Annotated in this window: 57 protein-coding genes and 1 tRNA gene (2 of these 58 only partly in view); 31 read left to right on the forward strand and 27 right to left on the reverse strand. The window is 65.7% G+C overall.

The window, feature by feature from the left end; genetic code table 11:
- The 3 genes from gyrB to ACRYLO_RS11465 form a co-directional block, all read left to right on the forward strand.
- Positions 1–1,122 carry the end of a DNA topoisomerase (ATP-hydrolyzing) subunit B gene (gene gyrB, locus ACRYLO_RS11455; protein WP_482660273.1) on the forward strand. 1,413 nt of this gene lie to the left of the window's left edge, so the window shows 1,122 of its 2,535 coding nt (coding positions 1,414–2,535); its start codon lies off the left edge, out of view; its stop codon occupies positions 1,120–1,122.
- 87 nt (positions 1,123–1,209) lie between these two features.
- On the forward strand, positions 1,210–1,620 hold the full coding sequence (locus tag ACRYLO_RS11460) for a septal ring lytic transglycosylase RlpA family protein (RefSeq protein WP_482660274.1): 411 nt from the start codon (positions 1,210–1,212) through the stop codon (positions 1,618–1,620).
- 56 nt (positions 1,621–1,676) lie between these two features.
- Complete coding sequence (locus tag ACRYLO_RS11465; RefSeq protein WP_482660275.1) at positions 1,677–2,024, forward strand: hypothetical protein; 348 nt, start codon at positions 1,677–1,679, stop codon at positions 2,022–2,024.
- Between the two features lie 7 nt (positions 2,025–2,031).
- On the opposite strand, the gene ACRYLO_RS11470 is transcribed toward ACRYLO_RS11465, so the two are convergent.
- The 3 genes from ACRYLO_RS11470 to ACRYLO_RS11480 all read right to left on the reverse strand — a co-directional run bounded on the left by ACRYLO_RS11470 (position 2,032) and on the right by ACRYLO_RS11480 (position 5,025).
- A complete protein-coding gene (locus tag ACRYLO_RS11470) occupies positions 2,032–3,324 on the reverse strand; it encodes a homoserine dehydrogenase (RefSeq protein WP_482660276.1) in 1,293 nt (430 codons plus the stop codon).
- A gap of 95 nt (positions 3,325–3,419) precedes the next feature.
- Positions 3,420–4,370, reverse strand: a complete 951-nt coding sequence (locus tag ACRYLO_RS11475; RefSeq protein WP_482660277.1) for an isopenicillin N synthase family dioxygenase — start codon at positions 4,368–4,370, stop codon at positions 3,420–3,422.
- 160 nt (positions 4,371–4,530) lie between these two features.
- A complete protein-coding gene (locus ACRYLO_RS11480) occupies positions 4,531–5,025 on the reverse strand; it encodes a hypothetical protein (protein WP_482660278.1) in 495 nt (164 codons plus the stop codon).
- A 104-nt stretch (positions 5,026–5,129) separates the two neighbouring features.
- On the opposite strand from ACRYLO_RS11480, the gene ACRYLO_RS11485 reads away from it, so the two are divergent.
- From ACRYLO_RS11485 to ACRYLO_RS11500, 4 genes are all read left to right on the forward strand, one after another.
- Complete coding sequence (locus ACRYLO_RS11485; RefSeq protein ID WP_482660279.1) at positions 5,130–6,374, forward strand: multidrug effflux MFS transporter; 1,245 nt, start codon at positions 5,130–5,132, stop codon at positions 6,372–6,374.
- A gap of 77 nt (positions 6,375–6,451) precedes the next feature.
- Positions 6,452–6,793: a DNA primase gene (locus tag ACRYLO_RS11490; RefSeq protein ID WP_482660280.1), complete on the forward strand. Its 342-nt coding sequence runs from the start codon at positions 6,452–6,454 to the stop codon at positions 6,791–6,793.
- 212 nt (positions 6,794–7,005) lie between these two features.
- Positions 7,006–7,422 carry an ExbD/TolR family protein gene (locus tag ACRYLO_RS11495; protein ID WP_482660281.1) on the forward strand — a complete coding sequence of 139 codons (417 nt, stop codon included), beginning with the start codon at positions 7,006–7,008 and terminating at the stop codon, positions 7,420–7,422.
- Positions 7,423–7,470: 48 nt separating this feature from the next.
- Positions 7,471–7,869 carry an acyl-CoA thioesterase gene (locus ACRYLO_RS11500; RefSeq protein ID WP_482660282.1) on the forward strand — a complete coding sequence of 133 codons (399 nt, stop codon included), beginning with the start codon at positions 7,471–7,473 and terminating at the stop codon, positions 7,867–7,869.
- Here ACRYLO_RS11500 and ppc read toward each other — a convergent pair.
- A complete protein-coding gene (ppc, locus tag ACRYLO_RS11505; protein WP_482660283.1) occupies positions 7,866–10,541 on the reverse strand; it encodes a phosphoenolpyruvate carboxylase in 2,676 nt (891 codons plus the stop codon). The two genes, ACRYLO_RS11500 and ppc, sit on opposite strands and share 4 nt — an antisense overlap.
- 173 nt (positions 10,542–10,714) lie before the next feature.
- Between ppc and glpX the strand changes: the two genes are divergently transcribed.
- Positions 10,715–11,683, forward strand: a complete 969-nt coding sequence (glpX, locus tag ACRYLO_RS11510) for a class II fructose-bisphosphatase (protein ID WP_482660284.1) — start codon at positions 10,715–10,717, stop codon at positions 11,681–11,683.
- Entirely contained in the window at positions 11,683–12,426 is a 744-nt protein-coding gene (locus tag ACRYLO_RS11515) for a CPBP family intramembrane glutamic endopeptidase (protein WP_482660285.1), read from the forward strand. The genes glpX and ACRYLO_RS11515 overlap by 1 nt, the downstream gene beginning before the upstream one ends.
- Here the strand turns inward: ACRYLO_RS11515 and ACRYLO_RS11520 are convergent.
- The 5 genes from ACRYLO_RS11520 to ACRYLO_RS11540 all read right to left on the reverse strand — a co-directional run bounded on the left by ACRYLO_RS11520 (position 12,398) and on the right by ACRYLO_RS11540 (position 19,130).
- Positions 12,398–13,168 (reverse strand): ABC transporter permease, encoded by a 771-nt coding sequence (locus tag ACRYLO_RS11520; RefSeq protein ID WP_482660286.1) that lies wholly within the window; start codon positions 13,166–13,168, stop codon positions 12,398–12,400. The genes ACRYLO_RS11515 and ACRYLO_RS11520 overlap by 29 nt on opposite strands.
- Entirely contained in the window at positions 13,165–14,121 is a 957-nt protein-coding gene (locus tag ACRYLO_RS11525) for an ABC transporter ATP-binding protein (RefSeq protein WP_482660287.1), read from the reverse strand. Before ACRYLO_RS11525 ends, ACRYLO_RS11520 begins: the two co-directional genes overlap by 4 nt.
- Before the next feature lie 66 nt (positions 14,122–14,187).
- The gene (locus tag ACRYLO_RS11530; protein ID WP_482660288.1) at positions 14,188–14,940 is read right to left on the reverse strand and encodes a DsbA family protein; all 753 of its coding nucleotides are present in this window, start codon (positions 14,938–14,940) and stop codon (positions 14,188–14,190) included.
- A complete protein-coding gene (locus ACRYLO_RS11535) occupies positions 14,937–16,292 on the reverse strand; it encodes a M48 family metalloprotease (protein WP_482660289.1) in 1,356 nt (451 codons plus the stop codon). Before ACRYLO_RS11535 ends, ACRYLO_RS11530 begins: the two co-directional genes overlap by 4 nt.
- Before the next feature lie 162 nt (positions 16,293–16,454).
- Positions 16,455–19,130: an Rne/Rng family ribonuclease gene (locus tag ACRYLO_RS11540; protein ID WP_482660290.1), complete on the reverse strand. Its 2,676-nt coding sequence runs from the start codon at positions 19,128–19,130 to the stop codon at positions 16,455–16,457.
- Positions 19,131–19,648: 518 nt separating this feature from the next.
- Between ACRYLO_RS11540 and ACRYLO_RS11545 the strand changes: the two genes are divergently transcribed.
- The 4 genes from ACRYLO_RS11545 to ACRYLO_RS11560 all read left to right on the forward strand — a co-directional run bounded on the left by ACRYLO_RS11545 (position 19,649) and on the right by ACRYLO_RS11560 (position 25,710).
- On the forward strand, positions 19,649–20,851 hold the full coding sequence (locus ACRYLO_RS11545; protein ID WP_482660291.1) for an N-acetylmuramoyl-L-alanine amidase: 1,203 nt from the start codon (positions 19,649–19,651) through the stop codon (positions 20,849–20,851).
- 247 nt (positions 20,852–21,098) lie between these two features.
- Positions 21,099–23,600: a penicillin-binding protein 1A gene (locus tag ACRYLO_RS11550; RefSeq protein ID WP_482660292.1), complete on the forward strand. Its 2,502-nt coding sequence runs from the start codon at positions 21,099–21,101 to the stop codon at positions 23,598–23,600.
- 224 nt (positions 23,601–23,824) lie between these two features.
- Complete coding sequence (gene prfB / locus ACRYLO_RS11555) at positions 23,825–24,952, forward strand: peptide chain release factor 2 (RefSeq protein ID WP_294015105.1); 1,128 nt, start codon at positions 23,825–23,827, stop codon at positions 24,950–24,952.
- Positions 24,953–24,993: 41 nt separating this feature from the next.
- Positions 24,994–25,710, forward strand: a complete 717-nt coding sequence (locus ACRYLO_RS11560) for a class I SAM-dependent methyltransferase (protein ID WP_482661733.1) — start codon at positions 24,994–24,996, stop codon at positions 25,708–25,710.
- Between the two features lie 38 nt (positions 25,711–25,748).
- Here the strand turns inward: ACRYLO_RS11560 and ACRYLO_RS11565 are convergent, their stop codons facing one another.
- Complete coding sequence (locus ACRYLO_RS11565; protein ID WP_482660293.1) at positions 25,749–26,138, reverse strand: JAB domain-containing protein; 390 nt, start codon at positions 26,136–26,138, stop codon at positions 25,749–25,751.
- 135 nt (positions 26,139–26,273) lie between these two features.
- Between ACRYLO_RS11565 and ACRYLO_RS11570 the strand changes: the two genes are divergently transcribed.
- The 7 genes from ACRYLO_RS11570 to ACRYLO_RS11600 all read left to right on the forward strand — a co-directional run bounded on the left by ACRYLO_RS11570 (position 26,274) and on the right by ACRYLO_RS11600 (position 34,000).
- Positions 26,274–27,068, forward strand: coding sequence for a thymidylate synthase (locus tag ACRYLO_RS11570; RefSeq protein WP_482660294.1), 795 nt, complete (start codon positions 26,274–26,276; stop codon positions 27,066–27,068).
- Entirely contained in the window at positions 27,065–27,541 is a 477-nt protein-coding gene (locus ACRYLO_RS11575; RefSeq protein ID WP_482660295.1) for a dihydrofolate reductase, read from the forward strand. Before ACRYLO_RS11570 ends, ACRYLO_RS11575 begins: the two co-directional genes overlap by 4 nt.
- Positions 27,542–27,610: 69 nt before the next feature.
- Positions 27,611–28,780: a dipeptidase gene (locus ACRYLO_RS11580; RefSeq protein ID WP_482660296.1), complete on the forward strand. Its 1,170-nt coding sequence runs from the start codon at positions 27,611–27,613 to the stop codon at positions 28,778–28,780.
- Positions 28,781–28,943: 163 nt separating this feature from the next.
- Positions 28,944–29,870, forward strand: coding sequence for a bifunctional riboflavin kinase/FAD synthetase (locus tag ACRYLO_RS11585; RefSeq protein ID WP_482660297.1), 927 nt, complete (start codon positions 28,944–28,946; stop codon positions 29,868–29,870).
- Between the two features lie 224 nt (positions 29,871–30,094).
- Positions 30,095–33,010, forward strand: coding sequence for an isoleucine--tRNA ligase (ileS, locus tag ACRYLO_RS11590; protein WP_482660298.1), 2,916 nt, complete (start codon positions 30,095–30,097; stop codon positions 33,008–33,010).
- Positions 33,011–33,015: 5 nt separating this feature from the next.
- Positions 33,016–33,549, forward strand: a complete 534-nt coding sequence (gene lspA, locus ACRYLO_RS11595; RefSeq protein WP_482661734.1) for a signal peptidase II — start codon at positions 33,016–33,018, stop codon at positions 33,547–33,549.
- The gene (locus tag ACRYLO_RS11600; RefSeq protein WP_482660299.1) at positions 33,542–34,000 is read left to right on the forward strand and encodes a DUF3035 domain-containing protein; all 459 of its coding nucleotides are present in this window, start codon (positions 33,542–33,544) and stop codon (positions 33,998–34,000) included. Before lspA ends, ACRYLO_RS11600 begins: the two co-directional genes overlap by 8 nt.
- Before the next feature lie 103 nt (positions 34,001–34,103).
- Here ACRYLO_RS11600 and ACRYLO_RS11605 read toward each other — a convergent pair whose 3' ends face one another.
- From ACRYLO_RS11605 to ACRYLO_RS11620, 4 genes are all read right to left on the reverse strand, one after another.
- Positions 34,104–34,832: a TorF family putative porin gene (locus ACRYLO_RS11605; protein WP_482660300.1), complete on the reverse strand. Its 729-nt coding sequence runs from the start codon at positions 34,830–34,832 to the stop codon at positions 34,104–34,106.
- Positions 34,833–35,043: 211 nt separating this feature from the next.
- Entirely contained in the window at positions 35,044–35,502 is a 459-nt protein-coding gene (locus tag ACRYLO_RS11610) for a RidA family protein (RefSeq protein ID WP_482660301.1), read from the reverse strand.
- Between the two features lie 17 nt (positions 35,503–35,519).
- Positions 35,520–36,146 (reverse strand): HAD family hydrolase, encoded by a 627-nt coding sequence (locus ACRYLO_RS11615; RefSeq protein ID WP_482660302.1) that lies wholly within the window; start codon positions 36,144–36,146, stop codon positions 35,520–35,522.
- Entirely contained in the window at positions 36,143–36,415 is a 273-nt protein-coding gene (locus tag ACRYLO_RS11620) for a DUF3572 family protein (protein ID WP_482660303.1), read from the reverse strand. Before ACRYLO_RS11620 ends, ACRYLO_RS11615 begins: the two co-directional genes overlap by 4 nt.
- A gap of 54 nt (positions 36,416–36,469) precedes the next feature.
- Between ACRYLO_RS11620 and ACRYLO_RS11625 the strand changes: the two genes are divergently transcribed.
- Complete coding sequence (locus ACRYLO_RS11625; RefSeq protein ID WP_294015083.1) at positions 36,470–36,832, forward strand: response regulator; 363 nt, start codon at positions 36,470–36,472, stop codon at positions 36,830–36,832.
- 99 nt (positions 36,833–36,931) lie between these two features.
- On the opposite strand, the gene ACRYLO_RS11630 is transcribed toward ACRYLO_RS11625, so the two are convergent.
- Positions 36,932–37,702: a hypothetical protein gene (locus tag ACRYLO_RS11630; RefSeq protein WP_482660304.1), complete on the reverse strand. Its 771-nt coding sequence runs from the start codon at positions 37,700–37,702 to the stop codon at positions 36,932–36,934.
- Positions 37,703–38,276: 574 nt separating this feature from the next.
- Between ACRYLO_RS11630 and ACRYLO_RS11635 the strand changes: the two genes are divergently transcribed.
- A complete protein-coding gene (locus ACRYLO_RS11635; RefSeq protein ID WP_482660305.1) occupies positions 38,277–38,552 on the forward strand; it encodes a hypothetical protein in 276 nt (91 codons plus the stop codon).
- 432 nt (positions 38,553–38,984) lie between these two features.
- Here ACRYLO_RS11635 and rpmG read toward each other — a convergent pair whose 3' ends face one another.
- Positions 38,985–39,152, reverse strand: coding sequence for a 50S ribosomal protein L33 (gene rpmG / locus ACRYLO_RS11640; RefSeq protein WP_066664926.1), 168 nt, complete (start codon positions 39,150–39,152; stop codon positions 38,985–38,987).
- Between the two features lie 233 nt (positions 39,153–39,385).
- On the opposite strand from rpmG, the gene ACRYLO_RS11645 reads away from it, so the two are divergent.
- From ACRYLO_RS11645 to ACRYLO_RS11665, 5 genes are all read left to right on the forward strand, one after another.
- Complete coding sequence (locus ACRYLO_RS11645; protein WP_482660306.1) at positions 39,386–39,703, forward strand: hypothetical protein; 318 nt, start codon at positions 39,386–39,388, stop codon at positions 39,701–39,703.
- A gap of 10 nt (positions 39,704–39,713) precedes the next feature.
- The gene (locus ACRYLO_RS11650) at positions 39,714–40,280 is read left to right on the forward strand and encodes a TMEM165/GDT1 family protein (RefSeq protein ID WP_482660307.1); all 567 of its coding nucleotides are present in this window, start codon (positions 39,714–39,716) and stop codon (positions 40,278–40,280) included.
- A gap of 103 nt (positions 40,281–40,383) precedes the next feature.
- Positions 40,384–40,881: a Dps family protein gene (locus tag ACRYLO_RS11655; RefSeq protein ID WP_482660308.1), complete on the forward strand. Its 498-nt coding sequence runs from the start codon at positions 40,384–40,386 to the stop codon at positions 40,879–40,881.
- 130 nt (positions 40,882–41,011) lie between these two features.
- A tRNA-Arg gene (locus ACRYLO_RS11660) sits at positions 41,012–41,088 on the forward strand.
- A 39-nt stretch (positions 41,089–41,127) separates the two neighbouring features.
- Complete coding sequence (locus ACRYLO_RS11665; protein ID WP_482660309.1) at positions 41,128–42,960, forward strand: tetratricopeptide repeat protein; 1,833 nt, start codon at positions 41,128–41,130, stop codon at positions 42,958–42,960.
- Between the two features lie 12 nt (positions 42,961–42,972).
- Here the strand turns inward: ACRYLO_RS11665 and nth are convergent, their stop codons facing one another.
- The gene (nth, locus tag ACRYLO_RS11670; RefSeq protein WP_482660310.1) at positions 42,973–43,635 is read right to left on the reverse strand and encodes an endonuclease III; all 663 of its coding nucleotides are present in this window, start codon (positions 43,633–43,635) and stop codon (positions 42,973–42,975) included.
- A complete protein-coding gene (dapB, locus tag ACRYLO_RS11675; RefSeq protein WP_482660311.1) occupies positions 43,632–44,360 on the reverse strand; it encodes a 4-hydroxy-tetrahydrodipicolinate reductase in 729 nt (242 codons plus the stop codon). The genes nth and dapB overlap by 4 nt, the downstream gene beginning before the upstream one ends.
- Before the next feature lie 110 nt (positions 44,361–44,470).
- Here dapB and ACRYLO_RS11680 point away from each other — a divergent pair, with 110 nt between their 5' ends.
- On the forward strand, positions 44,471–45,385 hold the full coding sequence (locus tag ACRYLO_RS11680) for a M20/M25/M40 family metallo-hydrolase (protein WP_482660312.1): 915 nt from the start codon (positions 44,471–44,473) through the stop codon (positions 45,383–45,385).
- 148 nt (positions 45,386–45,533) lie between these two features.
- Here the strand turns inward: ACRYLO_RS11680 and rpoN are convergent, their stop codons facing one another.
- The 6 genes from rpoN to ACRYLO_RS11710 form a co-directional block, all read right to left on the reverse strand.
- Entirely contained in the window at positions 45,534–47,039 is a 1,506-nt protein-coding gene (rpoN, locus tag ACRYLO_RS11685) for an RNA polymerase factor sigma-54 (protein ID WP_482660313.1), read from the reverse strand.
- A 104-nt stretch (positions 47,040–47,143) separates the two neighbouring features.
- Positions 47,144–47,920: an LPS export ABC transporter ATP-binding protein gene (lptB, locus tag ACRYLO_RS11690; RefSeq protein WP_482660314.1), complete on the reverse strand. Its 777-nt coding sequence runs from the start codon at positions 47,918–47,920 to the stop codon at positions 47,144–47,146.
- A 104-nt stretch (positions 47,921–48,024) separates the two neighbouring features.
- Complete coding sequence (locus ACRYLO_RS11695; RefSeq protein ID WP_482660315.1) at positions 48,025–48,579, reverse strand: LptA/OstA family protein; 555 nt, start codon at positions 48,577–48,579, stop codon at positions 48,025–48,027.
- A 4-nt stretch (positions 48,580–48,583) separates the two neighbouring features.
- Positions 48,584–49,225, reverse strand: coding sequence for an LPS export ABC transporter periplasmic protein LptC (gene lptC / locus ACRYLO_RS11700; protein WP_482660316.1), 642 nt, complete (start codon positions 49,223–49,225; stop codon positions 48,584–48,586).
- Between the two features lie 53 nt (positions 49,226–49,278).
- Positions 49,279–49,899, reverse strand: coding sequence for a ribonuclease D (locus ACRYLO_RS11705; RefSeq protein WP_482660317.1), 621 nt, complete (start codon positions 49,897–49,899; stop codon positions 49,279–49,281).
- Between the two features lie 45 nt (positions 49,900–49,944).
- On the reverse strand, positions 49,945–50,739 hold the full coding sequence (locus ACRYLO_RS11710; protein ID WP_482660318.1) for a TerC family protein: 795 nt from the start codon (positions 50,737–50,739) through the stop codon (positions 49,945–49,947).
- 203 nt (positions 50,740–50,942) lie between these two features.
- Between ACRYLO_RS11710 and ACRYLO_RS11715 the strand changes: the two genes are divergently transcribed.
- Together ACRYLO_RS11715 and ACRYLO_RS11720 are read left to right on the forward strand one after the other, a co-directional pair.
- Entirely contained in the window at positions 50,943–51,758 is an 816-nt protein-coding gene (locus tag ACRYLO_RS11715; protein ID WP_482660319.1) for a cold-shock protein, read from the forward strand.
- 10 nt (positions 51,759–51,768) lie between these two features.
- Complete coding sequence (locus ACRYLO_RS11720) at positions 51,769–52,599, forward strand: glutaminyl-peptide cyclotransferase (protein ID WP_482660320.1); 831 nt, start codon at positions 51,769–51,771, stop codon at positions 52,597–52,599.
- Here ACRYLO_RS11720 and ACRYLO_RS11725 read toward each other — a convergent pair whose 3' ends face one another.
- Complete coding sequence (locus tag ACRYLO_RS11725) at positions 52,600–53,601, reverse strand: DUF1176 domain-containing protein (RefSeq protein WP_482660321.1); 1,002 nt, start codon at positions 53,599–53,601, stop codon at positions 52,600–52,602.
- Between the two features lie 68 nt (positions 53,602–53,669).
- Here ACRYLO_RS11725 and ACRYLO_RS11730 point away from each other — a divergent pair, with 68 nt between their 5' ends.
- Positions 53,670–54,539, forward strand: a complete 870-nt coding sequence (locus tag ACRYLO_RS11730; RefSeq protein WP_482660322.1) for a 3-hydroxybutyryl-CoA dehydrogenase — start codon at positions 53,670–53,672, stop codon at positions 54,537–54,539.
- Here ACRYLO_RS11730 and ACRYLO_RS11735 read toward each other — a convergent pair.
- Together ACRYLO_RS11735 and ACRYLO_RS11740 are read right to left on the reverse strand one after the other, a co-directional pair.
- Positions 54,506–54,865: a DMT family transporter gene (locus ACRYLO_RS11735; RefSeq protein ID WP_482660323.1), complete on the reverse strand. Its 360-nt coding sequence runs from the start codon at positions 54,863–54,865 to the stop codon at positions 54,506–54,508. The two genes, ACRYLO_RS11730 and ACRYLO_RS11735, sit on opposite strands and share 34 nt — an antisense overlap.
- A protein-coding gene (locus ACRYLO_RS11740) for a MerR family transcriptional regulator (protein WP_482660324.1) crosses the window boundary here: on the reverse strand, positions 54,862–54,987 show its 3' end. It continues 648 nt past the right edge of the window; 126 of the gene's 774 nt are visible here — the last part of the coding sequence; its start codon lies off the right edge, out of view; the stop codon is at positions 54,862–54,864. The genes ACRYLO_RS11735 and ACRYLO_RS11740 overlap by 4 nt, the downstream gene beginning before the upstream one ends.

The following is a 54,987-nucleotide window of genomic DNA, read 5'->3' on the forward strand; positions in this document are numbered from 1 at the left end:
CCGTTGCGCGGCAAGATTCTGAACGTCGAGCGCGCGCGCTTTGACCGGATGCTGTCGTCCAAGGAAATCGGCACGCTGATTCAGGCGATGGGCACCGGCATCGGCCGCGACGACTTCAACCTCGAAAAGCTGCGCTACCACAAGATCGTCATCATGACCGACGCCGACGTGGACGGCGCGCATATCCGCACGCTGCTGCTCACCTTCTTCTACCGCCAGATGCCCGAGATTATCGATGCGGGGCATCTCTTCATCGCCCAGCCGCCGCTGTACAAGGCGACCAAGGGCCGGTCGGAAGTGTATCTGAAGGACGATGCCGCGCTCGACGATTATCTGGTCGAAGCGGGCGTCGCTGGCAATCGTTTGGAAACCGCGACGGGCACGCGCTTCGGCGAGGATCTGGCGAACCTGGTCGAGCATGCGCGCCGCATGAAGACGCTGATGCGCTACGTCCCGCGCCGCTATGATCCCTCGATCATCGAGGCGCTGGCGCTGGGCCGCGCGCTCGATCCCGAAGCGACACGCGAGCAGCGTGGCGAGCGGCTGGCGGCGGTGACGCAGCGGCTCGACCTCACCGATGCCGATGCGCGCTGGACCGCGCGCGTGACCGACGATGGCGGCTTCCACTTCGAGCGCTGGTGGCGCGGCGTGACCGACCACCACATCATCGAAGTCGGATTCCTGACCTCGGCCGAAGGGCGCAAGCTCCATACGCTCGCCGCCGAACAGGCCGACAGCTATGCGCAGATCGCCAAGCTCGTCTCGGCCAAGACCGCGCAGGCCGATGATGTGACTCCGGTTGCAGAAAGCGAAGAGGATCTGCCCGTCGCGGCTGCCAAGGGCGAAACCCTGGTCGCCCGCCCAAGCGAGCTGCTCGACGCGATCCTCGCCTCGGGCCGCAAGGGCCTGTCGATCCAGCGCTACAAGGGGCTGGGCGAGATGAACGCGGAACAGCTGTGGGAAACCACGCTCGACCCGTCGAACCGCTCGATGCTCGTGGTGCAGGTCGATCAAGCGGACGTGGCGGACGAGATCTTCACTCGGCTCATGGGCGATGTCGTCGAACCGCGCCGCGAATTCATCCAGGAAAACGCGCTCAGCGTCGCCAATCTCGACGTTTGACCGCAAAATCCAAACAGCGCGGCGCTGGACGGATTGCCGTCCGGCGCCGCGTCTGTTTCACCCCCGCACCGAAAGGGGCCGGGGACCATGCGGAACATCATCGCCGTTGCATTGCTGACCGCTGCTGCGCCGGTCGCGGCACAGGACGCCGCCCCTGCCCCCGCCGCTGCCGGAACATCGACGATCCTCGCGAGCGGCATGGCGAGCTATTATGGCGACGCCCATGCCGGCAACCGCACGGCGAGCGGTGAGCGGTTCGATCCCGAGGGCATGACCGCCGCGCACCGCAGCCTGCCCTTCGGCACCAAATTGCGCGTCACCGATCCGTCGACCGGACGCAGCGTAATCGTCCGCATCAACGACCGCGGGCCGTTTCACAAGGGCCGTATCCTCGATTTGTCCGAAGCGGCCGCGCGCGAGCTGGGCATTGTCCGCCGCGGCCGCGCGGTGGTGCAGATTGCGCTTGCGGACGCGGCAGAGGCAACCGCCACCGACTGATTCCCGTTTCGGGCACGTAAGGGCCATGCTATCATCGGACCGGGAGGTTCGATGCCATGTCCCTGTTGCTGCTTGCCCTTGCATTCCAGTCCGGTGCCGATGACTCGCTGTTGCGCGCCCATCGCGAAAAGACGCGTGCCGTCATCCCATGCGAAAAGACCGCCGATCCGGACGAAGTGACGATCTGCGCGCTGCGTGAGGCGGACAAGAAATATCGCGTCCCGTTCGTCACCGCCCGCGCGGTCGACAACCGGCCTGCCGAAACGGCACGGGTGCTGGAGGACACGATGTTCCAGTGCGGCGTGTCCGGCCCGTTCCTCACGCAATGTGGTGGAATGGTCGGAGTGACCGTCGGTGTCGGCTTCGACGGCAAAGTGGTGCGCAAGCGCGAGCCGGCGCCTTAACCCGACCTCACTCGCCCAGGATATGCATCCACATCGGCTCGCCCGCGAGGCTCTGTGAGCCGCGCAGCTTCTCCAGCGCCTGCGCGACACAGCGCTCCGGCCCCTCATGCGTCACAATCGCGAGCAGCACGCTGCCATCTGCCATCGCGCCGCGCTGGATCAGCGATTCGATCGACACACCCGCATCGCGCATCGCCGCCGCGATTTCGGCCAGCACGCCGACCTTGTCGGGAACGGTAAAGCGCAGATAGGCGCGCCCGCGCCGCTCCCCGCTCGGCGAGGCGGGTTCCTTGGCGAGACTGGCTGCGGGCATCGCATAGGGCGGGCCGAACTCGGTCCGCGCGATGTCGATCAGGTCGGCGACCACGGCGCTGGCCGTGGGGCCATCCCCCGCGCCCGCCCCCTGGAACAACAGGCGCCCGACAAAATTGCCTTCCGCCACCACCGCATTGGTCGCGCCGGTGACGTACGCGAGCGGATGGGCGAGCGGGACGAGATGCGGGTGGACGCGCTGGAACAGGCCGTCGCCGTTGAGGTCGGCGATCCCGAGCAGGCGGATGCGATAGCCCAGCGCCGCCGCTTCGGCGATATCGGCGGCGAGCAGGTGGCGGATGCCGCCGATCGCAACATCGCCAAACGCCGGCTGGGTGCCAAAGGCAAGGCTGGCTAGGATCGACAGCTTGTGCGCGGCATCCACGCCGTCGATGTCGAAGCTCGGATCCGCCTCCGCAAAACCCTTGGCCTGCGCCTCTGCGAGCACTTCGGCGAAGTCGCGGCCTTCGGCCTCCATCTTCGACAGGATGAAATTGCAGGTGCCGTTGAGGATGCCATAGACGCGGTCGATCACGTTCGCGGCAGCCCCCTCGCGGAGCCCCTTGATCACCGGCACGCCGCCCGCCACCGCCGCCTCGAACTTCATCGGCGTGTCGGCCTGTTCGGCGACATGCGCGAGTTCGAGGCCATGGTGCGCGATCATTGCCTTGTTGGCGGTCACCAGGCCCTTCCCCGCCGCCAGCGTCGCGCGCGCGAGCGCGAGTGCAGGACCGTCCGACCCGCCGATCAGCTCGACCACGACATCGGCGCGCGGGTGCTGCGCCAGATCGCGCATGTCATCGACCCAGTCGAAGCGCGTGATATCGACGCCGCGATCCTTGGTCCGGTCGCGCGCGGACACGGCGACGATCTCGATCGGTCGCCCTGCGCGCCGCGCGATCAGATCGGCATTGGCGTCGATCAGACGAATGACGCCCGCGCCCACCGTGCCAAGGCCAGCCAGTGCAACGCGAAGCGGTTCGGTCATGTCTTCATCCCTGTAAGCGGCAACGGCCCGGGCATCGCCCGAGCCGACTTTGCCGCCCATACCCCCCTCCCTTGCCGGGAGGGGAGATATTTTTTCTATTTCTTCGTCAGCCCGATCTCGGCCAGCCGCTCGGCGAGATAGTCGTGCGCGGTGATCGGCGGCTCCCGCTCCGGATTCTCGGCGGTCACGGTTTGCGGCAGCGCCTTGATTAAGAAATCGGGCGCGGGGTGGAGGAAGAAGGGCATCGAATAGCGCGAATGGCCGCGCCGCTCGACCGGCGGATTGACCACGCGGTGGGTGGTCGAGGGCAGGACATGGTTGGTCAGCCGCTGCAGCATGTCGCCGACATTGACCACCAACGCGCCTTCGGGCGGCTTGACCGGCAGCCATTCGCCATCCTTGTCGAGCAATTCGAGGCCGGCCTCTTCGGCACCGAGCAACAGGGTGATGAGGTTGATGTCCTCATGCGCCCCGGCACGGACGTTCGGCGCATCCTCGGTCACCGGCGGGTAATGGAGCAGGCGCAGCACCGAATTGCCGTCCGCCACCGCATGATCGAACCAGTCGGGGGCGAGGCCGAGATGCACCGCGATCGCGGAGAGCAGCTTGTCCCCGGCGGTGTCGAATGCGGCGAACAGCTCGACGAACGTCTCGCGGAACCCCTCGGGCTGGTCGGGCCAGATATTGGGGGACATCAGCTCCGCAAAGCGGTGCCCCGCCGCCAGCTCACGCCCGATATGCCAGAATTCCTTGAGGTCGACATGGGTCGCACCCTTGGCGATCTCGGTCTTGAACGGGGTATAGCCGCGCGCGCCGCCGCCACCCGCGACGAAATAGCCGCGCTTGACGTCCTCAGGCAGGTCGAAAAACGCCTTGGTCATCGCCCAGGCACGGTCGATCAGATCCTGCGGAATGCCGTGATCAGCAACCATCGCAAAGCCGAACCGCTCGAACGAACCGCCCAGCGCGGCGGCAAAGCCCTCAGGATCGCGCGCCTGATCGGCCAGGCTGACAAGCGGGACTTCGGCGAGAACGGTATCGGACATTTCAAAGCGACTCCGGGAAACGAATCTCCCTCAAATAGTCGCCTTGGTGACGATCGAACAGGGGCGGGAAATCCAGGATGGAAAAGCGCGGGAGGAGCGCGGGTGCCGTGCGCCCCTCCCGCTGCGCCGTCCGCCTACGCGTGGACGGCGGATGGGAGGATTAGTTTCCGGAGACCGTCAACGTGCCGCGGCTCTTGGCATCGCCCGTGCTGTCGATCTTGAGCGTATAAGGGCTGCCCGACTTGGTCTTGCCGGTCAGTTCGTCGCGATTGCCGGTGACGGTGAAGCCCGCGCCCTCCATCTGCTCGCGGAACCAGTCGCGCACGCGGGTGGCCTCCGCCGGAGCGTCGAACGTTACCTTGACGCCGCCCGACTGGGTGCCGTCCTGCCGATCGTCGATGTTGAGGCTGGAGACGGTCGCGCCGGGATAAAGCTTGACGCCATCGACCTCGAAATTTTCGGCGCTGATGTTGAATTTGGGCAGCTTGATCGAGCCTTCGAAGCCCGGCGCCTTGACCGAAACCTTGCCGTCCTTGTCCGCCTGGGCGGTGACGGAGCCATTGTCGCCCTCGATCGAGATGCTGGTCCCCTCACCGTTCCCGCCACAGGCGGCGAGCGCGGCCGCGAGCGGAAGCACAAGCCAGATTGGTTTCATCACAAAACTCCAAGCGTGTTATTTAAGCAATACACTATCGCGCTTTTGCGCACAGGTCAAATCCCGGGGGTGACGCGTTGGTTGCAATGCGGCATGGGCTCCGCATGGACGCGCTTACCCAATCTGCCGAAGCGAAGACGCCGGAAAACCGATCCCCGATCCCGATGGGCGAGTTCGTCGCACTGATCGCGTCGATCATGGCGCTGACCGCGCTGGGCATCGATTCGATGCTGCCCGCCCTGCCCGCCATCGCCGATCAGCTGGGGGTGAGCGAGCCAAACCACCGGCAATATGTGATCACCGCCTTCATGCTGGGCTTCGCCGTCGCGCAGCTGGTGCACGGCCCGCTTGCCGACCGCTTCGGTCGCAAACCGGTGATCGGCGTCGCGCTGGCACTTTATGTGGTGACCAATCTGATCGCGGCGAGCGCCACCAGTTTCGAACTGCTGCTGATCGCGCGCGCAGCGAGCGGCGCGGCGGTTGCCGCCGGGCGCGTGGTCACCGTGGCGCTGGTGCGCGACTGTTTTCAGGGGCGGGCGATGGCGCGGGTGATGAGCCTCGCCTTCATGACGTTCATGATCGTGCCCGTCCTGGCACCCGCCTGGGGCCAGCTGATGGTGATGATCTTCGAATCGTGGCGGCCGATCTTTGGCGGGATCGGGATCGTCGCGGCGCTGGTGCTGAGCTGGTTCCTGATCCGCATGCCCGAAACGCTGGACCCGGCATCGGTCAACCGGCTTGACCTCAAGGAGATTTGGCGCGGCTATCGCATCATGTTCCGCGACCGCTGGGCCGTCGGCTACACCTTTGCGACCGCCGCCATTACCGGCTGTTTCTTTGCCTTCATCGGATCGATCCAGCAGATCGTGTATGATGTGTTCAAGCGCCCCGAGCTGCTGACCGTCGTGTTCGCGTCCATCGCCGGGCTGATGGCGGCGAGCGCCTTTGCCAATTCGCGGTTGGTCATGCGGTTCGGGATGCGTTTTCTGTCGCATCTCGCCATCGTCGCGACGACGCTGCTCGCCGCAATCCACCTCGCAATCATCCTCTTCTATGGCGAGACCTTGTGGATTTTCATCGTGCTGCAGGCACCGATGATGGCGGCGATGGGCCTCGCCAACTCGAATTTCTCGGCGATGGCGATGGAGAATATGGGCGAAATCGCCGGACGCGCGTCCAGCCTTCAGGGTTTCATCGCCACGCTGGGCGCCGCGGTGCTGGGCGCAGTGATCGGTCAATCGTTCGATGGCACCACCGTGCCCCTCTATATCGGCTTCACCACGCTCGGCCTGACAGCGCTGGCGATCGTCTTCGTCACCGAGCGCGGCAAATTGTTTCGTCGCAGCTGACGCCGTCTGACGCACCAGACGGAACCAGCCGCCCTTGCCCGCCGTTCGCGCATGCAGTTGAACGCAAGGAGACGGCAATGGGTGGTCATCAGGTGCAGGGTCATGGAACCGGCGACGACGGCTATGACGAAGACGGCTATGACGAAAGCCAGCGCGCAGAGATATTGGAGGCGACGGTCGGCGGCCCGGGCAACGGCACGTTGCTGACCGATCTTGCGCCCGACCTCGGCGCGGAGATCGATGCCGATGACGATGAAGACGAAGTTCTGCTGGCCGCCGACGAAGTGGCGGATGAGGCCATTGGCGATCCCGACGAGGATGAGGACGAGATCGAGGATTCGCTGCAGGATGATTTCGACAGCAATGTTGTCGATGACGACGATCTGGACGATCCCGAATCGGCGGCGTTGAACCCCTGATCGGCTGCGATTGACAGGCGAGGAAAGACAGCGGAGCATGGCGACGGGAGGAACCGCGCCATGCCCCGTGATCCGCGCATCGATGCCGCCGCGATGAAGGCGCAGGTCCGCGAGGGCACGAAGCGCAACTGGCAATATGAAAGCCGCTGAAGACTTGCGCGCTACCTGAAATATGGCATGATACAACATCTCGTAACGAGAGGAGGTATTCGATGCCCCGTGCTCTTGCCTATCGCCGCGCCGCCGATGACGAACCGTTCAGCGCGCTTAACATCACCCCGTTGATCGACGTCATGCTGGTGCTGCTCATCATGCTGATCGTCACCATCCCCAGCCTGACCCACAAGGTTCCGGTGGACTTGCCGCAGGGTGACGGGACGGCACCGCCGGGCCAGCCGCATCAGCTCGATATCACCGCCGATGGGACATTATGGTGGGACGGGGCGCGAATTTCGGACGCGCAGCTTCCGGCATTGCTCAAGGCGGGCGCGTCGGCCGATGCACCGTTGCTGCTGAAGACCGATGAGGCGGCGCGCTACGAGCGGTTCGATGCGATCCTGGCGCAGGTGAAGCGCGCCGGGGTCAGCAAGCTCGCCTTTGTCGGGCATGAGCGGATGAAGATCGACTGACCAGAACGCCTGTTTGCAGCGCGGCCAAGTTGCCGTAAACGTCAACCCATGCCGCGCTTCACCAAAGTCATCACCGCCGCTCCCGAGGACATTGACGAGCTCGGCCATGTCAACAACGCGGTCTGGGTCCGCTGGATTCAGGATGTGGCGGTGGCGCATTGGACCGCAGTCGCCGCGCCGGAGTATCGCGATGCCTATATCTGGGTCGTGACCCGGCACGAGATCGACTATCGCGGCAATGTGGTGGCGGGCGAGACGGTGACTGCCCAAACCTGGGTCCCCGAACCGCCCAAGGGCGCGCGCTTCGACCGGCATATGCGCTTCACGGATGCCGACGGGCGGGTGAAGGTGGAGGCAGTGTCGACCTGGGCAATGCTGGACCGCGCCACCGGGCGACTAGTGCGGGTGCGGCCGGAGATTGCCGCACCGTTCCTCGAAGGTGTCTAGCCCGAATTGCGCAATGCGGTCGCGATCGCGTTGATCGATAGCAGGATGCCCTGTTCGATCTTGGGATCGGTTTCGCCCGCGCGGTGACGCTTGAGCAGTTCGACCTGCAACAGGTTGAGGGGCTCGATATAGGGCAGCCGCAACTTGATCGAGGTTTCGAGCGCCGGGTGCTTTTCGAGCAGCCGCGTCTGGCGCGTCACCTCGAGCAACTGATCGTGCGTGGTGCGCCAGCCATCGCGGATGCCGCCGAAGATCCCCTCGGCCAGCGCCCGATCCTCGACCAGCGCGGCATAGCGCTCGGCGATGCCCATGTCGGACTTGGCCAGCACCATCTCCATATTCGCCAGCGTCGAGGCGAACAGCGGCCAGCCCGCCGCCATCTCGCGCAGCAGACCGCGGTCGGGGAACGCCGCCAGCGCCTGTCCCACGCCATACCAACCGGGCAGCATCACCCGCGCCTGGGCCCAGCTGAACACCCAGGGAATCGCGCGCAGATCCTCGATCGCGTCGCTCTTCTTGCGGCTGGCCGGGCGGCTGCCGATCTTGAGGCCGGCGATTTCGGCGATCGGGGTTAGCTGGCGGAAGAAGGTCGTGAAGCCGTCGGTGCCATAGACGAGGTCGCGATAGGCCTTGAACGCGGTGGTCGAGAGTTCTTCCATCGCGCCTTCGAACCGCGCGGCATCGGCCTCCGACAAGCGCTGCGGTTCCAGGCTGGCGAGCAACGTGGCCGAGGCCATCGCTTCCAAATTGGTCTGCGCACTTTCCCGGGTGCCATATTTGGCGGCGATCACCTCACCCTGTTCGGTGATGCGGATGCGGCCCTGCACCGTTCCGGGTGGCTGCGCCTGAATCGCCGCGAAGGACGATCCGCCGCCACGCCCGACCGCGCCGCCGCGACCGTGGAACAGCTGCATGCCGATGCCTGCTTCCTCGAACACCGGACGCAGCGCGGTCGATCCTTTGGACAGCCCCCAGGTCGAGGTCAGGTAACCACCGTCCTTGTTCGAGTCCGAATAGCCGATCATCACTTCCTGATGCCCGCGCTTGGTTGCGATCGCCGCGACCTCGGGCAGCGCGAACCAGGCGCGCATGATCTCCGGCCCGGCGTCGAGATCGCCGATCGTCTCGAACAGCGGCACCGCCATGATGTGCGCGACCGCCGGCTCGCCGGGGATGTAGAGCCCGGCTTCCTTGAGCAGGACATGGACTTCCAGCAAGTCGGACACCGACTGCGCCATCGACACGATATATTGGCTGATCGCCGCGCGGCCGTAGCGCGCGTGAACCTCGGCGGCGGCGTGGACGATGGCGAGTTCCGACGCGGTTTCGTCGGAGTAATCGGCATAGCGGCTGGTGAGCGGGCGCGGGCTGGCCAGTTCGCGGCGGAGCAGCGCGATGCGCGCGTCTTCGTCGAGCGCGGTGTAATCGGCCTCGACCCCGGCGACCTTGAGCAGTTCGGCGACCACGCGCTCATGCACCGCGCTGTTCTGGCGCATGTCGAGCGTGGCGAGATGGAAGCCGAAAATGTCGACCGCGCGGATCAGGCGGCCGAGCGACCCGCTCGACGCCAGCGTCTCGCCACCCTGCGCGGCCAACCCCTTGGCGATGGCCGACAGGTCGGCGCGGAACGCCGCCGGGTCGGGATAGCGCTCGCCCTTCAGCGCGCCGGGACGCGACGGCGCCTTGCCGGTCAGGTCGCGATACGTGGCGGCGAGGCGCGCGTAGATGCCGGAGATTGCCCGGCGATAGGGCTCGTCGCTGCGGCTGGCGGCATCGTCGCCGCTGGTTTCCGCCAGCGCCTGCACCCCGTCATCGATCTGCGCGTGATGCGCGGAGATCGAGATTTCGGCACCCAGTGCGTGCACGGCATCGAGATAATAGGTCAGCACCGTTTCGGCCGAGCGCGCCATGGTGAGGCGCATCGAATCGGCGGTGACGAACGGGTTGCCGTCGCGGTCGCCGCCGATCCAGTTGCCCGGACGCAGGAACGCCGGAACGCGGCTGCCCAGCGCGCGGTCCCAGCGGGCGTAGAGCGCGGGCAGCGTGGGCAGGAAAATGTCGCGCAGATAGGACAGCGCATTCTCGATCTCGTCGGCGACATAGAGCCGCTCGAAGCGCAGCACGCGGGTCTGCCAGAGCAAGGCAACCTGCCGCACGATCGCCTCATCGACCAGATCGCCGTCCGGCGTCTCGACGATGCCCTGGTCCTTGAGCCGCATCAGCTCGGCGATGCGGTTGCGGTGGTCGAGCATCGACTTGCGCCGCACCTCGGTCGGGTGCGCGGTCAGCACCGGGGCGACCAGCGCATCGGCCAGCAACTCGGCGATCCGCTCACGCCCGATGCCGTGCTCCTTGAGCTTGGCCACGGCATGCTCGATATCCGCGCCCGGTTCGGCGGCGATGCCCTGCCGGTCCTCGGCCAGGTTGGCGAGCATCGAAAACAGCATGAAGCTGCGCACGAAATCGAGCGTCTCGTCCAGGCTGAGGCTGTCGAGCCCGGGATCGATCGAGTCCGCGCCCGCGATGCCGCGATGCCGGTCGACCGATGCCGAGCGGATATATTCGATGCGCCGGAACAGCGCTTCGCCGCCATAAGCGCGGATCACGTCGCCAAGGACGCGGCCCAGAAAACGGACATCGGGATTGTTGGTGATGGGGGGTGCGCTGGCCATGTTGCGCGTGCTGCACTGCAAGATGGATCGCGTCAACGAGTCCGTAACGTCAGTTACCATTCGCGCGGCGATGCGAATTTTGGTTGCGATGACAGCGTTAGCGGGCATCGACAAGCCTTGCACACCCCCCTATCGCCGCCCTCAATCAAGGCAAAAGAGGACAAGCCAGCCCCATGCAGACCGCCAGCCAGGTTCTCGACCGCGTTCTCGTCCTCGAAATGGTCCGTGTGACCGAAGCCGCTGCCATCGCCGCATCGACGCTGACCGGGCGCGGCGATGAAAAGGCAGCCGACGCCGCCGCCGTGGAGGCGATGCGCGCGTCGCTCAACGAGCTCTACATGGATGGCACCGTAGTGATCGGTGAGGGCGAGCGCGACGAGGCACCGATGCTGTATATCGGCGAAAAGGTCGGATCGGCGCCGGGCAAGGGTCCCAAGATCGACATCGCGCTCGATCCGCTGGAAGGCACCACGATTTGCGCCAAGGCCGGGCCGAACAGCCTGGCCGTCCTCGCCATTGCCGAAGAAGGCAATCTGCTCAACGCGCCCGATGTCTATATGGACAAGATCGCGGTCGGCCCGGGCTATCCGCCCAACGTCATCGACCTCGACAAGTCGGTGACCGACAATATCTGCGCGATTGCCGCCGCCAAGGGCGTCGAGCCGCGCGAAATCATCGCCTGTGTGCTCGATCGCCCGCGCCATGAAAAGCTGATCACGGAGCTGCGGTCGCTCGGCTGCGGCGTCGTGCTGATCGGCGATGGCGACGTCGCCGGGGTGATCGCCACCACCGATCCCGACACTACGATCGATGTCTATATGGGCCAGGGCGGCGCGCCCGAGGGTGTGCTTGCCTGCGCGGCGCTGCGCTGCGTCGGTGGGCAGTTCAAGGGCCGGCTGTTGTTCCGCAACGACGATGAACGTGCTCGCGCGCGCAAATGGGGCATCAGCGACCTCGACAAGCAATATGACCTGTCGGAGCTGGCCAAGGGCGACTGCATCTTCGCCGCGACCGGCGTGACCGACGGGTCGCTGCTTGCCGGCGTCAAGCGCAAGAAGGGCAAGATGACGACCGAGAGCGTCGTCATGCGCGCCAGCAGCGGCACGGTGCGCTGGGTCAAGGGCGAGCATCGCATCGATTGATGGGCGTCGCGCTCCTCGACGCATTTCTGTTGGTCGCGCTGATCGGCGCGTATCTTTGGTACATTCGCGGCGACCGCAGCGGGAGCGCTCCTGCTGACCGGATCGCCAGCTATCGTCGCTGGATGCGCCGCGCGCCGCTGGCGTTCGGGGCGAGCGCGTTGGTGGCGCTGCTGGTCGCGGGGCGATGGGAAACGATCGGAGTCCTGCCGACCGAGTTCGCGCCCTTGGTCCCCGCCGCGCGCCGCCTTGCGGGCTTCGGTGGCAATGTCCTGCAGCTCAAGATCGCGGTTCTGGCCGGATTTGCGGGCGGGGCCGTAATCGGGCTGGGGATCGCGTGGTGGCGCGCGCATCGCGGGAAGCGTCAGCTGATCGCGGGCAAGTTCGCCGCCCTCCTCCCGCGCACGCCCGGCGAGACCGGCTGGACCGCGACGCTGGGAATTACCGCCGGCGTGGTGGAGGAGCTGTTCTTCCGCCTTGCGCTCCCGTTGTTCGCGGCGCGAGTCACAGGAAACGCACTGCTCGGCGTTGCATTAGCGACCGCATTGTTTGCCTATGCTCATCGCTATCAGGGCTGGGCGGGCGTTGCAGCGTCGGCGCTGGTCGGCGTGACGGTGGCGATCCTCTACCTCGCCACCGGCCAGCTATGGTTCGCGATGCTGGTTCACGCGCTGCTCAATCTCAACGCGCTGGTGCTGCGACCATTGCTGGTTCCGGTCAGTTCTTCAGCCGCCAGCCGCTCTTGAAGATCCAGCCGATCACGGCGAGGCAGGCGACCAGGAAGGCAGCGGTGAAGCCCAGGCTGACGCCGATCGCGACATCGCCCTTGTCGAAGAACGCCCAACGGAAGCCGCTGACCAGATAGACGACCGGATTGGCCAGGCTGATCGTCCGCCACGGTTCGGGCAGCATGCTGATGGTGTAGAAGGCGCCGCCAAGGAAGGTCAGCGGAGTGACGATCAGCGCGGGGACGAACGACAATTGTTCAAACCCCTTGGCCCAGATACCGATGATGAAGCCGAGCATCGAGAAGGTGACCGCAGTCAGCACCAGCATCGTCAGCATCATGAACGGATGCGCGATCGGCACATCAACGAACGCCATCGCGGTGAACAGGATGATCAGGCCGATCGCGATCGACTTGGTCGCCGCCGCGCCGACATAGCCGATCACCATCTCCCACGCCGTCACCGGTGCGGACAGGAGTTCGTATACGGTGCCGGTGAATTTGGGGAAGTAGATGCCGATCGACGCGTTGGAGATCGACAGCTGCAACAGGTTCATCATGATCAGGCCCGGCACGATGAAGCTGCCGTACGAGACGCCGTCCAGCTCCTGCATCCGCGACCCGATCGCGCCGCCGAACACGACGAAATAGAGCGCAGTGGTGATCACCGGCGTGACCAGGCTCTGCCACAAGGTGCGCAGCGCGCGCGCCATTTCAAAGCGATAGATCGCCCAGACGCCGTGATGGTTGAATCCCTTCACGCCGCTTCCTCCCGCTTGGCCGCCACAAGGTCGACGAAAATGTCCTCAAGGCTCGACTTGGATGTGTCGAGATCCTTGAACGCGATGCCCAGCTCGCCGAGCTTGCGCAGCAGCGAGGGGATGCCGGTCCGCTCCGCCTGCGCGTCAAACGTGTAGCGCAGCCGCGTCCCTTCATCGGTCAGCGTCAGTTGCCATTCGGCGAGTTCGGGCGGGATCACGGTCATCGGCTCGACCAGCGACAGGTCCAGTTCGCGCTTGCCCAGCTTCTTCATCAGCACGGCCTTGTCCTCGACCAGCAGCAATTCGCCGCGGTTGATCACGCCCACCCGGTCGGCCATTTCCTCGGCCTCCTCGATATAATGGGTGGTCAGGATGATCGTCACGCCGCGTTCGCGCAGCCGGTGGACCAGCTTCCACATGTCGCGGCGCAGTTCGACATCGACCCCAGCGGTCGGCTCGTCGAGGAACAGCACGTCCGGCTCATGCGCCAGCGCCTTGGCGATCAGCACGCGGCGCTTCATGCCGCCCGACAGCTCCATGATCTTGGAGTTGCGCTTGTCCCATAGCGACAGGTCTTTCAGCACCTGTTCGATATGCGCGTCATTGGCAGGGCGGCCGAACAGGCGGCGGCTGTAGCAAGTGGTGGCCAGCACGGTTTCGAACATGTCGACCGACAATTCCTGCGGCACCAGTCCGATCATCATCCGCGCGGCGCGGGCGTCGGCGATCGCATCATGCCCGCCGACGTGGATCGTGCCGGACGAGGGCGTGACGATGCCGCAGATGATGCTGATCAGCGTCGTCTTGCCCGCGCCATTGGGGCCGAGCAGCGCGAAAATCTCGCCCTTGTTGATGTCGAGATCGACCGCGCCCAGCGCCCGATGCCCCGAGGCATAGGTCTTGCTGACGCCCCTAACAGATAGAATTGGGCGAACGGATAGGATGGGTTGCATGCTTGGCCCCCGCATGTGGAGGGCGGCATCTAGGCACGGGACAAAGGCCGAACAAGGCCGCGCGGATTATTTACCTTTGCGCCGCGCGGCTTCCACCGCCTGCTTCAGAACTTCATAGGGGACCATGCCCGAAATCACCTGATCGCCGATCACCCAGCTTGGCGTTCCGGTAACCCCCAGCTTGCTTGCGACGTCGAGATTGCGTGCAACCTCCGCCTCGACCCGCGCGCTGCCGATCGACTGCTGCGCGCGCGCGGCGTCCAGCCCGGCGGTCGCGGCGGCCGCGTTGATCGAAGCCTCGCTCACCTGACCGCCCGAATAGAGCGCCATGTGGAACGGCTTGAACTTGCCCTGCTCGGCAGCGGCGAGGCCCCAGCGTGCGGCAACGCGGCTACCCTCGCTCAGCACGGGCAATTCGCGATAGACGATGCGGACCTTGGGATCCTCCGCCACCAATCGCGCGATCATCGGCAGGCTGGCGCGGCAATAGCCGCAGGCATAGTCCATCCACACCGACACGGTTACATCGCCCGACGGATTGCCTTCCCACGCCCCGGCATAGGCGTCGAAAATCGCTGCACGGTTGGCGGCGACCGCCTTCCCGCTCTCGCGCTCCTGCAGCCGCTTCATCGCCTCGGGCAGGATTTCCGGGTTTTCGAGGACATAGTTGCGCACGACCTGTCCGATCGCCTTGTCGTCGCGCGCTGCTCCATTGGGCGCCAACGCCTGCACACCGACTACGACCAAACCGCCGATCACGCCGGACAGCACCAACGTGCCGGCCAGCGCCAGCGGGCTCTTCGCCAGTTTTTCGATCACTTGCGCTTCCTGTCCTGCATCATCGCCTGACCGGCCATGACGATATCCTGCGCACGAATCCAGTCAGGCGTGCCCTGGGGCAGCCCGGCCATTGCCACCTGCGCGCTGGGGATGGCACGACCGAGATCACCAATCATGCTGGCGCGTTCGGCGGTCGCGAGTGCGGCGCGGGGGCCGTCACCCTTGCGCTCGTACAACATACCGAGCTGATACCAGGCCCAAGGGTTCTCCTTGTCGCGCACCACCGATTGACGCAGCACCGTCTCTGCCTCGGCCAGATGCGCGGGATCTTCGGTCGCGAGCAGCGCGTGGCCGAAGGTGGTGGCGATCAGCGGCTGGAAATTGGTCTTGGCCGTCGCTGCGCGCAGCGGAGCGAGCGCATCGCGCGGCTTGCCCGATTCGAGCAGGATCTGTCCTTCCAGCTCGAGGAAATAGGGGTTTTCGGGCTCTGCGCGCACCAGTGCCGCCGCCTCACCCGCCGCTTCCTTGGGATAGCCGCCGAGGTGATAGGCATAGGCGCGGGCATAGCGCGCGGGCACGCTGGTGTCGGTCGCGGGATAGCGGCGCAGCGTATCCTTGGGCTCGGTCACATAGCCACGCAGCTTGGCCTGGACGCGCTTGAACCGCGCCTCGATCTGCGGATCGCTGGGCTTGTTCCAGGCCGGATCCGCCTGGAGGTCGGCCGTCAGCGTTGCGACGCGGTCGCCCGACATGGGGTGGCTCATCACATAGCTGGTATCGCTGCCGCGCTTGAGGCCCCAGCGGAATTCCTGCTGCTGCAGCTTCTTGAAGAAGTCGAGCATGCCGCGCCCGCTGACGCCGGCACCGGACAGGAACTTGACCCCGGCGGCGTCGGTCGTCGCCTCCTGCGCGCGGCTGAAGGCCAGATAATTGCCCATCGCGGCGCGCTGGCCGAGTTGCATCAGGCCCATGCCGGCATCGGCCGAGCCGGCCGCCATCGCCGCCGCGCCGAGCAACAGGCTGAGGATCGTGATGCCGGTCGCGCCCTTGCCCATCCGGTCGCCCAAGGGCACGTGACCGCCGGTGATGTGGCCGATTTCGTGCGCGATCACCCCCTGCACCTCATTGGCGCTCGAGGCTGCGTCGATCAGGCCCGAATGGAGATAGACGGTCTGTCCGCCCGCGACAAAGGCGTTGATCGACTGATCATTGATCAGGACAATGCGGACATTGGCGGGCGACAGGTTCGCCGCCTTGATGATGTCGCGCGACATGTCGGCGAGCAGCGCCTCGCTCTCCGCATCGCGCAGGATCGATTGGGCATAGGCCGGGCTGGTGATGCACAGCAGCAGCAACGCGAACAGGGATACAAGCCGCTTCATGCCGCACATCATGGTGGTTTTTCCCCCGCGATCAACCGTCGGCACGACGGGACGTAAGTTTGCGTTTGTTTCAGCAACGCTGAAACGGCTGCGGCACCGACTTGGCCCGAATGCAATGAACCGGCGATGAAAAAAGGGCGGGAGCATCGGCCCCCGCCCCTGTTTTCGCGATCAGGCCCCGAAGGTGCGCTGCCACCAGCCGCCGCGACGCGGCGCGCCGCTATCGGAATTGGCTTCGCCGGCGTCACCATCGGTTGCTTCGGCTTCGGCTGCCACCGGCGCGGCTTCCGCCTCTGCAGGTGCCGCTTCCTCAGCGGGCTCGGCGACGACTGCCTCGTCAGCCTTCTTGCGGCGGCTGCGCTTGGGCTTGGCCGGTGCTTCCTCGGCAACGGGAGCCTCGACCGCCTCGACCACGACTGGCGCTTCGACCGGTACGGCTTCGGCGGAGGGAGCGTCCTCGCCCTTCTTGCGGCGGCTGCGCTTCGGCTTGGCGGGTGCCTCCTCGGCGACCGGAGCCTCGACCGGAGCGGCTTCGGCAACCGGCTCGGCGGCGTCCGCTACCGGCTCGGCATCCGCCTTTTTGCGGCGGCTGCGCTTCGGCTTGGCGGGCGCTTCTTCGGCGACCGGCTCTGGCTGCGGCGCATCAGCCTCGACCGAAGCGTCTTCGCCACCCTCGACCGCGCCGTCCTCGACCGCGCCGTCCTCGCCAGCGCCATTGCCGCGACGACCGCCACGACGGCCACGGCGACGACGCTTGCGGCCTTCGCTCGACTCGTCGGCAACCGGTGCATCGGTGGCTGCTTCGACTGCGTCACCAGCGTCGCCAGCATCGCCATCCTCGTCCGCACCCTCGGCGTCCGAATCCTGCTCGCCCTCGGCACCCTGCGCGCCTTCGCCATCCTCGCGACGGCCGCGACGACCACGACGGCGACGGCGGCGCTTGCGGCCCTCACCCTCGGTCTCGGCACGCTCGCCACGGTCACGACGCTCGCGCGGGGCACGAGCCTCGACCTCCTCTTCCTCTTCGTCTTCTTCCTCGTCGATCTCGTCGACGATGTCCTCTTCGATCTCCTGGATCGCAGCGGCGAACTTCGGCGCATGCGCCGGCGGCGGGCCGCTCGCCTCGACCGACATGCGCGCGCCTTCCAACTCGCCGTCCGACAGGATTTCGACGCGGACGCCATAGCGGTCCTCGATCTCGGCGATGTCGGCGCGCTTGTTGTTGAGGACGTAGAACGCCGCTTCCTGGCTGCAGCGCAGCGTGATGTGCGAACCGCGACCGCGTGCGGCCTCATCCTCGATCAGGCGCAGCGCGGACAGGCCCGCCGACGATGCGGTGCGGACCAGCCCGGTGCCCTCGCAATGCGGGCACTGGCGGGTCGATGCCTCAAGCACGCCGGTGCGCAGCCGCTGGCGGCTCATTTCCATCAGGCCGAACGCCGAGATGCGGCCGACCTGGATGCGGGCGCGATCGTTCTTCAGCGCCTCCTTCATCGCCTTCTCGACCTTCCGGACGTTGGACGAATGGTCCATGTCGATAAAGTCGATGACGACAAGGCCGGCCATGTCGCGCAGCCGCAGCTGGCGCGCGATTTCCTGCGCGGCTTCAAGGTTGGTGGCGGTCGCAGTCTGCTCGATCGAGTGTTCACGGGTCGAGCGGCCGGAGTTGATGTCGATCGACACCAGCGCCTCGGTCGGGTTGATGACGAGATAGCCGCCGGATTTGAGCTGTACCACCGGGTGGTACATCGCCGACAATTGCTCTTCGACCCCGGCGCGCTGGAACAGCGGCACGGCGTCGCTGTAATGCTTCACCTTCTTGGCGTGGCTCGGCATCAGGAGCTTCATGAAGTCCTTCGCCTGGCGATAGCCTTCATCGCCTTCGACGATCACCTCGTCGATATCCTTGTTATAGATATCGCGGATCGCGCGCTTCATCAGGTCGCTGTCGCCGTAGACGAGCGCAGGCGCGGAGGATTGCAGCGTCTTTTCGCGGATTTCGTCCCACAGCCGGGCGAGATAGTCGAAGTCGCGCTTGATCTCCGTCTTGGTGCGCTGAAGCCCGGCGGTGCGGACGATGCAGCCCATCGACGGCGGCAGCTTCAGGTCCGCCATGATGGTCTTCAGGCGCTTGCGGTCGGCGGCCGAACTGATCTTGCGGCTGATCCCGCCGCCATGGGCGGTGTTGGGCATGAGCACGCAATAACGGCCGGCAAGCGACAGATAGGTGGTCAGCGCCGCACCCTTGTTGCCGCGCTCTTCCTTGACGACCTGAACCAGCAGCACCTGACGGCGGCGGATCACGTCCTGAATCTTGTAACGGCGGCGCAGGCTCATGCGGCGCTGGCGCAGCGCCTCGACCTGATCGTCGCTGCCCTTGCGGCCACGGCGGCGACGGCCCTTGCCATTCTCGCCTTCGCCCTCGCCGTCGCTTTCCGCTTCGGCGCCGTCTTCGTCCTCATCGGCGGGACGCTCCACCACCTCGACGTCGCCATCCTCGTCGTCATGATCGTGATCGTCGCCGTCATCCGCCTCGCGCAGCGCGGCTTCCTCAGCGGCGTGCTCGGCCTCTTCGCGCAGCAATGCTTCGCGGTCTTCCTTGGGGATCTGGTAATAATCGGGGTGGATTTCGCTGAACGCGAGGAAGCCGTGGCGATTGCCGCCATATTCGACGAACGCCGCCTGCAGCGACGGTTCGACGCGGGTCACCTTGGCGAGATAGATATTCCCCTTGAGCTGCTTGCGCTCGGCACTCTCGAAATCAAACTCCTCGATTCGATTTCCTTTGACGACCGCCACGCGGGTCTCTTCCCGGTGGCGTGCGTCGATCAGCATACGCATGGTCATTATTTGGTCTCCGGGCGCGCCAGGCGGGTGTCAGCCGCGGCGCGCGAACAAGATTGCGCCCCGTCAAAATGGGGGCGCAGGGGTTTGGTGATGCCTCTGCTGCATTGGCACGGCCGGACCCGTGGGTGCCCGCCTCCGCCGCCTCGCGCGCGACCGCCTGAGCGGTGCGATGCGGGATGGACGGAAATTGCCTCATGCAGCGTCAACCTGAAATTACCGGGCCGATTGGGCCGGCGATGGATACCGAGTGACCCAAATTGGGCTCGGTCGGCACGATGCCTAGCATCGGTGTGGCTGCGCGGCAACATTTCGCGTGCGTTGCGCAAATGGACCCCGCGCCCGGCAAAGCTCTGCCGGTTGCCGGCAAAAAAATGCCGAATCCCGAATTAACCGCATGGCTTCACCGCGCCGGAAGGTGCCGGTGATTATCCCGGTCGGGTCAGGGAGACTATTTTTGTGAGTACACGTGCATGCTTTTGGGCTGGACCCCCCCCAGCCCGGCGCGGCATATCGCCCGGGTGTCTTTTTTCCTGGCCCTTCTCGCCGGCTTTTTGACCGGCGCACCGAGTTGGGCTGGAACCATACGTGCCATCGACGTGCAGTCGAACCGGATCGTCATCCGGTTTGACGAACGGGTCGCCGGTGCCAGCAGCTTCGTCCTTGCGGGTCCGAACCGGATCGCGCTGGACCTGATGGGTGCGCGTCCCGGGGCAGCGCCCGACCTGGCTCGCGGCCCGGTCGCTGCGGTGCGCCAGGCGTCGCAGGGCGATGGCGCGCGCGTCGTGTTCGACCTCGCCCGGCCGGCGATCGTCACCGACGGCAAGTTCGGCGCCGACGGCTCGACGCTGACGCTGGAGCTGCGCACGGTGGACGAGGCGCGCTTTGCCCGCGCCGCTGCGGAAGGCCGGCTAAGCTTCCTCCCGCCGTTCAGCTTCGTGCGGGCATCGACCCGGCACAGCTACAGCGTGTCGGTGCCAGTCCCGCCCAAGCCGATGCCCTTCGCCATGCCGCGAATCTATGGTGCCGACGACGATCGCCCGCTGGTGGTGATCGACCCGGGTCATGGCGGGCATGATCCCGGCGCGATTTCCGCGGATGGGACTCAGGAAAAGGTCCTGGCGCTCAAGATCGCCAAGGCGATCCGCGACGAACTGGTCGCGTCGGGCCGCGTGCGGGTTGCGCTGACTCGCGAAGATGACCGCTATCTGGTTCATCGCGACCGGTTCGAGGTTGCCCGTGCGCTCGGCGCGGCATTGTTCATCTCGGTCCATTGCGACGCGGCGCTGCACCCCGGCGCGAGCGGGGCGACGGTCTATACCCTGTCAGAAGTGGCGTCCGACAAGGAAGCCGCACGGCTGGCTGCGCGTGAGAACAAGTCCGACATTCTGGCCGGCATCGACCTGGCCAGCCAGAATCGCGACGTCTCCTCGATCCTGATCGACCTCACTCAGCGCGAAACGATGAACGCGTCGGCGAAATTCGCCCGCCTGCTGGGCCGCGAGGCGCAGGGTCTGATCCCGGTCAAGGACAATCCGCACCGCATGGCGTCGCTGCTGGTGCTCAAGGCGCCCGACATGCCCTCGATCCTGTTCGAGGCGGGCTATATCTCCAACCCCGCCGATGTCGCTTTGCTCAACACCGCCGAGGGGCGCAAGCGCGTGGCGCAGAGCGTCGACCGCGCGGTGGCGATCCACTTCGCCACACGGATGGCGGCGCGGTGAAGCAATTCCTCCCCTGCCTCGCAGGGGAGGTGGCACGCGCAGCGTGACGGAGGGACCGCCGCTGCAAGCGGCGGAATTTTGCCGAGCTGTTGACCGGCCGTCTGCGCGGCCGCCCCTCCACCACCGCCTGTGGCGGTGGTCCCCCTCCCCTGAGCAGGCCAGGGGAGGAATGAACGGGTCCTCCTCCCCTCACCCCGTCGCATCCCCCGCTGGCAAGCGCGCGCATTCCTGCTAAACCCCGCGCGCAATGGCGGACGACACCCAACCCAATTTCGTGCTCAAATTCACGCGTGAGGATGCCGGGGACCGCTTTGCGGTGATCCGCCGCAAATGGTGGTTCAAGGTGCTGGCGTGGCTGGCGCTGCTCGCGGGCGTCGGAACGGTCGTGCTGTGGGCGCTGTTCCTGCGCGACCTGCCTTCGGTCGACAAATTGCGCAGCTATGAGCCGCCGCTGCCGACCAATATCCGCGCAGGCGACGGGACCCCGCTGCGCAGCTATGCCCGCGACCGCCGGGTCGAACTGTCGTTCGAGGAATATCCCAAGCTGATGGTCGGCGCGTTCCTGTCGGCCGAGGACAAGACGTTTTTCCAGCATAGCGGCGTCGATTATCCGGGGCTGGTGCGCGCGGCGTGGCAGGGGCTGACCAGCGGCGAAACGCCGCGCGGCACCTCGACCATCACGCAACAGGTGGCAAAGAACCTGCTGCTCACCAACGAGGTCAGCTATGTCCGCAAGGCGCGCGAGGCGATCCTGGCGTTCCGCATCGAGAACAGCCTGTCCAAGGAACAGATTCTCGAACTCTACCTCAACCAGATCGCGCTGGGGCGGAATGCGTTCGGGGTCGAGGCGGCGGCCAATGCCTATTTCGACAAGAGCGTGCGCGAGCTGACCATCCCGCAATTCGCCTATCTGGCGATCCTGCCCAAGGGGCCGAGCAACTACATGCCCGAGCGGCACGAGAAGCGCGCGATCGAGCGGCGCAACTGGGTCCTCGGGCAGATGCTCGAAAACGGCTATATTGATGCTGCGCAGCATAGCGCCGCCATCGCCGCGCCGCTGGGCGCGGTCCCGCGCAAAACGCCCAAGACCGACCCGCTCGGCGGCTATTTCATTGAAGAGGTGCGCCGCCAGCTGATCGACAAGTTCGGCGAGACCGAGGAATCGGGGCCGTACAGCGTCTATGCCGGCGGGCTGTGGGTACGGACGTCATTCGATCCCGAGCTGCAAAAGGCGGCGCAGAAAGCGCTGCGCGACGGCTTGATCCGCTATGATCGTGGGCGCGGCTGGTCGGGACCGATGCGCGAAAAGCCGTTCGAGGGCGACGGCTGGCGCAGCGCGTTGCTCAACGAGAATATCGACCTCGATTATGAGGACTGGCGCGCGGCCATTGTGATTTCGAAGACCGGATCCAGTGCGCAGATCGGCTTTGGCGATGGCGGCACCGGGGTGCTGCCGCGCGGCGGCGCGCAGATGCCGGTGCGCGGCAAGGGGGGCACCGCCTTCGCCGCCCTGAAGCCCGGCGACGTCATTGCAGTCGCACCGGAGGGCGGTGTGTTCGGCCTGCGTTCGGTTCCCAAGATTTCCGGCGGCATGGTGGTCGAAGATCCGCGGTCGGGCCGCATCCTGGCGATGCAGGGCGGCTTCGACGCGACGGTGCAGGCGTTCAACCGCGCGACCCAGGCACAGCGTCAACCGGGTTCGACGATCAAGCCGATCGTATATGCCGCCGCGCTGGAAAACGGCATGACCCCGGCGTCGATCATCGTCGATGGCCCGTTCTGCGTGTGGCAGGGCGCGGCGCTGGGCGAGAAGTGTTTCCGCAATTTCGGCAATACCCGTGGCGCGGGGCCGCGCACGATGCGCTGGGGCATCGAACAATCGCGCAACCTGATGACCGTGCAGGCGGCGAACCAGACCGGCATGGACAAGGTCGTCGACCTGATGCAGCGGATGGGCGTCAGCCAGCAGAAATATCCGCCCTATCTCTCCTATGCGCTGGGCGCGGGCGAGACGACGGTGATGCGGATGGTCAACGCCTATTCGATCCTGGTCAATCACGGCCGCGCGCTCAACCCGACGCTGATCGACTTCGTCCAAAACCGCCATGGCAAGGTGGTGTGGCCCGAAAACTGGCGTCCGTGCGACCGCTGCAACATGCCCGATTGGGACGGCAAGCCAATGCCGCGCCCGGCCAATCGCGCGCGCCAGGTGCTCGACGCGATGAGCGCGTATCAGATGGTGCACATCACCGAAGGCGTGATCCAGCGCGGCACCGCTACGGTCCTGCGCGACCTCAATCGCCCGATCATGGGCAAGACCGGAACCTCGTCCGGCCCGCGCGACGTGTGGTTCATCGGCGGCACGCCGCAAATGGTCGCGGGCCTGTATATGGGCTATGACACGCCGACCAATCTGGGCGGCTATGCGCAGGGCGGAACCATCGCCGCGCCGATCTTCAAGGCGTTCGCGCAAAAGGCGCTGGAGAAGGAAGACGTCCTGCCCTTCACCGCGCCGGCCGGCATGCGCATGGTCCGCATCGACCGCACCACCGGCAAGCGCGTGTTCGGCGCCTGGCCCGGCACCGACCCCAAGGGCGCGGTGATCTGGGAAGCGTTCAAGCCGGAGAGCGAACCGCGTCGCCGCAGCCGCGGGGAGGAGGAAGCGCCCAAGGCCGAGGTCAAGAAAAAGGCCGTGCAGCGGGAACAGCGCGACAGCGACTTCTTGCATCGCGAGGGCGGAATCTATTAGGCCCGCGCTGGCGCGGACCCCTTGGGCCGCGCCAGCGCGGGCCGTATCCCGGCGCAGGCCGGGATCGCCAGCGTCAGGCGACGGCGGGGCGGCACGCGGGTCTTCGGGGGTCGTTGGGACGTTTGGCCGATGCCATTTGGCGGCCCCGGCCTTCGCCGGGGCGACGAGTAGAGTTTGGCCCCGGTCTGTGCCGGGGCGACGAAGGTTATTTGAAAGGTTTCCCGATGCGCGCCGAAGCGCAGGCATATGCCGACAAGATCAACGCCGCGCTTGCCCTGCTGCGCCGCTTCATCGACTGGGACAAGGCGCTGCGCCGGCTCGACGAGCTGAATGCGCGCGTTGAGGACCCGACCCTGTGGGACAAGCCCCGCGAGGCACAGGAGGTGATGCGCGAGCGCCGTCGCCTCGACGAATCGATCACTGCGACCCGCGCGATCGAGCGCGAGCTGGCCGAAACCGCCGAGCTGATCGAGATGGCCGAGGCCGAGGGCGATGAGGAAATGGCGGTCGAGGGCACGCAGGGCCTCGCCGCGCTCGCCGAACGTGCCGAGCAAGACAAGGTCAAGGCGCTGCTGTCGGGCGAAGCCGACGCCAACGACACCTATCTCGAAGTGCATTCAGGCGCAGGTGGGACCGAGAGCCAGGACTGGGCCGAGATGCTTCAGCGCATGTATTCGCGCTGGGCCGAGCGGCATGGCTTCAAGGTCGAGCTGGTCGATTATCACGCCGGCGAACAGGCCGGGATCAAGTCGGCGACGCTGCTGATCAAGGGCGAAAACGCCTATGGCTATGCCAAGACCGAGAGCGGCGTGCACCGGCTGGTCCGCATTTCGCCCTATGACAGCTCCGCGCGGCGGCACACCAGCTTCTCGTCGGTCTGGGTCTATCCGGTGATCGACGATTCGATCGACATCGAGATCAATGAAAGCGACCTCAAGATCGACACCTATCGCGCATCCGGCGCGGGCGGACAGCACGTCAACACCACCGATTCGGCGGTGCGCATCACGCACGTACCGTCGGGCATCATCGTCGCCAGCCAGCAGGACCGGTCGCAGCACAAGAACCGCGCGACCGCGATGGGCATGCTGAAGGCGCGGCTGTACGAGGCGGAACTCGCCAAGCGCGAGGCCGCGGCGCTGGGCGAATATACCGCCAAGACCGAAATCGGCTGGGGCCACCAGATCCGATCCTATGTCCTCCAACCCTATCAGTTGGTGAAGGACCTGCGCACCGGGGTTACTTCGACCGCGCCGTCGGATGTGCTCGACGGGGCTCTCGACCCGTTCATGGCAGCTGCGCTATCACAGCGTGTGACCGGCGAGACGGTCGAGGTGGAGGACGTCGATTGAGACTGGCCGGCGCTGCGTTGATCCTGATCCCGGCGGCTCTGATCGCCGGGTGTGACGAGACGCGCCCGCGCCCCCAGCCCGAGCCGAGCGAAGAGCTGGCATTCCCCGCCGCCGACCGACCGGTCGCGCCGATCGTGTCGTCGCGCTGGTCCACCGAAGAAGCGCGCGACCGGCTGAACGAGGCCGATACGGTGATGAACCTCGCCGAAATCCGCCCCGGCACGACCGTTGCCGACATCGGCGCCGGTGAAGGCTATTACACCGTCCGGCTTGCCGCGCGGGTCGGAGCGAAGGGCCGCGTGCTGGCGCAGGACATCGTCCCCGAGGTCCGCGACGCGCTGGCGCAGCGTGTGGCGCGCGACCGGCTCGACAATGTCAGCGTGCGGCTGGGCGAACCCGAGGATCCCAAGCTGCCCGACAACAGCTTCGACCGCGTGTTCATGGTGCACATGTATCACGAGATCGAATCGCCTTACGAATTCCTGTGGCGGATGCGACCTTCGCTGCGCCCGGATGGCCTGGTCGTGGTGGTCGATGCCGACCGCGCGACTCAGAATCACGGGACGCCCCCCGCGTTGCTGAAATGCGAGTTCGCCGCGGTCGGCTATCGCCAGGTGTCGATCCGCGACATGCCGTCGGCGGGCGGCTATATCGCCATGTTCAAGGCCGAAGGACCGCGCCCCGAGCCGTCGGCGATCCGCGCGTGCCCCAATCGCCCGAGCGCCAAGGCGAGCGGCAAGCCGATGGGCGATGAATAGGGTTTTTTGTTTGCGGCACCGGCGCAGCTGGACCAAATTCAAAGCAAGCCGGCAGCCCGAAAGCTCCACGTCGCGCCGCCGCGCCCGACCACGACATGATCGACCAGCCGGGTGTCCACCGCCGCGAGTGCGCGCGCGACTCGCGCGGTGACGTCGCGGTCGGCTCGGCTGGGCCAGGCCTCGCCCAGCGGGTGGTTGTGCGCCATCACAACCCGCGCCGCGTCCAGCAGAACCGCGTCGGCGACGATCCGGCGCAGCGGCAGCTCCACCGCATCCGCCCAGGGCGACGTAATGCGGCGGGTGCCGATCACGGCCCCGCGCGAGTCGCAAAAGGCGAAGACTGCAAGCTCATGCTGTGCATCGGCGATCTCGGCGGCAAGCCGGCTGGCCAGCGCGTCGGGGGGAGCTTCCGGGGAAAGAACGGACAACGCGCCAGCCATGGGGCGAGCGTCGCGCCGCAGCCCTGCCGGGTCGAGCGCAACTCGCCCCGGTGCGGACCGGATTACCGCCAAAATGGAGTGACCGCGCTTGGCGGCCACTCATGGCTCGGCTAGGCTCGCCGCATGCGGCAATATCTCGACCTGATGGAACGCGCGCTGCGCGACGGCGCGGTGCAACATGACCGGACCGGCGTGGGGACGCGCAGTGTGTTCGGCCACCAGATGCGCTTTGACCTCAGCGCGGGCTTTCCGCTGCTGACCACCAAGAAGCTGCACATTCGATCGATTTTCATCGAATTGCTGTGGTTCCTGCGCGGCGACACCAATGTGAAGTGGCTGCAGGACCGTCGCGTGAGCATATGGGACGAATGGGCGGATGAAGCGGGCGACCTCGGCCCGGTCTATGGCAAGCAGTGGCGCGACTGGGAGGCGCCGGACGGGCGGCATATCGACCAGATCAAGGAGTTGATCGAGACGCTGAAGACCAGCCCCGCGTCGCGGCGGATGGTCGTGTCGGCGTGGAATCCGGGCGAGCTGCACGCGATGGCGCTGGCGCCGTGCCACTGCCTGTTCCAATGCCATGTCGCCAATGGCAAGCTGTCGCTGCAGCTGTATCAGCGCAGTGCCGACATCTTTCTGGGCGTGCCGTTCAACATCGCGAGCTATGCGCTGCTGACGCATATGCTGGCGCAGCAATGCGACCTGGAGGTGGGCGAGTTCATCTGGACCGGGGGCGATTGCCACCTCTACTCCAACCATGTCGAGCAGGCCGAGCTACAGCTATCGCGCGCTCCGGGTCCGCTTCCCCGGCTCGAAATCCTGCGCCGCCCGCCGTCGATCGACGCTTATGAATATGAGGATTTCGCGCTGCACGATTATGTCGCGCAGCCGCACATCAAGGGCGCGGTGGCGGTTTGATCACCTTTCATCTGGCGCGGGCGGCGAATGGGGTCATCGGGGTCGATGGCGACCTGCCCTGGCGGCTGCCCGCCGATTTGAAGCGGTTCAAGGCGCAGACCATGGGCAAGCCGATGGTGATGGGACGCAAGACGTTCGAGGGGTTTCCGAGCCCCCTGCCCGGCCGTCGGCATATCGTGCTGACGCGCGATCCGGCCTGGCGCGCGGAGAGGGCGGAGGTGGTGCATTCGGTCGCGGAAGCGCTGGAAATCGCTGGCGACGGCGACGTCGCGGTGATCGGCGGGGCGGAGATTTTCGCGCTGTTTCTGCCACTTGCCGAGCGGATCGAGCTGACCGAGGTGCATGAGTCGCCCAATGGCGATGCGGTGGTGCCGGCGTTCGGGGCGGAGTGGCGCGAGGTGGCGCGCGAGGACCACCCCGCTGAGGGTGTGCGGCCTGCTTACAGCTTCGTGACGCTCGAACGGGATTCCTGATCGTCACCCCCGGGCTTGTTCCGGGGGCCACCTTGCCGCAACATCCGGTCAACGGATGGGGAGGGTGTCGTGAAAAAGTGGCTTTGGGGTTTTTGCGCCCTGATCGCGGTGGCGTTGTTCGCCTTTTTCGCTTTTGCCCCCGGCTATGTCGAAAAAGGGATGAATCAAGTCGTCGCGACCAAGTTGCCGACTGTGTCCGATTCCACCCGTAAATTGCACACAAGTCTCCAGATCGCGGACATGCATGAGGACACGTTGCTGTGGAAACGCGACGTGCTGGAGCGTGCGGACCGGGGCCATGTCGACCTGCCCCGGCTGATCGAGGGCAATGTCGCGCTGCAGGTGTTTTCGTCGGTGACCAAGACGCCGAAGAACCAGAATTACGACGCCAACAGCGCGGAGACCGACAATATCACGCTGCTGACGGTCGCGCAGTTGCAGCCGCCGCGCACCTGGACCTCGCTGCTCGAACGCTCGCTCTATCATGCGCAGAAGCTGGAGCGGGCGGCGGCGCGGTCGGACGGGCGGCTGCACGTCATCCGCAGTCCCGAAGAGCTCGATATCCTGCTCGCCGCGCGCGAATTGGGGCAGAAGGCGACGGGCGGGCTCCTCTCGATCGAGGGGCTGCAGAATATGGAGGGCAAGCTCGAGAATCTCGACCGGCTCTACAATGCCGGCTTCCGCATGGCGGGGCTGGTGCATTTCTTCGATAATGAACTGGCCGGGTCGATGCATGGCGAGCGGAAGGGCGGGCTGACCCCGCTCGGCCGCCAGACGGTACGGCGGATGGAGCAGCTCGGCATGATCGTCGACATCGCGCATTCGAGCCACGCGACCGTGGCAGAGGTGCTCAGGATGGCGAAGCGCCCCGTGGTCTCCAGCCATGGCGGGGTGCAGGCGGTGTGCAAGGTCAACCGCAACCTGAGCGACGCCGAGATTCGCGGCGTGGCGAAGACCGGCGGGGTGGTCGGCATCGGATATTGGGACGCGGCGATTTGCGGGACCGAGCCGGAGAAGGTCGCGGCGGCGATCGCGCATGTCCGCGATCTGGTGGGGATCGACCATGTCGGGCTGGGGTCCGATTTCGACGGCGCGGTGACGACCGGGTTCGATACGGCGCAGCTGATCTATGTGACGCAGGCTTTGGTCGATCGCGGGTTTACGCCGGAGGAGATCGGCAAGGTGATGGGCGGCAATGTGCTGCGGGTGCTGCGCGCGGGGATGGTGCCGGGGAAGTAACCAACAATCCTCCCCCGCCAAGGGGAGGATTCGAGACTGCACGGCCGTCTACGCGGCCGCCCCTCCACCACCCGCTGCGCGGGCGGTCCCCCTCCCCCAGCGAGCTGGGGGAGGAATTGCGAACAATTTGATTCCTGGCGTCGCCACCTTATAGCCCCCGCGCATGGAGCGGCTGGACGGAGCGGCTTCGGTCCCCGCGGGCTTGCGCGGCGGGATCGTTGCGCTGGGGAATTTCGATGGCTTTCACCGCGGCCACCAGGCGGTGGTGGGCCGTGCCGTGGCGCGTGCACGCGATGAAGGGCGGCCGGTCATCGTCGCGACGTTCGACCCGCATCCGGTGCGCCATTTCCGGCCCGATACCCCGCCCTTTCGCCTGACCACGCTGGACCAGCGCGCGCGGCTGTTCGCCGACGCGGGCGCGGACGCGATGCTGGTGTTCGGGTTCGATGCCGCCCTTGCCAGCCTGTCGGCGCGTGAGTTTGCGCAGCAGCGGCTGGTCGAGCTGATCGGCGCGGGGGGCGTCGTCACCGGGGCGGACTTTACCTTTGGCAAGGGGCGCGACGGGAATGTCGCGGTGCTGGGCGATCTGGGCGCGGCGCTGGGCTTCAGCGTCGACACGGTGGCGCCGGTCGCGGCGGAGGGTGAAGTCGTTTCGTCGAGCCGCATCCGTGATGCGCTGCGCCAGGGCCAGCCGCGTGAGGCCGCTGCGCTGCTCACCCGCCCGTTCGCGATCGAGGGCGTGGTCGAGGGTGGCGCGAAGCTGGGGCGCGAGCTTGGCTATCCGACTGCCAATATCCGGCTCGGCAGCTATCTGCGCCCGCGGTACGGGATTTATGCGGTGCGCGGGCGGCTGGCGGATGGGCGCGTGGTCGATGGCGTCGCCAATCTCGGCATCCGCCCGACGATCGACCCGCCCGAGGAGCTGCTCGAGCCCTATTTCTTCGATTTTTCGGGCGATCTGTATGGGCAGATGGTCGAGGTGCAGTTGATCGACTTTCTGCGCGACGAGGCGAAATATGACGATCTCGACACGCTGAAGGCGCAGATTGCGCGCGATTGCGAGGATGCGAAGGCCGCGCTGGCTTTCTGAGCGAACTCAAGAAAAATTGGTTCACGCAAAGGCGCGAAGCCGCGAAGGGGTTGGTCTTCCGACGCGAAGCGCCTGCATGCCCCGGCGACCGTGCTTGCCGCGCGCCTTGGATTGGAAGGCCGCTGGCGCGGCAAGGGCTGAACCCTTCGCGCCTTCGCGCCTTAGCGTGAACCAATAACCTTCTTCTTCCCCCCGCGCCCCGCACAAGCTAATCCCCGCCGCAAATGACCGACACCAACGACACGCAGCGCGACTGGCGCGACACCGTCTTCCTGCCGAAGACCGATTTTCCGATGAAGGCCGGCCTTGCCGCCAAGGAACCGGAAATCCTCGCGCGCTGGGAAAAACTCGGCCTCTATCACCGGTTGCGCGAGCAGCGCGCGGGCCGCGAGCGCTTCATCCTGCATGACGGCCCGCCTTACGCGAATGGCGACATTCACATGGGCCATGCGATGAACAAGATCCTCAAGGACATCATCGTCCGCAGCCAGTCGCTGATGGGCAAGGACGCGCCGTACGTGCCGGGCTGGGACTGTCACGGCCTGCCGATCGAGTGGAAGATCGAGGAAGCCTATCGCGCCAAGAAGCTGAACAAGGACGAGGTCCCGGCGGCGGAATTCCGCGCCGAATGCCGCGCCTATGCCGAGAAATGGGTCGCGGTGCAGCGCGGGCAGTTCGAGCGGCTGGGCGTGATGGGCGATTGGGACGATCCCTACCTCACCATGAAGTTCGATGCCGAGGCGACGATCGCAGGCGAATTGCTGAAGTTCGCGGAGTCGGGTCAGCTCTATCGCGGGGCCAAACCGGTGATGTGGTCCCCGGTGGAAAAGACCGCGCTGGCCGAGGCCGAGGTCGAATATGAGGATGTGGTGTCGACGCAGATCGACGTCGCGTTCGAGATTGTCGATGCGCCGAACGCGCCGGAGCTGGTCGGCGCGCATGCGGTGATCTGGACAACCACGCCGTGGACGATCCCGGTGAACCAGGCGTTGGCCTATGGGCCGCAGCTCCCTTATATGGTGCTCCCGGATCCTGAGCGCCCCGGCCTACGTTATCTGGTTGCTCATGACGTTGAGCTGATCGCTCGTTTTGCTGGCCGAATGACGGGCGAACAGTATCAGAGCTTCCAGGCGCTTTCATCTGCTTCCTACGTCTCACCGCGCGCGAAGCTGTGGCTTGATGCCATCATGCTCGATACCAAGCTGTTGGAAAGCGCATCGCAACTCGAAGGCGCCACCGCCCGCCACCCGATGCACCATCTCGGCGGCTTCTTCGCCAAGCCGCGCCCATTCCTCCCCGGCGAGTTCGTCACCACCGACGCCGGTACCGGTCTGGTCCATATGGCGCCCGATCATGGCGAGGACGATTTCCTGCTGTGCAAGGCGCATGGCATCGAACCCGTGTTCGCGGTCGACGATGCCGGGATGTACCGCGCCGACTGGCTGTGGCTGGGCGGTCAGGGATCGGTGATCAACAAGAAGTTTGTGGCAAGCGACGGGCCGATCTGCACCGATCTGCGCGCTGCCGGCGCGCTGCTCGCCGCGTCGGACGATTTCGCGCACAGCTATCCGCATAGCTGGCGGTCCAAGGCGAAGATCATCTTCCGCTGCACGCCGCAGTGGTTCATTCCGATGGACCGCCCGACCGGGCCGGATGTTGATCCGACGATGGTTTCGTTTGGCAAGGCGATGCTGCCGGTGGGCGGCGGCAACGCCCCCACCCTGCGCAACCTCGCGCTCGATGCGATCGAGCGCACCCGCTGGGTGCCGGAGAAGAGCCGCAACCGCATCCATGCGATGGTCGAGGGGCGGCCGGACTGGGTGATTTCGCGCCAGCGCGCGTGGGGCGTGCCGATCCCGCTCTATGTTCATCGCCAAAGCGGCGATTATTTGCGCGACGAAGGCGTCAATGCGCGCATCCTCGACGCCTTCCGCGCGGGTGGCGCGGATGCGTGGTTCGGGGCGGATCATCAGGCGCTGCTGGGGCCGGATTATGATCTGGCCGATTATGAGGTGGTCAACGACATCCTCGACGTGTGGTTCGACTCAGGCTCGACCCACAGCTTCGTGATCGAGGCGCGCTATGGCGAAGGCGTTCGCGCGAACCTGTATCTCGAAGGGTCGGACCAGCATCGCGGCTGGTTCCAGTCGTCGCTGCTGGAGAGCGCCGGGACACGCGGGCGTGCGCCCTATGACGCGGTGCTGACGCACGGCTTCGCGCTCGACGGGCAGGGTCGCAAAATGTCCAAGAGCCTCGGCAATGTCGTCGATCCGCTCAAGATCATCGGTGAGAGCGGCGCGGATATCCTGCGGCTGTGGGTCGCGCAGACCGATTATTTCGAGGATGTGCGCATCGGCAAGGAGGTGCTGGCGGGCACGGGCGATGCGTATCGCAAGATCCGCAACACCTTCCGCTACCTGCTCGGCGCGCTCGACGGGTTCAGCGATGCGGAAAAGGTGCGCGTCGAGAAGATGCCCGAGCTGGAGCTGTATGTGCTCCACAAGCTCGGCATGCTCGATGTCGAGCTGAAGGCGGCGGCGGAGGCGTACGAGTTCAACCGCTACGCCCGCGCGCTGTCGGATTTCATGAATGAGGACCTGTCGGCCTTCTTCTTCGATATCCGCAAGGATTGCCTGTATTGCGACGCGGCAGATAGCCCGAAGCGGCGGGCGTATCGCACGGTGCTCGACACGCTGTTCCACGCGCTCGTCCGCTATGCCGCCCCGATCCTGGCGTTCACCGCCGAGGAAGTGTGGCAGGCGCGCTATTCGTCCGAGGATGGGTCGGTCCATTTCCTTGAATGGCCCGAACTGCCCGCGCTGCCCGGCGACGATCTGATCACCACCGAGTGGGAGGATATCCGTCGCCAGCGCGAGGCGGTGACCGAGGCGATCGAGCCGCTGCGGCGTGAGAAGGTGATTCGTTCCAGCCTGGAGGCCGAGGTGACGGTGCCCGACCTGCTGCGTCCCGCCGCCGAGCTGGCCGAGGTGTTCATCGTCGCCGATGTCCATCACGGCCATGACGCGGGCGTCGCGGTCAAGCGGACCGAGCACAAGAAGTGCGGTCGGTGCTGGCGTCTGCTTCCGGAGGTTGAAGCCGATGGCATGCTGTGCCACCGCTGCGACTCGGTAGTTTCGTGAAAGACATGGCATCGATGAACCGCAACCGCACGATCGGCTTCGCCCTCGCCCTGCTGATCTTCGTCGCCGATCAGGCGATGAAGGCATGGGTGGTCGAGGGGCTGGGCATCGACGCACCGGGCAAGGCGATCGAGGTCGTGTCCTTCTTCGACCTGCGCTTTGTCGCCAATATCGGGGTGTCGCTGGGCCTGCTGGCCGCAGAGACCGATACGATGCGCTGGGCGCTGGTCGCGCTGACCGCGGGAATCGCGGGCGGCGTGGGCTGGTGGATGCTCAAGGAGCAGAACCGCCACGACATGCTGGCGCTGGCGCTGGTGCTGGGCGGCGCGCTGGGCAATATCGTCGATCGCGTGCGGTTCGGCTATGTCGTCGACTATGCCGATCTGCACTTTGGCGAATGGCGCCCTTTTTTGGTCTTTAACGTCGCCGATGCTGCGATTACCATCGGCGTCCTGATCCTGCTCATCCGGGCGCTGTTCGTGCGTGAGAAACCCAAGGCCGATGACACCGGCGCCCCTGTGGAGAATGCCAATGCGTAAGTCCGTGCTTGTTGTCGCTGTATGCGGCGCGGCGACCCTGCTCGCCAGCTGCGGCAGCAGCCTGTTGGGCGACCGCAAGCGTCCCGACGAATTCGCCGTGGCGCGTCAGGCGCCGCTGGTCATCCCGCCCGACTTCGCGATGCGCCCGCCCCAGCCGGGTGCGCCGCGTCCGCAGGATGCCGGCGGTCCCGCGCAACAGGCGCTGGAAGCCCTGTTCGGTGGCAGCGCTCCGCGCAGCGCGACCGAACGCGCCGCGCTCGATTCCGCCGGTGCGCGCACGGGGGCCGATGTCGGCATCCGTTCGGGCGTGGGCAGCCCCGACACCGCCGTGGTGGACAAGGGCAGCACGACCCGCGACATCGTCGCCGCGCCGCAGGGCGATGGCCGCGATGCACAGACCCAGGCGGGCGGCACTCCCGCTCCGGCCGCTTCGCCGACGCCGCAAGACTGAGGGTTTGCGCGCCCTCTTCAGCGAAGGGGGGGGGCGCCAGAAAAGCAAAAGGGCCGCGGAACCAGTGTTCCGCGGCCCTTCGCTTTGTGTCGTGCCGGTGCGTTTAGAACGCCGCGCCGAGGGTGAACAGCACTGCGCCGTCCGCGCCGATCGCGTCCTTCCAGCCGAGCGCGGTGGTCTCGTCGGTGTTGACGTAGGACACGCCCAGCGTCAGCGCCTTCCAGGTCACTTCCGCGCCGAACGAATAGTCGATCACTTCGCCGTCGAGACCGCCGAGGAAGCTGTCGCTCTTGGCATAGCCGAGATGGCCCTTTAGCTTCAGCGGCGTGTCCGGGATGCCGATCGCGACGTCAGTATAGGCATAGATTGCGCTGTCGTCGCCGAGCGAGTCCTGACCACCCCAAGCCCAGGCGAGACCGCCCTTGATCGTCGCCGGGCCGACGGTGCCGGTCAGCGCGAAATAGGGCTCAAGGATCGTCGTGTCCGACGCGCCCGGATAGAGATAGGCGGTGATGCCGATATCGGCGGTCAGGCCCGAAGTCACTTCCTTGGCGAAGCCGGCGAACACGTCGATTTCGCTGCCGTTGTTGAACCCGATGCCCGAGCCCCAGGTACCGACATAGGCGCCGCTTTCATGCGCCACGGTGAAGCCGCCCTGAAGGGTCGCTTCTTCGTTGGTCTGGCTGAAGCCGCGGAAGCGATAGTCGCTGACGACGGTCGCCGAACCGGTGATCGTGAACGCGTCAGGCGCTTCGGTTTCTTCCTGCGCGAAGGCAGGGGTGGCGGTGGCGGCGAGCAGCAGCGCGCCGGCGATGGACTTGGTGAAACGCATGGGATCCCTTTCGTCTTGGTGCGATTTCGGTCCCCACCTGCAGTGAAAGGGCTGCCACATGGCTCAGGACGCACGTCCCGGCGCGGCTATTGCCTCCCACCGAGCGAAAGTTGCAGCAATTCGTTGCGCTGCACAATTCCATTTCGCTTGGCGCACGCAATTGCACCGCCGCTGTTGCGGCGGCGCAACAGGATTGTAACATACGCGACCGTTACTTGACCGCAATAATCGCGTCGATCTCCACCGCAGCGCCGCGCGGCAGCACCGCGACACCCACCGCCGCGCGGGCGTGGCGGCCCGCTTCGCCGAACAGCTTTTCCATCAGCTCCGACGCGCCATTGGCGACCTGGGGCTGTTCGGTGAAAGCGGGGTCCGAGTTCACAAATACGCCGAGCTTCACGATCTGCTCGACCCGGTCGAAGCCACCCAGCGCCTTGCCGATCTGCGCGACGACCATCAGCGCGCAACGCTCGGCGGCCTCCTGCCCATAGGCGAGGTCGCGGTCCTCGCCGAGGCGGCCGGTCATCACCACGCCATCCTTGAACGGCAGCTGCCCCGACACGTGCATCAACCCGCCGGCAGTGACGGTGGGGACATAGGCGGCGACCGGCGCAGCGGCTTCGGGCAGTTCCAGGCCGAGTTCGGCGAGGCGGGCGTGGACGTCGGTCATGGGGTGTCTCCGTGGGGTTATGATTGGGGTGCGGGCGTGCCATCGGCGAAGCGCGCGGAAATCCAGCGCTGCGCCTCCCGCCAGTCGTCGATGCGAGCATGCGCGTGCGGCGCAACCGGGACGTGCGGCGCGAGTCGCGGCTCCGACACCATATGCAGGCGGAACACGTGGGGCGCCTCTTGCGCGACCGATTGATGATGGACCGCTAGATCATCGACGAACACCGCGACGCTGGCGCCATGTTCCTCGACCAGCTGCGCCACCGGCCGGCCCTTCCCGCCCTGATTGCACTCCACGCGATGGACGATGCCATGCGTGTCGAGCTGGGCGATGCGATGTTCGCGGCAATGATCGCGCAAATTGGTGAGGATGACGATGTCGGCCTGCTCCGACAGCGCCTCCAGCGATTCGCGCGCGTGCGGGACCAATGTCTGCCGCGCCATTTCGGCGGGGAAGAAGCCATCGAGATAGCCCCACATCGCCTCAGGCGTCAGCGCGCGGCCATCGCGCGGCTTCATCGCGCGCGCCCAGTCATGGCTCGACAGGTCGAACTCGATATCATGCGCTTCGTCGAGCCAGGTGCCGAAGTGGCGCACCATGTGCAGCAACACCTCGTCGCAGTCGCAGATCAAGAGCGGCTTCATGCGGTCTCCAGCGCGTGGCGGGCCGCGACGAGTGCGGCGGGGGTGGTGCCGGTAGCGTCGGCGCAGGCGATCAGATCGGGCTCATGCGCCTCCAGAAAGCCGAGCACGGCGGCCAGCACCTGCGGATCGGCGGCGCGGGCGCGCAGGTCGTTCGGCGACAGGCCGGTCAGGTCGAGCAGCCGGTGCGCGCGCGCCGAATCGGACAAGGCCCAGGCCAGAGCGCCCAGTGCGAGCGTCCCCGCCTCCTCATTTGTCACCGCGCTGCGCATCGCCTAGAGCTTCGCCCAATCGTTCGTTGGCCAATCGTTCGTCGAAGGGATCGCGTGGCAAAAAGGGTGCTGGTTGTCGAGGACAACGAACTCAATCTCAAACTTTTCTGCGACCTGCTGCGCGCGCACGGGTTCGAGACGATGCCGGTACGCGACGGGCGCGAGGCGGTGGCGACCGCGCGCAGCTTTGCCCCCGACCTGGTGATCACCGACATCCAGCTGCCGCACATTTCTGGCATCGACATCATCGCCCGCATGCGCGGCGACCCGGCGCTGAAGGCGATCCCGGTGATGGCGGTGACCGCCTATGCGGGACAGGAGGACGAGGCGCGGATCCGCGCGGCGGGGGCGAATGCGTATGTGACCAAGCCGATATCGGTGATGCGGTTTGTGGAGGAGGTGCAGGGGTTGTTGTAGGGGGTATGCGCCCGGGGTTGGGCTGTCCGCGCATGGTGAGGGGTGGAAGTTAGGTATTGTGTTCCCGGAATTGTCCCGGAATTCCACCCCCAGGCGTTTTCAGAGGGACATGTAGAGCATAGCGTGAGGGTCGCAGTGCTCATCGAGTCGATGCCTGTTGGCAAACTCTGGAGAGGTGGGTGGCTCGCGAAATGCGAGAAGCTCGGGGTTGTCTTCGTGGATCAGCACTGCGTGGGCAGCGAAGGGAACGCCCGGAGATTTATTGCGTACCGAGAGAACTAGCCCATCGATAATCGCCGTTTGTGGGTCATCCTCGATCGAAAGCCTCACTACGGCCAGCCTCAGCATTTTCGTTCGACCGCCCGCGAAATAGACCTTGCCGGACGAATAGAATACTAGCCCAGTGTGCTCGGGCTTTGGATTTTCCACTCCCCAGTCCTCCGACCGATGTTCGAAAACGACTTCGCCATTCTCATTCGGGAATACGCTTATCGCCCCTTCTACCACTTTAAGCCCGAGATATTCGACGGGGGCGTGCTTGCGAAAGTACCGATACCTCCCGCAGAAGCGGTCGGTAAGCCACTTCAGCCCCGCTGCGGTTTGCCCGACCAGCTTCGCGATGTCGGTGTACATTGTGGCGGCAGCATTTGCCACAGCGGCAGCTTCCGCCTCGTGCATTTGCATCACGTAAACCAGCAGCCGCTGGGTCTGATTCTGAATCGAGCTATCTGGATCATCGGAGCCTAGGCGGTCGAGCTTAGCACGGCTGATCGCCGCGCGTAGATGGGCCTTGAGGCTCGGCAGGTTTCGGTCGCGTTTAAACCGAATCCGGGCTTCGGTGAAGCCAGGTTCCAATCGGTAAATGGCCATCAGATGGACTGGTTAAAAGAGACGCTACCGGGCGGAACGGCTCGTCGCGAATAGAGCACGTCTGGGCGCTGTTGTCGATGCATCCATCCCCCTCGTCATAGTCAGCCGCCCCCGCGACCCCTTGTTGCCAATCAGACACCGCGAGTTCAATTCGTCGCAATCGTAACGATCAGCGACCGTCAGAATGCGTAAATCAGCTACGGGATGCAAGCCAAATGCTTGATTGAGCATCTTCAAAGTAGGCGGATGCTCAATTAGCCATGAAAAAAATGAGTTGCAATAGGCGGGCCGGGAGCGCGCGTCAAGTCATTTCACTCAAAATGCGCTGACGGCAGACTTGCCGCAATGCCGGGAATGCGTCATCTTTCCCAATACGGAAGTGGATATGTCGTCGAATAAGGACTGACACCGCTGTCCAGAGGTGGCCCCATTAATGGGGCGCAAAAGAAAAGGGGTCCCGCGCATGACCTGAGCCAACACGCAGAACCCCTCGTCCTGTTGAGCAGGCTGCAACCTGCTCAACGCCTCGGGGGAGAAACTCTAAAACCCAGACCCGGTAAGGAAAGGATATAGAATGCCTACTCCCCTGATTCATGCTGCTACCAAAGCAGCTGAACTGCTGCTGAAAACGGCTGATGCGAGCCATACTTCAGCGGCAGCACTCATTTTTCTCTCGCAGGTAAACGCGTCAGAGCACCTAGAAGTTGCACTTGGCGTGCTCGCGCTTCTCGGCTTCATGCTGTTGATTTGGGATGCTGTGCGATTCATTCGCCGCACGTCGGGTGCGATTATGAGGCTCGTCACCCGGAAGATGGCGAAGAAATCCGTCACAATTCAAGAGCAAAAATAGCAGAGCTGGAGTCGGTTGGGCGGTCCGCTAGGCCTTCGATTGGCCTGTCAAGATCGTCCACCGCTTCCCCCTAGGTTCGACAAGAGCCCGGAAGTTCCAGGTTCACGGTGTTCGAATAAGCCACGCTTGTGATCTCAAGTCAAGCCCAGAGGATTGGCTCAAAATGGGCCGAGTTTCATCGCTCTGTGACCCAGGGTCAGGCCACAGAATTCCGGGGACACCAGAATTCTGGGGACACAATACTCCCAATTCCGGGGATACAACACTGAATTGTCGATAGCCTCGGGGACTCAGAACCCCGCCTACCGCTTGCATTTGAAACACGCCCCGACCCAAACACAAAAAGCCGCAGAAGCGATCCTTCTGCGGCTCCGCGTGCCGTGGGCGGTCCCGGCCTGCGCCGGGACTGCGTAAGATCGGCTGGCGCCGGTCTTACTTGATCTTCGCTTCCTTGAACTCGACATGCTTGCGCACGACCGGGTCGTACTTGCGGAAGCTCAGCTTCTCGGTCTGGTTGCGCGGGTTCTTCTTGGTCACATAGAAAAAGCCGGTGTCAGCGGTGCTGACGAGCTTGATCTTGACGGTAGTCGGCTTGGCCATCGACCTGGTCCTGCAATTATCAAAAACGAATAAAGCGGCCGCGCGCTGGCAGGCCGCTATCAGGAGGGGGCGCATGCCGGTTTGGCGCGGCGATGTCAAGCGCGGGGAAGGATTCGGGGTCGAACGAAGCGCCCTTCCCGCTCACCCGAAACACCCCGTAGCCGCCCTTAGCGAGTTATTCACCATGTTGTCGCACGCTGCCGCCATGAGATGAAGCGACACGGGAGGCAGGCATGGCACAGGGACAGAATTGGGTGCTGACCAACGAACTGCACCAGCGAATCGATTCGATCGCGACGCGGGCCGCGCGCGCCGCCACATCCGACCTTGCCGCCGATCTCGACGCGATTCGCCGCATCGCGATGGCCAATGGCCTGACCCCGGCGGTGTGCATCGTCCATGCGATCGAATCGGCGCTGGCGGCCGGGCAACGCGGGCCGATGATCGCCGACGGCCTGTCGCTGCTGCGCGATGCGGTGGCGTGCGGGCGCACCGATTCGCGCGCCGACGCGGCCTTCGCCGCGGCTTGCTCGATCCGTCTCGCCAGCTAGAAAGGCTCCCATGGAGGCGGTGGTCCCTGCGTTCATCGCCGCATTGCTGGTCCAGGCGGGAGATCGCTCGCCTTGGCTCGTCGCGATCCTGGCCGATCGTTATGGCCGCCCGTTCACCGTCGCGTTCGCCGCGCTGTTCGCCCATGCGGTGGGCAATGCCATCGCCGCGACCGGCGCGCTGCTGATTGCTCCCCTGCTCACCCCCAATGCCAAGCAATTGCTGCTCGCACTCGCGCTGGTGTTCGCGGCGATGGGGGCGTTGTGGCGGTTGAAAGCGCCCGACCGGCTGGAGCGCTGGCGGCTCGGGGCATTCCCCACCCCGCTGCTCGGCGTGTTCATCCTCGCGCTCGGCGATACGACGCAGTTCTTCACGCTGGCGCTGGGGGTGCGCGGGCCAAGCCCATGGTTTGCGTTCGGGGGTGTGTGCGCGGCGGTCCTGGTCGTCAACCTGGCGGCCGCGTTGATGGGAGAGCTGAGCTGGCGCCAGTTGCCGATTCGGGGCTTTCGCATCGGCTTTGGGCTGCTCGCGTTGCTCGTCGGCGCGGTGATCGGCGCGGGGGCGCTGCGCCTGATCTAGCCGGTCAATCACCCTGATCGGGCAATTGCATCCGGCAGCATGGACCCCAAATGGTAGAGAGTCGTTACAGACCCGACTCAACTATCAGCGAGGGACATTCACCATGGCCGATACCGCCAACGACCTGAAGACGCCGACCGATCTGAACCGCAACGACACCAAGAGCGTCGCGGACGCGCTGAACGGGATCCTGGCCGACAGCTATGCGCTGTATCTGAAGACCAAGAATTTCCACTGGCACGTGTCGGGGCCGCATTTCCGCGACTATCACCTGATGCTCGACGAGCAGGCGGCGCAGATTCTGGCGACCACCGACGCGATTGCCGAGCGGGTGCGCAAGACCGGCAACACCACGCTGCGTTCGATCGGCGACATCGCCCGCCGTCAGACGATCAAGGACAATGACGCGGATTTCGTCAGCGCCGACAAGATGCTGGCCGAACTGCGTGAGGATAACCTCAAGCTGGTCGAGCTGCTGCGCGAGGCGAAGGAGATTGTCGACGAGGCCAAGGACAACGCCACCAGCGGCATCCTCGACGACTGGACCGACCAGGCCGAGGAACGCGCATGGTTCCTGTTCGAGACGAGCCGCAAGGGGTAATGCCCGCGCGCCGGATCGCGCGACGGCGCGATCCGGCGACTGGCTCACGCATGCTGTCGCGATTTCGGGAAGACCATCGATCGGGTTTGCGTTGACCGAGCGCTACAGAGCAAGCTAGGGGAGCCGTACTGCACCCGTAGCTCAGCTGGATAGAGCGCTGCCCTCCGAAGGCAGAGGCCAGGGGTTCGAATCCCTTCGGGTGCGCCAGCCTCTTCCCCCGATCTGCTCTCAAACCATGATTGTCAGATGCGCACGCGTACCCGGTCGCTATGGTCGGCGCGGATGCGTATTCTTTTGACGTTCGCCCTGTTTTCGATCTCGACCGGCGCGCTCGCTGCTGAGCGCGTCCCGGTGCCGGCTGCTGCCGAGGCGAGGCTGGCGGCCCGCGATTTTCCCGGAGCCGGAGCGATTATCCTCCCGGCGTTCGAACAATGCATGGCGGCGCCCAACCCGGGCGACACGTGCCTCGACATCGTGAAGTTCATGATCCGGATGGCCGATACGGCCGGCGACGCGACCAATTACGACAAGCTGCTGGCGGTCGCCCTGCGCTATGCCGAACTGGTCCTGCCGCCACTGGACCGCGAGCTCGCCGATTTGCGCAGCAAAGCCGCCGACCGCCGGTTCGTCGCCGGCGACTATGCCGCGGCGGAAGCGCTCTATCGCACCGTGCTTGAGGCGCGACGGGTGGCGACACCCGTGGACGACCCCGCGCTCGTACAGGCGCTGTCCGATCTGCACCTGACGCTGCGGCTGCTCAAGCGCTATGACGACGCCTTGCCGTTCGCGATCGAGCGGACCGCGGTCGCGCGCCGCGTGGGGGACCCCGCGAAGCTGGCTGACGCATTGTGGCGTGAAGGCCAGACTCTGTTGAACCTGACCCGCTATGCCGAGGCCGAAGCACGGCTTCGCGAGTCCGCTGCGCTCGACGCGCGCGGGGGCGAGGCGCGACGGGCGGCACGGCTGGCGACGCTCGATCTGCTTTCGCTCAGCCTGTTCGAACAACGCCGCTTGCCGGAGGGACGGACGGTAGCGGTTGAGGCGCTGGCACTCGCGATTGCGGTTGAGGGCGAGCGCGGCGACACCACGCTGGACGTCATGGGTGACATCGCGATCTATGACCGCGATCTGGGCGATCTCGATGCGGCGGAAGCCGGACTGCGTGCGGCGATCCTCCGCGCCGACGGGACATCGAATGCGGCGATCAAGGTGCGCGTCCGGCTATACTCCGCGCTTGCCACCGTGCTGTTACGGCGCGGCCGCGCGCTCGATGCGGCGCAGATCATGGCGAGGCCAATCGACGAAATGGCGTCGTTGAGCACCAGCGAGCAGAATGACCTGTCCGACGTGCTGCAAAACTATGCCGTGACCCTCGCCGAGATCGGACGGCTCGCCGACGCGGAGGTGATGTCGCGCCGCGTGCTGACGATCCGCAAGGCGACGCTGCGCGCGGACGATCCGCTGATCGCGCGCGCTCTCAGCACGCTCGGCTACATCCTCGACAAACTCAATCGGCGCGAGGATGCGCTCGCCGCGCATATCGAGGCGACGACCCTGCGGCTGGGACAGGGCAAGGATGAGGCCACACTGGCGCGTGACGATTTGCTGATCGTGTCAGTCGGCAATGTCGCCGTCACGCTGGTGCAACTGGGTCGCCTCGAACAGGCCGGGCCGTTTCAGGAACTGGCGTTGCAGCTGTCGAAAGCGCGGTTTCCCGCCGGGTCGCCCGATCTGGCGACCGCGCTTAATCGCTGGGCACAATATCGCAAGGCGATGGGGGCGTGTGACGGGCTGGATGCGGCGCGGGAGGCGCGGGCGATCTGGGCCAGGGAGGCCGGCGTCGTGTCGCCAAACCTGGTGATCGGCGACATCAACCTGGCGCTGCATCTGCGACAGTGCCGCGGCGATGCGGCGGAACAGCGGACCTATTGGCGCGACGCGGTGCGCTATCTCCTCGCCGATGCGGGGCAATCGACCGACTATGACGCGCGCGCCAAGACCGTGCTGAGCGACCGACGCGTCGTGTTTCTCGGCAATGTCGATGCCAATTGGCAACTGGCGCATGGGCCCAAGCGCTAGGCGCGCGCGAGCCTAAGCCGTGGCCTGCTTCACTGCTCTGGGCGCGGGCGTCTTTGGCTTGAACGCGCACAGGTCCGCGACCGGGCAGCGCCAGCATTCGGGGGTGCGCGCCTTGCAGATGTAGCGGCCGTGCAGGATCAGCCAGTGGTGTGCGTGGAGGCGGAACGGCTGCGGCACGCCCTTTTCCAGCTTTTTCTCGACTGCCAGCGGTGTCTTGCCACGGGCGAGGCCGGTGCGGTTGCCGACGCGGAACAGGTGGGTGTCGACCGCGAAGGTTTCGTGGCCAAAGGCGACGTTCATCACCACATTGGCGGTCTTGCGCCCGACGCCGGGCAGTTGTTCCAGCGCGTCGCGGTCCTCGGGCACCGCGCTGCCATGCTGGGCGATCAACGCTTCGCTGAGCGCGATGACATTCTTGGCCTTGCTGTTGAACAGGCCGATTGTCTTGATGTGCTGCTTGAGCCCCTCTTCGCCCAGCGCGACCATCTTTTCGGGGGTATCGACTTCGGCGAACAGGCGGCGGGTCGCCTTATTGACGCCGGCATCGGTCGCCTGTGCCGACAACACCACCGCGACGAGCAGCGTATAATCATTGACCGATTCGAGTTCGGTTTCAGGATGCGGGTTGGCCGCGGCCAGCCGTTCGAAAAAGGCGAATATGTCCGCCTTTTTCAAAGGCCCAGCACCGCATCCATGGAGTAGCGCCCGGCCGGCTGGTTCGCGAGCCACAGTGCCGCGCGCACCGCGCCACGTGCGAAGATCGCGCGGTCCTGAGCGTAATGCGCCAGTTCGATCCGCTCGCCCTCGGTCGCGAGCATCACGCTGTGATCACCGACGATGCTGCCGCCGCGCAGCGCGGCGAAACCGATCGTCCCCTCCGCGCGCGCGCCCGACAAACCAGCGCGATCGGCGACGCGGACTTCGCCCAGCGGCACGCCGCGCCCGGCGGCAGCGGCTTCGCCCAGCATCAGCGCAGTGCCCGACGGCGCATCGAGCTTGTGCCGGTGATGCGCCTCGACAATCTCGATGTCCCAATCGGGGCCGAGCCGGGTCGCCGCCTCCCGCACCAGCCGGGTGAGCAGCACGACGCCGAGCGAGGTGTTGCCGGTCTGAAGCACCGCGATGTCGCGCGCAGCCTCATCGATCGCGGCATGGTCGGCAGCGGTCAGGCCGGTGGTGCCGATCACGATCGGCGTGCCGGCATCACGCGCGGCGGCGAGATGCGCGCCGAGCGCCGCCGCGGTGGAGAAATCGACCAGGGCATCGGCGGCGCGCGCCAGTTCGACCGGATCGTCGCCCGCATCGGCACCGCCGGCGAGGCGCACGCCCTGAACGGCCAGAATGTCGCGGATCGCGGTGCCCATGCGGCCGAGGCTGCCGTAAATGCCGATGCTGGTCATGCGTCGTGCTTGGCGGGGCAAGCGGCGGACTGCAACAGGGGAAATGTTGCGGGAGCGCGCGCCTCAGCTTTTCGCTTGCGGTGCAGACGGTTGGTGGCAAAGCAGGGGCGATGTTTCTTCGATCGCTTGCGCTCGCCGCTGCCCTGCTCTCTCCCGCCACCGCATCGCCGGAGCAGTTGTTCGAGGATGTCCGCATCCTCGCCGCCGACGACATGGCCGGGCGGCTGGTCGGCTCGCCGGGATCGGCCAAGGCGCGCGCCTATCTCGTCGCGCGGATGCAGGGGATCGGGATCGAGCCGTTCGGGGAAGGATACGCGCAACCGTTCACCGCGAAGCACAAGGATCAGACGCTCAACGGCGTCAATCTGATCGGGCGGATTCGCGGGACCGGGAGCAGCGACCGGGTGCTGGTGATCGGTGCGCATTACGACCATTTCGGGGTGCGTGACGGCAAGGTGCTGAACGGGGCAGACGACAATGCATCCGGTGTCGCGGCCTTGCTGAAGATCGCTGCTGATTTTGCGCGCAACCGGCCGACGCATGACGTGATCTTCGCTTTATGGGATGCCGAGGAACAGGGCATGTATGGTGCGCATGCGTTTCTGGAGGCGCCGCCGGTCCCGGTGGAGCGGATCGCGATGAACCTCAACCTCGACATGATGAGCCGCAGCGACAAGGGCGAATTATGGGTCGCCGGGGCGCAGCATTACCCGTTCCTGCGCGCGCGGTTCGAGCGGCTGGTGAGGGAGGCCCCGGTCACGTTGAAGATCGGACATGACGGCCCGCCGTGGAAGGGCAGCGACGACTGGACCGCCGGGTCGGACCATTTCGTGTTCCACCGGCGCGGCATCCCCTTCGCCTATCTCGGCGTCGAGGATTATCCCGACTATCACCAGCCGAGCGACGATTTCGAGACGATCCCGAAGGATTTTTTCGCGCGATCGGCGGCGACGGCGGTGATGGCGGCGCGGTTGTTCGATCGGGAGCTGGGGGCGATTGCGAAAGAGGCTGGGCGGGGGGAGTAGCCTGCTCTGGCATTTGCCTGCTGCTCCCCTCCCGCTTGCGGGAGGGGCGGGGGGAGGGCCTGTCTACAGGCGACGTCGTGGAGCGACAGGCCCTCCCCCGACCCCTCCCGCAAGCGGGAGGGGGGAAGAAGGGTAAACGCCGACGGGTTTACGCCCCCTCCAGTGCCTTTTGCCGCCGTCGCTGGACCGAGCTGCCGATGCCCATCGCCTCGCGATATTTCGCGACCGTGCGGCGGGCGATGTCGAAGCCCTTGGCGTTGAGCATCTCCACCAGCGTGTCGTCGGACAGGATTTTCTTGGGATCCTCCGCCTGGATCAGCGCGCGGATCGCGCTCTTGACCGCTTCGGCCGAGACCGCGTCGCCGCCTTCCGATGACTGGATCGCGCTGGTGAAGAAATATTTGAGCTCGAACAGCCCGCGCGCGCACGACAGATATTTGTTGCTCGTCACGCGGCTGACCGTCGATTCGTGCATTTCGATCGCCTCGGCGATCTGGCGCAATGTCAGCGGCTTCAAATGGCTGACGCCGTGGCGGAAGAACGCCTCCTGCTGCTTCACGATCTCGGATGCCACCTTGATGATCGTGCGCTGGCGCTGGTCGAGCGCTTTCACCAGCCAGTTGGCGCTGGCCAGCATGTCGGACAGCCACGCCTTGCTCGACTTGTCCTGTGGCCCGGACGACACCTCGGTATAGTAGGCGCGGTTGACCAGCACGCGCGGGAGCGTGGCGCTGTTGAGTTCGACCGCCCAGGCCGCGCCGCGCTGCGCCACGAAGATGTCGGGCGTGACGGAAGGCACGGCTTCCCCGCCATAGCGGCAGCCCGGCTTGGGATCGTAGCTGCGCAGTTCGCGGATCATGTCCGCCATATCCTCGTCATCGACGCCGCAAATGCGCTTCAACCGCCCCAGCTCGCCGCGCGCGAGCAGGTCGAGATTGGCGATCAGCGCCGCCATGCACGGGTCGTAGCGGTCCGCCTCCTTCGCCTGCAGCGCGAGGCATTCGGCCAGGTCGCGCGCGCCGACGCCGGTCGGGTCGAGCGTCTGGATCACCGCCAGCACCGCCTCAACGCGTGCGAGCGGGACGCCGAGCCGGGTGGCGATATCGAGCAACGACGCGGTGAGGTACCCGCATTCATCGATCTGATCGATCAGATGCAGGGCGATGAACAGGTCCGCGCCGTCGATCACCGCGCCGATCTGCGCCGTCAGATGCTCGGCGAGGCTCAAATCGCGGGAGGAGAAGCTGTCGAAATCCGGGCCGTCCTCGCCCCCCGCCCCGGTGCCGGCCATGCCGAGCCCGCCATCGAGCCCGCCGACCGAATCCGCCGCGCTGTCATGGTGGAAGGTTTCGGCGGTCATATCGACGTCGAGCGCCGCTTCCCCGGTCGCATCGCCGGAGGTGAGGAGTTCGCTCGAATCCGCCGGGCCATCGCGTTCGATGACCGGTTCGGACGGTTCGCCGGGGTCGGCGACATCGCCACGCTCGTCATCGCCGCGCGCGGCGTCGAGCAGCGGGTTCTTCTCGAGCTCTTCGGCGATGAACGTCTCGATCTCGAGGTTGGACAGCGCAAGCAGCTTGATCGCCTGCTGCAACTGCGGCGTCATCACCAGCGATTGCGACTGGCGCAGATCGAGGCGCGGCGCGAGGCTCATTTTATTTGTTCAGGCGGCACCGGCCCGCTCCCCCACCCGGCCACCCATTGAGTGTACCTTGTGGGTGGCCGGGTGGGGGAGCGGGCCGGTGCCGCCATCCAAAGTCACAGCGAGAAGCCCTCACCGAGGTAGAGGCGGCGGACATTCGCGTCCGCGACCAGATCCTCCGGCGACCCGGCGAACAGCACCCGGCCGTCATAGATGATCGAGGCGCGGTCGACGATGTCGAGCGTTTCGCGGACATTGTGATCCGTGATCAGCACGCCGATGTTGCGCGTCTTCAACTCCTTCACCAGATCGCGGATATCGGCGATCGAGATCGGGTCGATGCCCGCAAACGGTTCGTCGAGCAGCATGATCGACGGGTCGGCGGCGAGCGCGCGGGCGATTTCGGCACGGCGGCGCTCACCGCCCGACAACGCCATTGCCGGGGCGTCGCGCAGCCGGGTCAGGCCGAATTCGTCGAGCAGCTTTTCGAGCTTGCCCGCACGCGCGGCCTTGTCCGGCTCCGACAGTTCGAGCACGGCCGAGATGTTCTTCGCCACCGAAAGCCCGCGGAAGATCGAGGTTTCCTGTGGCAGATAGCCAAGGCCCAGGATCGCGCGGCGATACATGGGCAGCGGCGTGATATCATTGCCGTCGAGCATGATGCGCCCGGCATCGGGCTTCACCAGCCCCATGACCGAGTAGAAACAGGTGGTCTTGCCGGCACCGTTGGGGCCGAGCAGCCCGACCACCTCGCCGCGCCCGACGGTCAGCGACACATCCGACAGCACCACGCGCTTGTCATAGGATTTGGCGATCGACACGACCGCCAGTCCCGACCCGGGCGGCGCGCTCGCATCGATGGTTTCAGGTTCCAGTGTCTCGACGTCTGCCATGCTGCCTTCCCTGATCGCAGGAGATGCTTAGCGAATCCTCACCACCCAGTCACTTGGCAAGTTTTATGCATGGATGCGGGCGACGATCCGCCCCGACGTCCCGATCAGTTGCGCTCGGGAACCGTGAAGCGCCCGGTAACGCGCCCGCCAGAGCGGGTCACGGTGCCATCGGGCGCACGGGTCGTGCCAACGCCCGAACCGTCGATCGACGCGCGGCCGCTGTCGAGGTCGAGCGTCAGCCGTCCGCCGCTGACGGTGTTGCCGCCCTGGGTCAGGCTGACATTGCCGAGCATCGTGATGACGCGGCGGTTGATGTCGTACACGCCATATTGCGCGCGGGCGGTCTGGTCGGGCCGCGTCACGGTGACCCCGCCCGACGCATCGAAGCGCGTTGCGGCGGGCGAACCGTCGATGACCTGGCCGCTATAGGACACGGTCACCCGCGCGGCGTTGAGCGTCAGGTTCGCCTGCGTGATCTTGACCCCGCCGGACAGAATCGCGCGATTTGCGCGATCGTCCAGTTCGATGCTCTGCGCGTCGAAATCGATCGGCGCGCTCGAGTCATGGCGCGACTGGCCGACCGCTGCGCCGCCGATCAGGGCGGTGGTGACAAGGGCCGCAGAGGCGGCGATCAGCAGGGGGCGGGGCGTGCGGGCCATGATGTTACCTATTTGCGCGCTTGGGATCGATCCGCAAGCGGGCATTGCCCTCTATTTTTACGGTCCGCTTGTCGAGGTCGGCGGTCATCTTGTCCCCGCTGAAGTTCCCGAGCGGCGTGCTGCCCGATACGCTGCCGGTTCCGGTAAGCTCGCGAGACTTGAGATCGATCGTCGAATCGCGCGTGTCGAGCCGGTATCCGTCAGAGGTGCGGAACTGGATCGGGCCGTCGACCGCAACCTGTTCGCGCTCCATGTCGTAGCGGCCCTTTTCAGCCTTTACCTGCGCGGGGCCGTCCGACAGCTGGATGCCGGCGGTCAGGTCGTTGAGCTGAACCACCGGCTCGGCGGAGCTTTTCTGCACCGCCGATCCGGCCTGAAGCACAAAGGCCTGGCCCTTGGCATCGGCACCGCGATAGCGCGCCGACTGGATGCGCAGCCGCTCGCTGGCGACATCGACCTTGTTCTTGTCGAGCATGAACGACACGTCGCCGCCCATGAACAGCGGCGCCATCACCAGAAACGCGCCAAGCACGCCGATGCCGGCGGGCAGGACCGCGAGCAGCGTACGCACGATTCGGTCATGGCTGCTGCCAGGCCGCGCCCAGCGCTTGCGCCGCGAGCGTTCCTGGACAGCGATTTCAGACATAGGTGACACCTTCAGTGGAGCGGCGCCGGCGCTCCCGATGCTGTGAACCAAACTCACGCATGCGCGAAAATATCCGTTTCGGGCCAACCGGCGAGATCGAGGTCGGCGCGGTGCGGCAGGAAGTCGAAACAGGCCTGGGCCAGCACCGTCCGCCCTTCGCGCGCCAGGCGGCGGATCAATTCTTCACGCATGGCGTGCAGGTAGCGCACGTCGGACGCGGCATATTCCTTTTGCGCGTCGCTCAGCACCGGGCCGCCCCAGTCGGACGATTGCTGCTGCTTGCTGATTTCCTGACCCAGCAATTCGCGCACAAGATCCTTTAGCCCGTGGCGGTCGGTATAGGTGCGCACGAGCCGCGAGGCGATCTTGGTGCAGAACACCGGGGCGGCAGTAACGCCCAGATAATGGCGGATCGCGGCCAGATCGAAGCGCGCGAAGTGATAGAGTTTCACCCGCGCCGGATCGGCGAGCAGCGCGCGCAGATTGGGCGCGGCATAGTCGCTGTTCGGGCCGAACCGCACCAGATGCTCGTCCGGGCCGCCATCGGACAGCTGGACGAGACACAGGCGATCGCGCGGGGTGATCAGCCCCATCGTCTCGGTATCGACGGCGATATCGGCGCCCGGCGCGAACACACCCTCGGGCAAATCTTCTTCGTGTAGATAAACGGCCATCGCCTGCGCCTAGCCGGTTATGGCTTAACGCTCAACAACCGCGAATCAGGCACCGCCGCCGCCAGCGCGCCTTTCGGCGCGGCGGCGCGATGCCATGTTCAACATCTCGACCATCGCCGAGAACGCCATTGCGGCGTAGATATAGCCCTTGGGCACATGGACGCCGAAACCGTCGGCGATCAGCACCGCGCCGATCATGAGCAGGAAGCCGAGCGCGAGCATGACCACGGTCGGGTTGCGCTTGATGAAATTGGCGAGCGGGTCGGCGGCGATCAGCATCACGATGACGGTGACGATCACCGCGACGAACATGATCGCGATCTCGTCGGTCATGCCGACAGCGGTCAGGATCGAATCGACCGAGAACACCATGTCGAGCAGGATGATCTGAAAGATCGCCGAACCGAAGTTCATCGTCGCGACCTGCTTCTTGTCGAGCACGTCATGGTCGCTGGGCACCGGATCGATCGTGTGGTGGATTTCCTTGGTCGCCTTCCACAACAGGAACAGGCCGCCGGCGATCAGGATCAGGTCGCGCCACGAGAAGGCGGTTTCAAAGCTCGGCTCCCCGGTCGGACCAGTCGCCCCCTGAATGCCGAGGTCGAACACCGGCGTGGTGAGCGAGACGATGACAAAGATCATCGAGAGCAACAGGATTCGCATCACCAGCGCCAGGCCGATGCCGATTCGACGCGCCTTTTGCTGCTGATGCTCGGGCAGCTTGTTGGTCAGGATCGAGATGAAGATCAGGTTGTCGATTCCCAGCACCACCTCCATCACGATCAGGGTGATGAGGGCGGCCCAGGCGGCCGGATCGGTGATCAGCGCAGCGATATCCATGGCGCCTCTGTGCCGTCGCGCGCGGCGTCGCGCAAGTATCCGTCGAACCGGTGCCAAAATCGCGACGAAAATGTTCGCGCATCTTCGCGATCTGGTCTATGTCCGATTCCATAGGCGTGTCGCAAACGCCGGAATAGCTGCGCCTTCGTCCGGTGTCAGCCGTTCGATTCGAATATGGGCGAACCGGGAAGACGAACAGGGCAATGAGTTTTGATCGAGGGCGCCGCGGCGAGCGCGGCGGACGTGGCAGAGACAAGCGCGACGGCTTCGGCGGCGACGATTTCGGTGGTGGCAGCAGCTTCGGCGACCGCGGTGGCTTTGGCGGCGGTTTTGGTGATCGCGGCGGCTTTGGCGGCGGCGATCGCTTCGGCGGCGGCGGCGGCGGTGGCGGTGGTTACCGCGGCGGCGGCGGCGGCTTTGGCGGCGGTGGCGGCGGCGGCTTTGGTGGTGGCGGCGGCGGCGGTGGCCGCGGCATGCCCCCGCAGGTCGTTGGCGAAGGCACCGGCGTCGTAAAGTTCTTCAACGCGCAGAAAGGCTTCGGCTTCGTCGTCCGCGATGACGGCGGCGAAGACGTGTTCGTGCACATCAGCGCGGTCGAGCAGGCCGGCCTGACCGGTCTGGCGGAAGGCCAGCCGCTGGGCTTTACGCTGGTCGATCGTGGCGGGCGCATCAGCGCGACCGACCTCAAGATCGACGGCGAGCCGATGCCGGTCGAGGACCGTGGGCCTCCGCGTGAGCGGAGCGATCGTCCCGAGCGCGGCCCCGGTGGCGGCGGCATGGGCGGCCCGCAGCGACAGCTGACGGGTGAGAAGGCGACCGGAACGGTCAAGTTCTTCAACGCCATGAAGGGCTTCGGCTTCATCCAGCGTGACGACGGCCAGCCCGATGCGTTCGTGCACATCAGTGCGGTCGAGCGCGCCGGCATGCCGACGCTCAACGAAGGCGATCGGCTCGAGTTCGAGCTCGAGGTGGACCGTCGCGGCAAATATGCCGCGGTGAACCTGACGCCCGGCTCGTAAAGTACGTCCCATGTTCCGGCTGACCATCGCCGGACGGGGGATCATCGCGGGGGCTGCCCTGGCCATATTGGCCGCGGCAGCCCCTGTTGTTTCGGCTCCCGGCCCAACCCAGACGACAGCACCCGCCCCTGCGCCCGCCGAGGTGCCGGTCGAGGCCGCGCGCATCCTCGCCACCCATCCGCATGATGCCAATGCCTTTACCCAGGGCCTGTTCTTCGCCGATGGCGCGCTGTTCGAAAGCACCGGACAGCATGGCGAATCGGTGGTGCGCGAAGTCGACCTGCTCACCGGCAAGGTCCGGCGTGAGGTGCGGTTGCCGCGCGAATATTTCGGTGAGGGCAGCACCGGCTGGGACGACACGATCATCAGCCTGACCTGGAAGCACGGCACCGCATTTCGCTGGGATCGCCGCACGCTGCGCCAGATCGGCACGTTCAGCTATTCGGGCGAGGGTTGGGGCCTGACGCAGGACGGCAAGAGCCTGATCCTGAGCGACGGCACTCCCGAACTGCGCTTCCTCGATCCCGTCACCTTTGCCGAGCAGCGACGCATCACCGTTACCTATCAGGGGCGCCCGATTCGCCGCCTCAACGAGCTGGAATATGTGCGCGGCGAGATCCTCGCGAATATCTGGCATCAGGATCTGATCGTGCGGATCGACCCGGCGACCGGGGTGATCACCGGCGTCATCGACCTGCGCGACCTGGCCGCGGCCGTACCGGTGACGGACAGCGAATCGGTGCTGAACGGCATCGCCTATGACGCGAAGACCGGGAAGCTCTATGTCACTGGCAAGAACTGGCCCTCGCTCTACGAAATCGCGCTGCCAACTCCGAACTGATCAGCGCGGCACGGCCTTTGCCCGCCACACCGTGAGCCAGTTCATCGATCCGCGACACTCACCCATCGCGCGCGCCTCGGTCAGGCGAAACCGGCTGCCGTCCCAGACATAGGTTTCCGCGCTGCCGCAATCGCCGATGCCGCGCCCCTTGGCATAGCTGCCCAATTCTCCGGTCGTCAGGTCGAACCCGGCATTGACCAGCATCGGCGGGCCATCTGCGGTCCATCCGGGTGGCGAATCGAATGCGGCAATCTCCGCCTTCCCGCCCCGGACAACATAGGCGATGCTCGAGAAGTTGTACGCCCCCGCACCGCACGGGACCAGCGCCAACGTCGCGCCGCCGCCAAGTGCGTAACGCTCAACGTCGGGCCGCGCCTCGCCCGCATAGTTTTCGGCGCAGTCCGACTGGTTCCACAGCTGTGCGAGCAGCGCGGGAGACAGCACGGCCGGTGTTCCGGCTGGACGGGTCGAGGCGATCACCGGCAGCGGTGGCGCAGCGGGGACCGCGCTGGCGGGATTCGCACCCTTTGCAATGGCAGCGGTCGTCGTCCCCGCCCTGCCCTGCTCGGCATCGATGAAGCGCAGCGATGCCGATGAGCCCGTCAGCGAGATGCGCCCGAGCGGCTTGCCGGCGCTATTGCGGACGACCACTGCCTTGCCGTTGGCCAGCGCATCGACCAGCGTCAGCGCTTCGGCACCGCTGAACGAATCGCCGCGCCACACCACCGCCGCACTGGCCGCGGGTGCGCCCTCGACCTGTACGGTCATTCCGGCGGGTGCGTCCTCGCCCATCAGCTCGACTTCCCATCCCCCAGTCGGCCCGGCTTCACGCGTCACCGCCATCTGCCAGCCGTCGTCGGACCAATCGCCGCCCTCGGGCTGCAGCGAGGTCATCTCGCACCGCTTCACATTGTCGCAGGCGACGACCCAGTCGCCAAAGGTCTTCATCGGCCCCTGTTGCGGGGCGGCCTGGGCGAGTGCGAGCATTGCGAGGATCAGCATGGCGCGCATCCTAGCGGTTCGCGCAGCGACGCGGTAGGAGGCGCGCAACAGATTTGATGGAGATGGCGATGAAGACGGTTGGCGTGATCGGCGCGGGGCAGATGGGGGCGGGCATCGCCCAGGTTTCGGCGCAGGCGGGCTATCGCGTGCTGCTGTCCGACATGGACGTCGAACGCGCCGAGAAGGGCAAGGCGGGCATCGCCAAGCAGCTTGCGCGCGCGGTCGAGAAGGAAAAGATCACCGCCGATGCCCGCGACGCGGCGGTCGCCAATATCGAATGCGTCGGCGGCACCGATGCCTTCGCGCCGTGCGATCTGGTCATCGAAGCCGCGACCGAGCGCGAGGAGATCAAGCGCAGCATCTTCGCCAATGCCGGCAAGGTGCTGAGCGACACCGCAATCCTCGCCAGCAACACCTCGTCGATCCCGATCACCCGGCTGGCACAGGCCGCGCCCGATCCTGCGCGCTTCATGGGCGTGCATTTCTTCAATCCGGTGCCGGTCATGGGCCTGATCGAGCTGATCCGCGGCCTTGCCACCAGTGACGCGACGGTCGCGGCGGTCGAGGCGTTCGGCAAGACGCTGAACAAGCGGATCGTCCACGCGAACGACGCGCCGGGCTTCATCGTCAATCGCGTGCTGATGCCGTTCCTCAACGAAGCGTGCTTCGCGGTCGGCGAGGGCGTGGCGACGATTCCCGATGTCGATGCGGCGATTCAGCTTGGCCTCAACCACCCGATGGGGCCGTTCACGCTGGCCGATTTCATCGGGCTCGACACCTGCCTGGAGATCACCCGCGTGCTGTTCGAAGGCACTGGCGACCCTAAGTTCCGCCCCGCCCCGCTGCTGATCAAATATGTCGAGGCCGGCTGGTATGGGCGGAAAACCGGGCGGGGTTTTTACGATTATTCGGGCGCGGAGCCGGTGCCGACGCGGTGAGGTTCGGCGGGGGTCGACAGGTTGAGGCCGACCGCCCCCACCGCAATCAACGCGATGAAGCCGATCTGGACCGGCGTCAGGCTCTGTCGGAACAACAACACGCCGATCAGCGCGACCAGCGTGATCCCGACGCCCGACCAGATCGCATAGGCCACCCCCATCGGAATGCGGGTGAAGGCAAAGCCGAGCAGCCAGAAGCAGATCGAATAGAGCATGATCGAGGCGACGCCAAAAAGCGGGCGACTGAACCCGTTGGACGCCTTGAGCAGGCTGGTCGCCGCAACTTCAAAGGCGATGGCAATCGCGAGCAGAACCCACGTGTTCATTTGACTTCTCCCGTCATGCGCGCCGCAGCGGCAAGCTTGATGAAATCCCATACCTGTTTGCTGAAGCCCGGATCGACCGCGTCGCCCCATTGGTCCATTTCGTCATACATGCGCGCAACGCC

Source organism: Sphingomonas sp. SDUR79, from assembly GCF_056821745.1.

What these genes read in the sequence shown, in the direction of transcription:
- ACRYLO_RS11600 (WP_482660299.1), top strand. Translation starts at nt 33,542, where the DNA reads ATGCGTAAGTCCGTGCTTGTTGTCGCTGTATGCGGCGCGGCGACCCTG.
- ACRYLO_RS11540 (WP_482660290.1), bottom strand. Translation starts at nt 19,130, where the DNA reads ATGACCATGCGTATGCTGATCGACGCACGCCACCGGGAAGAGACCCGC.
- ACRYLO_RS11650 (WP_482660307.1), top strand. Translation starts at nt 39,714, where the DNA reads ATGGAGGCGGTGGTCCCTGCGTTCATCGCCGCATTGCTGGTCCAGGCG.
- ACRYLO_RS11515 (WP_482660285.1), top strand. Translation starts at nt 11,683, where the DNA reads ATGGGCGTCGCGCTCCTCGACGCATTTCTGTTGGTCGCGCTGATCGGC.
- dapB (WP_482660311.1), bottom strand. Translation starts at nt 44,360, where the DNA reads ATGACCAGCATCGGCATTTACGGCAGCCTCGGCCGCATGGGCACCGCG.
- ACRYLO_RS11495 (WP_482660281.1), top strand. Translation starts at nt 7,006, where the DNA reads ATGCCCCGTGCTCTTGCCTATCGCCGCGCCGCCGATGACGAACCGTTC.
- ACRYLO_RS11710 (WP_482660318.1), bottom strand. Translation starts at nt 50,739, where the DNA reads ATGGATATCGCTGCGCTGATCACCGATCCGGCCGCCTGGGCCGCCCTC.
- ACRYLO_RS11460 (WP_482660274.1), top strand. Translation starts at nt 1,210, where the DNA reads ATGCGGAACATCATCGCCGTTGCATTGCTGACCGCTGCTGCGCCGGTC.
- ACRYLO_RS11490 (WP_482660280.1), top strand. Translation starts at nt 6,452, where the DNA reads ATGGGTGGTCATCAGGTGCAGGGTCATGGAACCGGCGACGACGGCTAT.
- rpoN (WP_482660313.1), bottom strand. Translation starts at nt 47,039, where the DNA reads ATGAGCCTCGCGCCGCGCCTCGATCTGCGCCAGTCGCAATCGCTGGTG.
- rpmG (WP_066664926.1), bottom strand. Translation starts at nt 39,152, where the DNA reads ATGGCCAAGCCGACTACCGTCAAGATCAAGCTCGTCAGCACCGCTGAC.
- ACRYLO_RS11725 (WP_482660321.1), bottom strand. Translation starts at nt 53,601, where the DNA reads ATGCTGATCCTCGCAATGCTCGCACTCGCCCAGGCCGCCCCGCAACAG.
- lspA (WP_482661734.1), top strand. Translation starts at nt 33,016, where the DNA reads ATGGCATCGATGAACCGCAACCGCACGATCGGCTTCGCCCTCGCCCTG.
- ACRYLO_RS11500 (WP_482660282.1), top strand. Translation starts at nt 7,471, where the DNA reads ATGCCGCGCTTCACCAAAGTCATCACCGCCGCTCCCGAGGACATTGAC.
- ACRYLO_RS11615 (WP_482660302.1), bottom strand. Translation starts at nt 36,146, where the DNA reads ATGAAGCCGCTCTTGATCTGCGACTGCGACGAGGTGTTGCTGCACATG.
- ACRYLO_RS11470 (WP_482660276.1), bottom strand. Translation starts at nt 3,324, where the DNA reads ATGACCGAACCGCTTCGCGTTGCACTGGCTGGCCTTGGCACGGTGGGC.
- ACRYLO_RS11485 (WP_482660279.1), top strand. Translation starts at nt 5,130, where the DNA reads ATGGACGCGCTTACCCAATCTGCCGAAGCGAAGACGCCGGAAAACCGA.
- ACRYLO_RS11665 (WP_482660309.1), top strand. Translation starts at nt 41,128, where the DNA reads ATGCGCACGCGTACCCGGTCGCTATGGTCGGCGCGGATGCGTATTCTT.
- ACRYLO_RS11525 (WP_482660287.1), bottom strand. Translation starts at nt 14,121, where the DNA reads ATGCAACCCATCCTATCCGTTCGCCCAATTCTATCTGTTAGGGGCGTC.
- glpX (WP_482660284.1), top strand. Translation starts at nt 10,715, where the DNA reads ATGCAGACCGCCAGCCAGGTTCTCGACCGCGTTCTCGTCCTCGAAATG.
- ACRYLO_RS11630 (WP_482660304.1), bottom strand. Translation starts at nt 37,702, where the DNA reads ATGGCCATTTACCGATTGGAACCTGGCTTCACCGAAGCCCGGATTCGG.
- ACRYLO_RS11730 (WP_482660322.1), top strand. Translation starts at nt 53,670, where the DNA reads ATGAAGACGGTTGGCGTGATCGGCGCGGGGCAGATGGGGGCGGGCATC.
- ACRYLO_RS11705 (WP_482660317.1), bottom strand. Translation starts at nt 49,899, where the DNA reads ATGGCCGTTTATCTACACGAAGAAGATTTGCCCGAGGGTGTGTTCGCG.
- ACRYLO_RS11475 (WP_482660277.1), bottom strand. Translation starts at nt 4,370, where the DNA reads ATGTCCGATACCGTTCTCGCCGAAGTCCCGCTTGTCAGCCTGGCCGAT.
- ACRYLO_RS11695 (WP_482660315.1), bottom strand. Translation starts at nt 48,579, where the DNA reads ATGGCCCGCACGCCCCGCCCCCTGCTGATCGCCGCCTCTGCGGCCCTT.
- ACRYLO_RS11585 (WP_482660297.1), top strand. Translation starts at nt 28,944, where the DNA reads ATGGAGCGGCTGGACGGAGCGGCTTCGGTCCCCGCGGGCTTGCGCGGC.
- ACRYLO_RS11465 (WP_482660275.1), top strand. Translation starts at nt 1,677, where the DNA reads ATGTCCCTGTTGCTGCTTGCCCTTGCATTCCAGTCCGGTGCCGATGAC.
- ACRYLO_RS11620 (WP_482660303.1), bottom strand. Translation starts at nt 36,415, where the DNA reads ATGCGCAGCGCGGTGACAAATGAGGAGGCGGGGACGCTCGCACTGGGC.
- ACRYLO_RS11635 (WP_482660305.1), top strand. Translation starts at nt 38,277, where the DNA reads ATGCCTACTCCCCTGATTCATGCTGCTACCAAAGCAGCTGAACTGCTG.
- lptB (WP_482660314.1), bottom strand. Translation starts at nt 47,920, where the DNA reads ATGGCAGACGTCGAGACACTGGAACCTGAAACCATCGATGCGAGCGCG.
- ACRYLO_RS11605 (WP_482660300.1), bottom strand. Translation starts at nt 34,832, where the DNA reads ATGCGTTTCACCAAGTCCATCGCCGGCGCGCTGCTGCTCGCCGCCACC.
- ACRYLO_RS11480 (WP_482660278.1), bottom strand. Translation starts at nt 5,025, where the DNA reads ATGAAACCAATCTGGCTTGTGCTTCCGCTCGCGGCCGCGCTCGCCGCC.
- ACRYLO_RS11680 (WP_482660312.1), top strand. Translation starts at nt 44,471, where the DNA reads ATGTTTCTTCGATCGCTTGCGCTCGCCGCTGCCCTGCTCTCTCCCGCC.
- ACRYLO_RS11535 (WP_482660289.1), bottom strand. Translation starts at nt 16,292, where the DNA reads ATGTGCGGCATGAAGCGGCTTGTATCCCTGTTCGCGTTGCTGCTGCTG.
- ACRYLO_RS11570 (WP_482660294.1), top strand. Translation starts at nt 26,274, where the DNA reads ATGCGGCAATATCTCGACCTGATGGAACGCGCGCTGCGCGACGGCGCG.
- ACRYLO_RS11720 (WP_482660320.1), top strand. Translation starts at nt 51,769, where the DNA reads ATGTTCCGGCTGACCATCGCCGGACGGGGGATCATCGCGGGGGCTGCC.
- ACRYLO_RS11655 (WP_482660308.1), top strand. Translation starts at nt 40,384, where the DNA reads ATGGCCGATACCGCCAACGACCTGAAGACGCCGACCGATCTGAACCGC.
- ACRYLO_RS11645 (WP_482660306.1), top strand. Translation starts at nt 39,386, where the DNA reads ATGGCACAGGGACAGAATTGGGTGCTGACCAACGAACTGCACCAGCGA.
- ACRYLO_RS11550 (WP_482660292.1), top strand. Translation starts at nt 21,099, where the DNA reads ATGGCGGACGACACCCAACCCAATTTCGTGCTCAAATTCACGCGTGAG.
- lptC (WP_482660316.1), bottom strand. Translation starts at nt 49,225, where the DNA reads ATGTCTGAAATCGCTGTCCAGGAACGCTCGCGGCGCAAGCGCTGGGCG.
- ppc (WP_482660283.1), bottom strand. Translation starts at nt 10,541, where the DNA reads ATGGCCAGCGCACCCCCCATCACCAACAATCCCGATGTCCGTTTTCTG.
- ACRYLO_RS11715 (WP_482660319.1), top strand. Translation starts at nt 50,943, where the DNA reads ATGAGTTTTGATCGAGGGCGCCGCGGCGAGCGCGGCGGACGTGGCAGA.
- ACRYLO_RS11735 (WP_482660323.1), bottom strand. Translation starts at nt 54,865, where the DNA reads ATGAACACGTGGGTTCTGCTCGCGATTGCCATCGCCTTTGAAGTTGCG.
- ileS (WP_482660298.1), top strand. Translation starts at nt 30,095, where the DNA reads ATGACCGACACCAACGACACGCAGCGCGACTGGCGCGACACCGTCTTC.
- prfB (WP_294015105.1), top strand. Translation starts at nt 23,825, where the DNA reads ATGCGCGCCGAAGCGCAGGCATATGCCGACAAGATCAACGCCGCGCTT.
- ACRYLO_RS11610 (WP_482660301.1), bottom strand. Translation starts at nt 35,502, where the DNA reads ATGACCGACGTCCACGCCCGCCTCGCCGAACTCGGCCTGGAACTGCCC.